The sequence below is a fragment of the Phormidium tenue FACHB-1052 genome (assembly GCF_014696675.1).
In the GTDB taxonomy this organism is placed as follows: domain Bacteria; phylum Cyanobacteriota; class Cyanobacteriia; order Phormidesmidales; family Phormidesmidaceae; genus Nodosilinea; species Nodosilinea tenuis_A.
Genome location: NZ_JACJQN010000013.1, coordinates 1 through 57,304, shown reverse-complemented (window position 1 = coordinate 57,304; position 57,304 = coordinate 1). Strand labels below are relative to the sequence as shown.

51 protein-coding genes (1 of these 51 cut by a window edge) are annotated in these 57,304 nt (G+C 56.6%); 25 read left to right on the top strand and 26 right to left on the bottom strand.

What is annotated here, in order from left to right; translation table 11 throughout:
* From H6G07_RS17480 to H6G07_RS17470, 3 genes are all read left to right on the top strand, one after another.
* Positions 1-136 carry the 3' portion of an aldo/keto reductase family protein gene (locus H6G07_RS17480; RefSeq protein WP_073609251.1) on the top strand. Its footprint begins 824 nt before the window's first position, so only the last 136 of its 960 coding nucleotides appear in the window; its start codon lies beyond the left edge, outside the window; its stop codon occupies positions 134-136.
* Positions 137-302: 166 nt separating this feature from the next.
* Positions 303-776 (top strand): TspO/MBR family protein, encoded by a 474-nt coding sequence (locus tag H6G07_RS17475; RefSeq protein ID WP_073609250.1) that lies wholly within the window; start codon positions 303-305, stop codon positions 774-776.
* A gap of 356 nt (positions 777-1,132) precedes the next feature.
* Entirely contained in the window at positions 1,133-1,393 is a 261-nt protein-coding gene (locus tag H6G07_RS17470) for a hypothetical protein (RefSeq protein WP_190740744.1), read from the top strand.
* Here the strand turns inward: H6G07_RS17470 and H6G07_RS17465 are convergent.
* On the bottom strand, positions 1,390-1,569 hold the full coding sequence (locus H6G07_RS17465) for a hypothetical protein (protein ID WP_073609248.1): 180 nt from the start codon (positions 1,567-1,569) through the stop codon (positions 1,390-1,392). The genes H6G07_RS17470 and H6G07_RS17465 overlap by 4 nt on opposite strands.
* A 106-nt stretch (positions 1,570-1,675) precedes the next feature.
* On the opposite strand from H6G07_RS17465, the gene H6G07_RS17460 reads away from it, so the two are divergent.
* The 3 genes from H6G07_RS17460 (at position 1,676) to H6G07_RS17450 (ending at position 6,867) form a co-directional block, all read left to right on the top strand.
* The gene (locus H6G07_RS17460; protein ID WP_073609247.1) at positions 1,676-4,666 is read left to right on the top strand and encodes a chemotaxis protein CheB; all 2,991 of its coding nucleotides are present in this window, start codon (positions 1,676-1,678) and stop codon (positions 4,664-4,666) included.
* Between the two features lie 423 nt (positions 4,667-5,089).
* Positions 5,090-5,773, top strand: a complete 684-nt coding sequence (locus H6G07_RS17455) for a PAS domain-containing protein (RefSeq protein WP_073609246.1) — start codon at positions 5,090-5,092, stop codon at positions 5,771-5,773.
* 5 nt (positions 5,774-5,778) lie between these two features.
* Positions 5,779-6,867, top strand: a complete 1,089-nt coding sequence (locus H6G07_RS17450) for a sensor domain-containing diguanylate cyclase (RefSeq protein ID WP_073609245.1) — start codon at positions 5,779-5,781, stop codon at positions 6,865-6,867.
* Between the two features lie 217 nt (positions 6,868-7,084).
* Here H6G07_RS17450 and clpB (H6G07_RS17445) read toward each other — a convergent pair whose 3' ends face one another.
* From clpB (H6G07_RS17445) to uvrC, 7 genes are all read right to left on the bottom strand, one after another.
* Positions 7,085-9,769 (bottom strand): ATP-dependent chaperone ClpB, encoded by a 2,685-nt coding sequence (gene clpB, locus H6G07_RS17445; RefSeq protein WP_073609244.1) that lies wholly within the window; start codon positions 9,767-9,769, stop codon positions 7,085-7,087.
* A gap of 219 nt (positions 9,770-9,988) precedes the next feature.
* Positions 9,989-11,581, bottom strand: coding sequence for a diguanylate cyclase domain-containing protein (locus H6G07_RS17440; protein WP_073609243.1), 1,593 nt, complete (start codon positions 11,579-11,581; stop codon positions 9,989-9,991).
* Entirely contained in the window at positions 11,574-12,398 is an 825-nt protein-coding gene (locus H6G07_RS17435) for an alpha/beta fold hydrolase (protein WP_073609242.1), read from the bottom strand. Before H6G07_RS17435 ends, H6G07_RS17440 begins: the two co-directional genes overlap by 8 nt.
* 406 nt (positions 12,399-12,804) lie before the next feature.
* Complete coding sequence (locus H6G07_RS17430; RefSeq protein ID WP_073609241.1) at positions 12,805-13,833, bottom strand: ABC transporter permease; 1,029 nt, start codon at positions 13,831-13,833, stop codon at positions 12,805-12,807.
* A 199-nt stretch (positions 13,834-14,032) separates the two neighbouring features.
* On the bottom strand, positions 14,033-15,700 hold the full coding sequence (locus tag H6G07_RS17425; RefSeq protein ID WP_084173256.1) for an ABC transporter substrate-binding protein: 1,668 nt from the start codon (positions 15,698-15,700) through the stop codon (positions 14,033-14,035).
* A 139-nt stretch (positions 15,701-15,839) separates the two neighbouring features.
* Positions 15,840-16,319, bottom strand: coding sequence for an ABA4-like family protein (locus tag H6G07_RS17420; protein ID WP_073609239.1), 480 nt, complete (start codon positions 16,317-16,319; stop codon positions 15,840-15,842).
* A 190-nt stretch (positions 16,320-16,509) separates the two neighbouring features.
* Positions 16,510-18,408: an excinuclease ABC subunit UvrC gene (gene uvrC / locus H6G07_RS17415; RefSeq protein WP_073609238.1), complete on the bottom strand. Its 1,899-nt coding sequence runs from the start codon at positions 18,406-18,408 to the stop codon at positions 16,510-16,512.
* A 310-nt stretch (positions 18,409-18,718) separates the two neighbouring features.
* Between uvrC and H6G07_RS17410 the strand changes: the two genes are divergently transcribed.
* Entirely contained in the window at positions 18,719-18,919 is a 201-nt protein-coding gene (locus H6G07_RS17410) for a hypothetical protein (protein WP_073609237.1), read from the top strand.
* Positions 18,920-18,943: 24 nt separating this feature from the next.
* Here H6G07_RS17410 and H6G07_RS17405 read toward each other — a convergent pair whose 3' ends face one another.
* Together H6G07_RS17405 and H6G07_RS17400 are read right to left on the bottom strand one after the other, a co-directional pair.
* Positions 18,944-19,348: a response regulator gene (locus H6G07_RS17405; RefSeq protein ID WP_073609236.1), complete on the bottom strand. Its 405-nt coding sequence runs from the start codon at positions 19,346-19,348 to the stop codon at positions 18,944-18,946.
* Positions 19,349-19,617: 269 nt separating this feature from the next.
* Complete coding sequence (locus H6G07_RS17400; protein WP_073609235.1) at positions 19,618-20,781, bottom strand: LL-diaminopimelate aminotransferase; 1,164 nt, start codon at positions 20,779-20,781, stop codon at positions 19,618-19,620.
* Positions 20,782-21,028: 247 nt separating this feature from the next.
* Here H6G07_RS17400 and H6G07_RS17395 point away from each other — a divergent pair, with 247 nt between their 5' ends.
* Positions 21,029-22,579, top strand: coding sequence for a GGDEF domain-containing protein (locus H6G07_RS17395; protein ID WP_171973035.1), 1,551 nt, complete (start codon positions 21,029-21,031; stop codon positions 22,577-22,579).
* A 95-nt stretch (positions 22,580-22,674) separates the two neighbouring features.
* Here H6G07_RS17395 and H6G07_RS17390 read toward each other — a convergent pair whose 3' ends face one another.
* From H6G07_RS17390 to sufR, 3 genes are all read right to left on the bottom strand, one after another.
* Positions 22,675-23,448: a PspA/IM30 family protein gene (locus H6G07_RS17390; RefSeq protein ID WP_073609233.1), complete on the bottom strand. Its 774-nt coding sequence runs from the start codon at positions 23,446-23,448 to the stop codon at positions 22,675-22,677.
* Positions 23,449-23,669: 221 nt separating this feature from the next.
* Positions 23,670-23,939 carry an NDH complex assembly factor CRR9 gene (locus H6G07_RS17385; protein ID WP_073609232.1) on the bottom strand — a complete coding sequence of 90 codons (270 nt, stop codon included), beginning with the start codon at positions 23,937-23,939 and terminating at the stop codon, positions 23,670-23,672.
* Between the two features lie 348 nt (positions 23,940-24,287).
* Positions 24,288-24,950, bottom strand: coding sequence for an iron-sulfur cluster biosynthesis transcriptional regulator SufR (gene sufR / locus H6G07_RS17380; RefSeq protein WP_073609231.1), 663 nt, complete (start codon positions 24,948-24,950; stop codon positions 24,288-24,290).
* Between the two features lie 202 nt (positions 24,951-25,152).
* Here sufR and H6G07_RS17375 point away from each other — a divergent pair, with 202 nt between their 5' ends.
* From H6G07_RS17375 to H6G07_RS17350, 6 genes are all read left to right on the top strand, one after another.
* Positions 25,153-25,512 carry a ferredoxin-thioredoxin reductase catalytic domain-containing protein gene (locus H6G07_RS17375; protein WP_073609230.1) on the top strand — a complete coding sequence of 120 codons (360 nt, stop codon included), beginning with the start codon at positions 25,153-25,155 and terminating at the stop codon, positions 25,510-25,512.
* 67 nt (positions 25,513-25,579) lie between these two features.
* Complete coding sequence (gene sufB / locus H6G07_RS17370) at positions 25,580-27,019, top strand: Fe-S cluster assembly protein SufB (protein ID WP_073609229.1); 1,440 nt, start codon at positions 25,580-25,582, stop codon at positions 27,017-27,019.
* A 193-nt stretch (positions 27,020-27,212) separates the two neighbouring features.
* Complete coding sequence (gene sufC, locus H6G07_RS17365) at positions 27,213-28,001, top strand: Fe-S cluster assembly ATPase SufC (protein ID WP_073609228.1); 789 nt, start codon at positions 27,213-27,215, stop codon at positions 27,999-28,001.
* Positions 28,002-28,012: 11 nt separating this feature from the next.
* Positions 28,013-29,326 (top strand): Fe-S cluster assembly protein SufD, encoded by a 1,314-nt coding sequence (sufD, locus tag H6G07_RS17360; RefSeq protein WP_338420712.1) that lies wholly within the window; start codon positions 28,013-28,015, stop codon positions 29,324-29,326.
* A gap of 28 nt (positions 29,327-29,354) precedes the next feature.
* Positions 29,355-30,626, top strand: a complete 1,272-nt coding sequence (locus H6G07_RS17355) for a SufS family cysteine desulfurase (protein WP_073609226.1) — start codon at positions 29,355-29,357, stop codon at positions 30,624-30,626.
* Between the two features lie 393 nt (positions 30,627-31,019).
* The gene (locus tag H6G07_RS17350) at positions 31,020-31,304 is read left to right on the top strand and encodes a hypothetical protein (protein WP_073609225.1); all 285 of its coding nucleotides are present in this window, start codon (positions 31,020-31,022) and stop codon (positions 31,302-31,304) included.
* 71 nt (positions 31,305-31,375) lie between these two features.
* Here H6G07_RS17350 and H6G07_RS17345 read toward each other — a convergent pair whose 3' ends face one another.
* The 4 genes from H6G07_RS17345 to H6G07_RS17330 are packed head-to-tail and all read right to left on the bottom strand — an operon-like array spanning position 31,376 to position 32,922.
* Positions 31,376-31,681 carry a helix-turn-helix domain-containing transcriptional regulator gene (locus tag H6G07_RS17345; RefSeq protein ID WP_073609224.1) on the bottom strand — a complete coding sequence of 102 codons (306 nt, stop codon included), beginning with the start codon at positions 31,679-31,681 and terminating at the stop codon, positions 31,376-31,378.
* The gene (locus tag H6G07_RS17340) at positions 31,668-32,012 is read right to left on the bottom strand and encodes a type II toxin-antitoxin system RelE/ParE family toxin (protein ID WP_073609357.1); all 345 of its coding nucleotides are present in this window, start codon (positions 32,010-32,012) and stop codon (positions 31,668-31,670) included. Before H6G07_RS17340 ends, H6G07_RS17345 begins: the two co-directional genes overlap by 14 nt.
* 40 nt (positions 32,013-32,052) lie before the next feature.
* Entirely contained in the window at positions 32,053-32,295 is a 243-nt protein-coding gene (locus H6G07_RS17335) for a hypothetical protein (RefSeq protein ID WP_139297081.1), read from the bottom strand.
* A gap of 30 nt (positions 32,296-32,325) precedes the next feature.
* Positions 32,326-32,922: a MarR family transcriptional regulator gene (locus tag H6G07_RS17330; protein WP_073609223.1), complete on the bottom strand. Its 597-nt coding sequence runs from the start codon at positions 32,920-32,922 to the stop codon at positions 32,326-32,328.
* 616 nt (positions 32,923-33,538) lie between these two features.
* On the opposite strand from H6G07_RS17330, the gene H6G07_RS17325 reads away from it, so the two are divergent.
* The 4 genes from H6G07_RS17325 (at position 33,539) to H6G07_RS17310 (ending at position 37,259) form a co-directional block, all read left to right on the top strand.
* On the top strand, positions 33,539-33,730 hold the full coding sequence (locus H6G07_RS17325) for a UPF0175 family protein (protein ID WP_242026854.1): 192 nt from the start codon (positions 33,539-33,541) through the stop codon (positions 33,728-33,730).
* Between the two features lie 213 nt (positions 33,731-33,943).
* Positions 33,944-35,695: a dynamin family protein gene (locus tag H6G07_RS17320; protein WP_073609222.1), complete on the top strand. Its 1,752-nt coding sequence runs from the start codon at positions 33,944-33,946 to the stop codon at positions 35,693-35,695.
* Positions 35,692-35,886: a DUF4089 domain-containing protein gene (locus H6G07_RS17315; protein WP_073609221.1), complete on the top strand. Its 195-nt coding sequence runs from the start codon at positions 35,692-35,694 to the stop codon at positions 35,884-35,886. The genes H6G07_RS17320 and H6G07_RS17315 overlap by 4 nt, the downstream gene beginning before the upstream one ends.
* Positions 35,883-37,259: an AtzE family amidohydrolase gene (locus tag H6G07_RS17310; RefSeq protein WP_073609220.1), complete on the top strand. Its 1,377-nt coding sequence runs from the start codon at positions 35,883-35,885 to the stop codon at positions 37,257-37,259. Before H6G07_RS17315 ends, H6G07_RS17310 begins: the two co-directional genes overlap by 4 nt.
* A 40-nt stretch (positions 37,260-37,299) precedes the next feature.
* On the opposite strand, the gene H6G07_RS17305 is transcribed toward H6G07_RS17310, so the two are convergent.
* Positions 37,300-38,190 (bottom strand): polyphosphate kinase 2 family protein, encoded by an 891-nt coding sequence (locus H6G07_RS17305; RefSeq protein ID WP_073609219.1) that lies wholly within the window; start codon positions 38,188-38,190, stop codon positions 37,300-37,302.
* A gap of 105 nt (positions 38,191-38,295) precedes the next feature.
* Here H6G07_RS17305 and H6G07_RS17300 point away from each other — a divergent pair, with 105 nt between their 5' ends.
* A complete protein-coding gene (locus tag H6G07_RS17300; protein ID WP_338420711.1) occupies positions 38,296-39,282 on the top strand; it encodes a DUF72 domain-containing protein in 987 nt (328 codons plus the stop codon).
* A 46-nt stretch (positions 39,283-39,328) separates the two neighbouring features.
* Here the strand turns inward: H6G07_RS17300 and H6G07_RS17295 are convergent, their stop codons facing one another.
* Positions 39,329-39,550 carry a DUF4327 family protein gene (locus H6G07_RS17295; protein WP_171973034.1) on the bottom strand — a complete coding sequence of 74 codons (222 nt, stop codon included), beginning with the start codon at positions 39,548-39,550 and terminating at the stop codon, positions 39,329-39,331.
* A 483-nt stretch (positions 39,551-40,033) separates the two neighbouring features.
* Here H6G07_RS17295 and H6G07_RS17290 point away from each other — a divergent pair, with 483 nt between their 5' ends.
* The gene (locus tag H6G07_RS17290; protein WP_073609355.1) at positions 40,034-40,321 is read left to right on the top strand and encodes a hypothetical protein; all 288 of its coding nucleotides are present in this window, start codon (positions 40,034-40,036) and stop codon (positions 40,319-40,321) included.
* An 83-nt stretch (positions 40,322-40,404) separates the two neighbouring features.
* Here H6G07_RS17290 and H6G07_RS17285 read toward each other — a convergent pair whose 3' ends face one another.
* Positions 40,405-42,135: a PhnE/PtxC family ABC transporter permease gene (locus H6G07_RS17285; protein WP_073609217.1), complete on the bottom strand. Its 1,731-nt coding sequence runs from the start codon at positions 42,133-42,135 to the stop codon at positions 40,405-40,407.
* A gap of 20 nt (positions 42,136-42,155) precedes the next feature.
* Here H6G07_RS17285 and H6G07_RS26105 point away from each other — a divergent pair, with 20 nt between their 5' ends.
* The 3 genes from H6G07_RS26105 to H6G07_RS17270 are packed head-to-tail and all read left to right on the top strand — an operon-like array spanning position 42,156 to position 45,128.
* Positions 42,156-42,482: a hypothetical protein gene (locus H6G07_RS26105; protein ID WP_199312196.1), complete on the top strand. Its 327-nt coding sequence runs from the start codon at positions 42,156-42,158 to the stop codon at positions 42,480-42,482.
* Between the two features lie 16 nt (positions 42,483-42,498).
* Positions 42,499-43,893, top strand: coding sequence for an argininosuccinate lyase (argH, locus tag H6G07_RS17275; protein WP_073609216.1), 1,395 nt, complete (start codon positions 42,499-42,501; stop codon positions 43,891-43,893).
* On the top strand, positions 43,893-45,128 hold the full coding sequence (locus H6G07_RS17270) for a tetratricopeptide repeat protein (RefSeq protein WP_084173254.1): 1,236 nt from the start codon (positions 43,893-43,895) through the stop codon (positions 45,126-45,128). The genes argH and H6G07_RS17270 overlap by 1 nt, the downstream gene beginning before the upstream one ends.
* 145 nt (positions 45,129-45,273) lie before the next feature.
* Here the strand turns inward: H6G07_RS17270 and H6G07_RS17265 are convergent, their stop codons facing one another.
* From H6G07_RS17265 to H6G07_RS17255, 3 genes are all read right to left on the bottom strand, one after another.
* On the bottom strand, positions 45,274-45,912 hold the full coding sequence (locus tag H6G07_RS17265; protein ID WP_084173252.1) for a late competence development ComFB family protein: 639 nt from the start codon (positions 45,910-45,912) through the stop codon (positions 45,274-45,276).
* 342 nt (positions 45,913-46,254) lie between these two features.
* Entirely contained in the window at positions 46,255-48,870 is a 2,616-nt protein-coding gene (gene clpB, locus H6G07_RS17260; RefSeq protein WP_073609213.1) for an ATP-dependent chaperone ClpB, read from the bottom strand.
* A gap of 320 nt (positions 48,871-49,190) precedes the next feature.
* Positions 49,191-51,290, bottom strand: a complete 2,100-nt coding sequence (locus H6G07_RS17255) for an FAD-dependent oxidoreductase (protein WP_073609212.1) — start codon at positions 51,288-51,290, stop codon at positions 49,191-49,193.
* 514 nt (positions 51,291-51,804) lie between these two features.
* Between H6G07_RS17255 and H6G07_RS17250 the strand changes: the two genes are divergently transcribed.
* Positions 51,805-52,365 (top strand): redoxin family protein, encoded by a 561-nt coding sequence (locus H6G07_RS17250; RefSeq protein ID WP_073609211.1) that lies wholly within the window; start codon positions 51,805-51,807, stop codon positions 52,363-52,365.
* 56 nt (positions 52,366-52,421) lie between these two features.
* The gene (gene katG, locus H6G07_RS17245; RefSeq protein ID WP_338420710.1) at positions 52,422-54,806 is read left to right on the top strand and encodes a catalase/peroxidase HPI; all 2,385 of its coding nucleotides are present in this window, start codon (positions 52,422-52,424) and stop codon (positions 54,804-54,806) included.
* Between the two features lie 248 nt (positions 54,807-55,054).
* Here the strand turns inward: katG and H6G07_RS17240 are convergent, their stop codons facing one another.
* From H6G07_RS17240 to H6G07_RS17230, 3 genes are all read right to left on the bottom strand, one after another.
* The gene (locus tag H6G07_RS17240; protein WP_073609209.1) at positions 55,055-55,300 is read right to left on the bottom strand and encodes a YlcI/YnfO family protein; all 246 of its coding nucleotides are present in this window, start codon (positions 55,298-55,300) and stop codon (positions 55,055-55,057) included.
* Positions 55,297-55,725: a putative toxin-antitoxin system toxin component, PIN family gene (locus H6G07_RS17235; protein ID WP_073609208.1), complete on the bottom strand. Its 429-nt coding sequence runs from the start codon at positions 55,723-55,725 to the stop codon at positions 55,297-55,299. The genes H6G07_RS17240 and H6G07_RS17235 overlap by 4 nt, the downstream gene beginning before the upstream one ends.
* A gap of 236 nt (positions 55,726-55,961) precedes the next feature.
* Positions 55,962-57,134, bottom strand: coding sequence for a 3'-5' exonuclease (locus tag H6G07_RS17230; RefSeq protein WP_338420714.1), 1,173 nt, complete (start codon positions 57,132-57,134; stop codon positions 55,962-55,964).
* Between the last annotated feature and the right edge of the window lie 170 nt (positions 57,135-57,304).

The window sequence follows — 57,304 nt, the reverse complement described above, 5'->3', positions numbered from 1 at the left end:
GGCCATTATCGGAGCCAGCCGTCCCGAGCAGGTGGCCGACAATGCTGCTGCTTCTGGGGTTGATCTCAGCTCTGAAGTATTGCAGGAGATCGACCAGGTTCTGGCTCCGGCCCTACCGCAAGCGGCAAGACCATAAAGTATTTAGTTTGAATGCAATTTGCTAAATTCCTTTACCCTCCGAGACCTCGCAAATTACTACCAAAGACTGACGGCGACGGCTAAAAAACTTAGAACAATTTTTCAACACACGAGGCTCTGTTTAGCCTTAATAAGTTTCATTCAGGTTGAAACCTGACCCTAAAATGCACGATAACTGGATGATAATTGGGGGAATAACCTTCGTGATTGCCCTGGGTAGTAGTTTTATTCGGCCCCGAGACATCTCTTGGGGAAAGCGCCTCGATCGCCCCAATTGGCTCTTCTTTGAACCCGCCATCCCGCTGATTTGGACAGTAATTTTTGCTTGCGGAGCGTTCTCGGCCACCTATGTTTGGCAAGGCGATCCGGGTAGTGCTAAAACCTGGCTGCTGATGGGTTTGTATCTATTGGTAGAAGTCATTACCGTTGCCTATATCCCTGCCACGCTGTGGTTGAGAAGCCTAAAAGTTGGCACTGCATTAGGCGGACTGGGAGTGGTTCTAGGCATTCTGCTGACGCTCATAGTTTTGCCAATCTCTGAGCTTGCTGCCCTACTCCTCCTGCCCTACGTGCTGTGGAGCCCCATTGGCACCTACACCACCGGCCAGATGATCGACCTCAACCCCAGTGCTGGCTAGTCAATCAACACCCTCCTGAAATCAGCAATGCCCAAGCTGTTCTGCAAGAGGCGTTGCTGATCAGCAGTATGATTTGCCCCCCTAGCCCCCCAATTCTGGGGAGAACCAGACGACTTCAAAGTCCCCCAAACTTGGGGGGGTGGGGGGCCGATGCAGCAACTGTTGCTTTTGCAGATTCATACCTCAATTCAGCAACGCCCTGAAAAAATCGCTGCTGTCGGCTAGGTGCTTCACCCCAGCATCATCATCCGCAGGCGCAGAAACTTTAGTGCTCGGGCGTTTTGAGACATTTGAGGAGGTTATAGCCGTGCGTGCGTTATGAATATTGATGCAGTTGGGCATGCTAAAGCAACCGTTTGTCAACTACCGAAATGTTTATTCAACGCGAAAAAAATGTCATGTTGTGGGGCACGACCCTGGCGCTCTCGGTCGGCATCCTCTTGGGGGGCGGTGCAGCGCGCGCTAAAAACCAGGCCTGTACTCAAGCACAGACAATGCCTGGGCACTGCCTCAGCGAATCTCCTAAGATGCAGGTGGCCCAGGGCATGCTCGGCGGCGCTTTTGCCAGTGGTGGCGCACTCCTCATGATTGAATTGGGCAAGATCGCCAAACGCTAAACGGTCAGCATTTTTATAGTTACAGACCCCTTAACCATTTGGTAGGTGAGCTTGCGATAGAGCCGCACCCAATGCGGTTGTGGTTGGGTGTTGCCAGGCCAGGGGCTTTTGAGTTCGAGCTGGTTAAAGGTGGCCTGCCGCTGGGCGGGCAGACCGACGGCTGCGACTGAAGGCAATGGCCAAGTAGATAAAGTCGTGGGAGATATCGGGGGCTGAGCCGTCATACTGTTTGAATCTAGACTGGCTCAGCGCAGATGGTTTAGGCCGTGATTCACCCCGGATATGACGCTCCCGCCACCCGCTTCCGCCGATGACGCTCCTGCAATCCCTGCCCAGCCCGAGGAAATGTTTCCGGTGGTGGCGATTGGGGCATCGGCAGGGGGGCTAGAGGCGTTTACTCAGCTGATCAGCCATTTGCCCACCACTACGGGCATGGCCTTTGTGCTGTTGCAGCATTTAGACCCCAACCAGCCCAGCCTGCTGAGCGAGATCATGGGCCGCACCACCGAGATGCCGGTGCTGGAGGTGTTAGATGGGGTGGCGATCGCCCCCAACCACGTCTACGTCATTCCCCACAATACGGCGATGACCATTGTGGGGGGCGAGCTGCGGCTGCAACCCCGACCGCGATCGCGCACCGGCAGCCACGTTATTGACAATTTTTTTAACGCCCTGGCCGAGGAGCGGGGTACCAAAGCCATTGGCGTGGTGCTCTCGGGGGCAGATGCCGACGGCACTCTGGGTCTAGAGGCGATTAAGGCGGCGGGGGGCATCACCTTTGCGCAGTTGGAGACATCGGCACAATTTAGCAGCATGCCCCACATGGCGATCGCCACCGGGCAGATCGACTTTATTCAAACGCCAGAAGAAATTGCCCAGACCCTAGCTAGCCTCAGCGCCCACCCCTACATCACCAGCCCCAACCCAGCAGACCCTGTGGCCGTGCCCCAGGAGAAAGTTGCAAGCGACACCGGGCTAGACACCATTCTCACCCTGCTGAAGCGGGCCACCAAAATTGACTTTGCCCAGTACAAACCCAACACCGTCAAGCGGCGCATCTCTCGCCGCATGGCTCTGCACCACCTAGAGAGCCTGGAGAGCTACAGTCAGTACCTTCAGGCCAACCCCGAGGAGGTGCAGGCCCTGCACCAGGAAATTTTGATTGGCGTAACCAGCTTCTTTCGCGATGGAGACGTGTTTACAGCCCTGGAGCAGACGGTGTTTCCGGCGCTGTTGAGAAATAGACAACGGCTGGCCCAAGCCGATCAAGGCAACCCCGACCTGCCCCTGCGCATTTGGGTGGCGGGCTGCTCGACTGGCGAAGAGGCCTATTCCATTGCCATTTGCCTGCTGGAGTATCTCAGCCGCCACAGCGTCAGCCCGCCAATTCAAATTTTTGCCACTGATGTTAGCAAGCTGGCGATTGAAGTGGCTCGCATGGGCTGGTACTCGCCCGTGCAGGTGAGCGACGTGTCGCCAGAACGGTTGCAGCGGTTTTTTGTGCCCACCGACGGCGGCTACCAGATCAACAAGGTGGTGCGAGAGCTGTGCATCTTTGCCTGCCACAATCTGATCACCGATCCGCCCTTTTCACGCCTAGATTTAATCAGCTGCCGCAATGTGCTGATTTACTTTAGGACGTCTTTGCAGAGCAAGGTGCTGCCCATGTTTCACTACGGCCTCAAGCCCAGCGGTTTTTTGCTGCTGGGGTCGTCGGAGACAACGGGGGAGTTTAGCCACCTGTTTTCGTTGGTCGACAGCCACTACAAACTCTACGCCAAACAGTCGGTGTCGCTGCCTTTGAACTTTGACTTTGACCCCACCCCCTACATCCCCAGCCCCCAGTCCCCTATGCCCGACCCACCCCCAGAGCGTAGCCAAACCATTGACCTCTACGCCCTGGCCGACCAAACCGTGCTCAACCGCTACGGCCCAGCGGGGGTATTGGTGAATGACCGGCTGGAGATCTTGCAGTTTCGCGGGCAGACGGGGGCTTATCTAGAGCCTGCCCCCGGTCGCGCCAGCCTCAATTTGCTCACCATGGCGAAGGAGGGGCTGCGGATCGACCTGCGCACGGCCTTCTACCAGGCCCAGCAAACTAGCCAGGCGGTGCAGCGGCGATCGCTGCTGATCGAAGGGGGCGATCGCCGCCCGGTGCAGATTGAGGTTGTGCCCCTCATGCCACAGCCTGCTGGCAAAGCTTACTCCCTGGTGTTTTTCACCGATGTGGTGCCAGACGGCACCGCCGCCGAGGCCGCCCTCCCTGTCTCCGATTTGGAGAATCAGTACTGGCAAGAAAATCTCGCCCTCCAGCAGGATCTCGACACCACGCGATCGCACCTGCAATCGATCATTCAAGAGCAGGAGGCCACCAACCAAGATCTGCGGGCCGCTAACGAAGAAGTTCTCTCCAGTAACGAAGAACTCCAGAGCACCAACGAAGAGCTGCAAACCGCCAAAGAAGAAATTCAGGCCACCAACGAAGAACTCAGCACCATCAATGACGAGCTCTACCGCCGCAATGCCGAAACCACCCGCATCAGCGACGACTTTCAAAACCTGCTCAGCAGCATCCACATTCCTATTCTAATGTTGGAGGACGACCTCAGAATTCGCCGCTTTACCCCCACCGCAGCCGCCCTGTTCAATCTGATTCCCGGCGATGTGGGCCGTCCCCTGGGCGACATCAACCACCGCCTGGTCATCGCCGACCTCGAAGCCCGCATCCTAGCAGTGATCAATACCCTAGAGCAGAGCAGCCAGGAAGTGCAGGATCAGGAGGGCCGCTGGTACGACCTGCGCATTCGCCCCTACCGCACCCTCGACAACCGCATCGATGGGGCGGTGGTGGTGCTGGTGGATATTGACAGCCTCAAGCGCAGCGCCAACCAGCTCAGCCAGGCCCGCGACTACGCCGACGCCATTGTGCAGACCGTGCGCGAGGCCCTAGTGGTGCTCACCCACGACCTGCGGGTGGTGACGGCAAATCGGCAGTTTTATCAGACCTTTCAAGTCAGTCCCAGCGACACCGAGGGGCAATTGATTTTTGATCTGGGTAACGGCCAGTGGGATATCCCTCAGCTGCGATCGCTGCTCCACGACCTGCTGCCCCAAAACATGCAGATCGACGACTTTGAAGTGGTGCACAACTTCGAAACCATTGGCCTCCAAACGATGTGGCTCAACGCCCGCAAAATGACCCAGCCCAACGGCGACGATTTAGTTTTATTGGCGATTGAAACTATGTCTGATCGTGCCGCCAGTGGAGAATAGATGAGAATGGTTTGATTGAAAATGTGGAACGTATAGGCAATCGCCAATGGAGGTCGAATGACAGCAAAATTAATGTGGCGATATGCAATTTAGAATATAGGTCCACCAGAGCAGGCCACATCCCAAAAACAGGATTTCTTCAAAGCAAATCTGACCTAATCTAGGCTCAAAAATAGAGCTTTGCCTAGGAGAAATCTAGAGCCTGAGCTGGGCTGGCGATCGCCAAAAAACCATCATAAACGCCTGATTTTATGACTGATAGGGAAGGCAAGCTCACTCTATCGGAGGTTATATTCAGCAAAATATTTTGGTACGATAACGAGCAAAAGCAAGCGCCTTGTAGACTGAAATTAAACCTTTGAGGAAGGTGTCGCTAGCTACATTTTGTTCGGGATGATCCACCATCCCTAGGAAGACTGACCCATGAGTATCTCTCATCAAATCGAAGCAGTCTACCAACGCGCCCTCAGGCTGCGCGAGCAGGCCACTACCAACCCGATTGACCCCACTCTGCTAGAGCTGGCCCTTAAAGACCTATACCTCGTGCTTGAAGAGCTACAGGCCGTAGATACGGAGCTGCATGAGCAAAACCAGATACTCAACGACACCCGGGTTCAGGTTGACCTTGAGCGCCAGCGCTATCGCACCCTGTTTGAGCTGGCCCCCGATGGCTATTTAGTTACCGATGCAACGGGCAAAATTTATCACGCTAACCGGGCAGCAGAGATATTGTTTGCCCAGCCCCAGGCCGGGCTGGTGGGCAAACCGCTGATGGTGCTGATCGAGCAGGGTGACTGGTCAGAGTTTCAGCGGCGGCTGGCTCAGCCCAACCCTGCCAAGCCCTGGGAAGTCACCCTCAAATCGCGGCAGGGGGAGCCGATTACGGTGGCGATCGCCACTAACTTCCTCAAAGACAGCGGCCCAGGGGCCACTACCATTCTTTGGTCGCTGCGAGATATTTCTCAGCAGCGCCGCATAGAGCAGCAGCTCCAGGCGGCCCAGGCCGATCTTCAAGATCTAGTCGTGGCCCGCACCGCAGACCTCATGCAGGCCAACGCCCAACTGCTTCAAGATCTCAGCGACTACCGTCAGGGCAGGCCGCAGTGAATATTATGCTTAAGCGCATTGATGCTGTACAGCAGCGCGCCTTGCTACTGCACCAGCACGCCAGCACGTCGCCCATTAAACCCGAGCTGCTGGCCCTGGCCCTAGATGACCTTAGCCTAGTGCTCGAAGAGCTGCGCACCGCCCACGAAGAGCTAATTCAGCAAAATCAGGCTCTGGCTGACTACCGCCAGCAGCTAGAGACCGAGCGCCAGCGCTACCAAGACCTGTTTAACCTTGCCCCCGATGGCTACTTGGTGAGCGACGCCAAGGGCATCATTCAGGCGGGCAATGTGGCGATCGCCGCCCTGCTGCGTCTGCCCCAGGCGTCGCTGGTGGGCAAACCCATGGTGCTGTTGCTACCGATCAAGCACCGCCGCGCCCTCTACGCCATGCTGGCCCAGATCACTGGCACAACCCCACTGCCCATCAAAACTTGGGAAACCCAGATTGTGCTCCGAGAGGGCACGGCCATCGATGTTGCCATTACAGTTTCCGCTAGCCGTGAGGGCGGTGAAGCCCGCCTGCGCTGGCTGGTGCGCGACATCACCGAAAAAAAGCAGGCCGAGGCCAAAATTCACCACCAAGCCTTCTACGACCGGCTCACCGGGCTGCCCAACCGTGCCTTTCTCGACACCTATCTGCCCAAGGTGCTGGCCCAGGCCGAGCGCCAACAAACTCAGGTAGCAGTGGCCTTTTTAGACCTCGACAAATTCAAAGATATCAACGACAGCCTGGGCCACGAGGTCGGCGACCAAATGCTGCACCAGGTGGCTCAGCGCCTAGCCCACTGCCTGCGCAGCGAAGACCTGCTAGTGCGCTGGGGCGGTGATGAGTTTGTTTTGGTGCTCTCTCGGCTAACTGATGCAGATTCGGTGGGGCGCACCTGCGATCGCATTTTAGAGAGCCTGCGACCCACCTTCGCGATCGATGACCATCAGCTACACATTGGCACTAGCGTCGGCATCGCCCTTTTTCCGCAGGATGGCCCCGACCCCACCACCCTGCTGCGCTATGCCGACCAGGCTCTCTACCAGGCCAAAAACCAGGGCCGCAATACCTACCGTTTCTATCAACCGGGGTTGACTATCAGCTGAGCTTTGGGAAGGCCCACGGTCGGTAAACGGTGTCCCCTGTGCCCCGGTGGGTGAGGGCAGGCAATCTGCCGCGATCGCCCAGAACTGCGCCATCGCGCCTACTACCGCTGCGATCGCTGCAACCGGCTCGCGGCGCGGCCTGACCGCTTTCTCCCATTCCAGGCCAAAAAAGCCGAGTACGACCTGCACCATAACCCCGCCTAGGGTGCAGATGGGGCTAACCCACCACCGACTCTACTTTGGCGGCTTCATCCTCTGTCGCCGCTAGCACCTCGGGGGCGGCGGGTTCGCGGTGGTCAAACTCCAGCTTGCCGTTCTGCAAACTCACGGTGATGGTCGCGCCCTGGGCAAAGGTGGTCTCTAGAATCTTGGTGGCGATCGGGTTCTCTAGCAGCCGCTGGATGGCCCGCTTGAGGGGACGGGCACCGTACACTGGGTCATAGCCGCTCTCGGCGATGAAGTCGATCGCCGGATCGGCAATCTCCAGGCCAATGGTCTGGTCAGCTAATCGGCGCTGCACCCGGCGAATTTGCAGGGCCACAATCTTGCGCAGCTCGCTCTTGCGCAGCGAGTGGAACAGAATCAGATCATCCACCCGGTTGAGGAACTCGGGGCGAAACTGTTTTTGCAGCGCCTTGAGCACCTGAACGCGCATTTCGTCGTAGCGATCGTCGTCGCCCGCCAGCTCTAAAATGTGGTCGCTGCCCAGGTTGCTGGTCATGATCACCACGGTGTTGCGAAAGTCGACCCGGTGGCCCTGGGAGTCGGTGATGCGACCGTCGTCGAGCACCTGTAAGAGAATGTTGAACACGTCGGGGTGGGCTTTCTCGACCTCATCGAGCAGCACCACTGAGTAGGGGTGGCGACGCACCGCCTCGGAGAGCTGACCGCCGTCCTCGTAGCCGACGTAGCCAGGGGGTGCCCCCACCAGCCGCGACACGGCGTTTTTCTCCATGTACTCTGACATGTCGATGCGAATCAGCGCGTCTTCGGTGTCGAAGAGAAACTCTGCCAGGGCGCGGGCCAGCTCGGTCTTACCCACCCCGGTCGGCCCCATAAACAGGAAGGAACCCAAGGGACGGCCCTGGTCGTTCATGCCGGCGCGGGCGCGGCGAATGGCGGCGGCCACGGCCTCCACCGCTTCGTCTTGACCAATCACCCGCTCGTGCAGATGGCCTTCGAGCTGGAGCAGCTTTTGCCGCTCTGACTCCATCAGTCGATTGACGGGGATGCCCGTCCATTTGGCGACGATTTCGGCGATGTCGGCCTCGGTGACCTGTTCGCGCAACAGGGTATTGCCCTGGGCCTGCACTTCGACCAGCTGGGCCTCTAGGGTTTCGCGATCGCGCTGAATCTTCTCCAGACTGTCGTACTTGAGTTTGGCGGCCTTGTTGAGGTCATAGGCCCGTTCGGCCTGCTCAATCTGTAGGCGAATTTGGTCTTCTTCGTCTTTGAGGGCATGAATGGCGTCGAGGGCCTGCTTTTCGCTCTGCCACTGGCCGCTAAAGGACTGCTGCTTGGCCTGGAGTTCGGTAATCTCTTGCTCGATGCGGCTGAGACGCTGGCGCGAGGCCTTGGTCATGGAGCCGTTTTCGGCCTCCAGGGAGAGCTTTTCCATCTCGATCTGCATGAGGCGGCGCTCGATGCCCTCCAGCTCCTCGGGTTTGGAGGTAATCTCCATCTTGAGCTTGGCGGCGGCTTCGTCAACCAGGTCGATGGCTTTGTCGGGCAGAAAGCGATCGGCAATGTAGCGGTCAGAGAGCACTGCCGCCGCCACCAGGGCGCTGTCAGCAATATCGACGCCGTGGTACGACTCGTAGCGCTTTTTCAGCCCCCGCAAAATGGAGATAGTGTCTTCGGCGCTGGGCTGACCGATGTACACCTGCTGAAAGCGACGCTCTAGGGCGGCGTCTTTTTCGATGTGCTTGCGGTATTCGTCGAGGGTGGTGGCCCCTATGCAGCGCAGTTCGCCCCGCGCCAGCATCGGCTTGAGCAGGTTGCTGGCATCCATGGTGCCCTGGCCCGCTCCGGCTCCGACCACCGTGTGCAGCTCATCAATAAACAGCACCACCTGCCCGGCGGAGTCGGTAACTTCCTTGAGCACCAGCCGCAGCCGTTCTTCAAACTCGCCGCGAAACTTGGCTCCGGCAATTAGCCCGCCGATGTCGAGGGAAATCAGCGTGCGCCCCTTAAGCGATTCGGGCACCTCGCCGTTGATGATGCGCTGGGCCAGAGCTTCGGCGATCGCCGTCTTGCCCACCCCCGGTTCGCCAATCACCACGGGATTGTTTTTCGTGCGCCGCGACAGCACCTGAATCACGCGGCGGATCTCGTCGTCACGACCAATTACGGGGTCGAGCTTGCCGTCGCGGGCGAGCTGGGTGAGGTCGATGCCAAATTTCTCTAGGGCGTCGTACTGCGACTCAGGATTTTGGTCGGTGACTTTTTGACTGCCGCGCACCGCCTGTACTGCCGCCATCAGTTCGGGGCCTTCCACATTAAAGCCCCGCAGTAGCCGACGGCCAATGCGCTCATCCTCCTGAAAACCCAGCAGCAGGTGCTCGACCGAGATGAATTTGTCTTTGAGGGTTTGGCGCGCCGCCTCGGCCTGATCGAGCATGCGATCGAGGCTCTGGCCCAGGTAGAGGTTGCTGTCAACACCGGGGCGCACGCGGGCCTGGCGCTGGGCAAATTTCTCTAGATCGTCGAGAATTTGGTCGCTGTCGAGGTTGGCCTTGTCGAGGATCTTGTGGGCCAGCCCGTCTTCTTCTTGATCGAGCAGCGCGATCAGCACGTGCTCGACCTCCATATATTGATGTTTGCAGCGGCGAGCCACGTCCTGGGCCTCAACGATGGCATCCCAGGCTTTGGCGGTAAACTGATCCGGATCGGTTGGCTGCATAATCTCCGTGGGCGGGCAGGCGTGCGCTTTGCTTTTTGTAACGGTTGGACGTTCAGTATATCAGTTGGGCGCTGGGCTGGCTGGGCGGCCTTCTGAGGGCAGCATAGAGGGATTGCCCGCTACAAACTGTTCAGCCCGCTGCTCCTGGCTCTCTAACTCTCCTAGGACAACGCAGGGGGGTCTAAAAGCTAACTCCAGGGGCGGCAGGGCAGACTTCGATTAGGGGCGAGACATCGTCCGGTCAAACACCACCGAACGATTGCGTCCCTGCCGCTTGGCTTGGTAGAGGGCCTGGTCTGCCTGTTGAACGAGCACCGTAGAGGTTAGTTTCTGAGAGGGGATGAGGGTACTGATGCCTAAACTAATTGTAATCTGGGAACCCACTGCTGAGGCCTGGTGAGCAATGGCTAAGGCCGCGATCGCCTGATGGATGTGGCGTGCCACTGCGATCGCCCCTTGCCGAATGGTGTTGGGCAAAATGATCACAAACTCTTCGCCGCCGTAGCGCGCCAGCAGATCGGTGGGGCGACCCAATACTTTTTGAGCGGCCTGGGCAAGGGCGTAGAGGCAATCATCGCCCGACTGATGGCCGTAGGTATCGTTGTAGCACTTGAAATAGTCGACATCAAACAGCAGCAGGGAGAGGGGTAGGCGATCGCGCCTCAGACGCGCCCACTCTTGCTCTAGGCGATCGCTAAAGCGGCGACGATTGGCAATTTGAGTCAGCGGATCGATGTGGGCCATCTGCTCTAGCAGCCCTGTGGCCCGTTGCAGTTCAGCGTTGGCCTGGGTCAGGCGCACCTCGGCGAGCTGGCGCTCTTGCAGTTCGCTCTGTAGCTGTTTAACCAAATCGGCCTGGTGAATGGCGATCGCTAGCTGCGCCGCAATGTCTTCTACCAGTTCGACCTCTACCCCCTGCCAGTAGCGCGGCCCGGAGCATTGGTGAATCACAATTAGCCCCCAAAGATCGGTTCCCTTTTGCAGGGGCACCACCAGGCTGGCCTGCACCTGAAACTGGCTAAAGAGCTGGCTGTGCTCGTCCAACAGCCTCATTTCGTGAAGATCTCTAATGGCCAGGGTGCCAGCGTTGTGGCGAATGCCCCGGTAGTGATCGCCAAACCCCTGGTGCGGCACCTGGGTCACCATGACCGCATCCACCCCTGGGGCCACCGCCTCCGACACAAAACTACCGCCCGCCGCCCCATCGGGAGCGAAGCGATAGATGCCCACCCGATCCGCCGCTAAGCACTGGCGAACTTCCTGGGCCGCGACGGCAAAAATTTGCGTTAGTTCAAGGGATTCTCGAATGTGCTGGGTAATTTGTCCCAGGGCTACGGCCCGCTCGTACTGATGTTTGAGGGTGGCCTCGGCCTGCTTTTGGGCGCTAATCGCGGCTTCGGCCTGCTTTTTGGCCCGCAAAATCTCGTCTTCGTACTGCATGCGCTGGCGAATGGGAATCACCACACAGTCGTTGATGGCGTCTCCCTGGCGCTGCCGCCGCACCCCGTTGGCCAAAATGGGAATGTCTTGCCCCGATCGCGATCGCAGGGAAAAGTAAATTTCGCTCACCGCCCCCTGCACCCGCAGCATGGGAAACACGTGGGTTTGATAAAAAATGCGGCTGGCCAAGGGCAAAATAGCGACAATGTTTTGACCCTGTAGCGCCTCCCAGCCCAGCAGCGTCAGTAGTGTGGCATTGGCGTACTCAATCACGCCGTCGTCGCGCACCGACAAAAGTCCGCAGGGAGCCTGGTCGAGCAGGGGGCCGGTGCCCTGGGGCGCAGACCTTGGGGTAGAACTCCGGTTAACCATAGGCCGAACCCAGACTGGCCGCCTCCAAATAGGTTTTTATCCGCTGAACGGTTTCGTCGGGATGGCTCATGTGGGGGCAGTGGCCCGTGGCCTCCATCAGGGCCAGGGTGCTGTGGGGCAAGTGCTGATGCAGGTATCGCCCTACCTCGGTGGGGGCGATCGCATCGTCTTTGCACTGCAAAATCAGGGAGGGTACCGGTGCTCTGGCCAAATCGTCGCGGTTATCGCCGTAGAAGGTAGCTCTGGCAAACCGCGTGGCAATGGCGGGGTCGGTCGAGCAAAAACTCTCCTCTAGCTCTTGGGTGAGCTGGGGTCGATCGGCGTTCTGCATTACCACTGGGGCTAAAAAGTGCGCCCAGCCAATGTAGTTTTTCTCCATGATGTCGAGCAGTTGGTCAATATCCTGGCGCTCAAAACCGCCGACGTAGGCATCCTCGTTGATATAGCAGGGCGATGGGCCAATCATCACCAGCCGCTCAAAGCGCTCGGGGGCGGCGATCGCCGCCAGCAGACCAATCATGCTGCTCACCGAGTGACCCACAAAGATCGCCTGTTCTAGCTCCAACGCCGCACAGATCTCCAAAACATCCTGGGCATAGCCCTGAAGGTGGCTGTACCGCAGCGGATCGTAGGTGGCCAAGTCTGACTGGCCAAATCCCACATAGTCAAACAAAACCAGCCGATAGTCGGCGGCAAAGGCAGGGGCCACAAACCGCCACATCTTTTGATCGCAGCCAAAGCCGTGGGCCATCACCAAAGGTCGCTGCCCTTGGCCCATAACCTTGACGTTGTTTCGGCTTAAAACATCCACTGGCATGGTCTACCTTTGCGCTGAACCCCCGTATCTGGTTAGCGTGCCCAATTGCCAAAGCGCAAAAGAAGACGCATCAATCTCTAAACCTGACTTTAGAAGACGTTAACTAGCGTTGTTTTTCTCAACAATTGGTTACCAACTTTATGGCCAAGGGCATTAAAAAATACGCCCTCACTTCACTGCCGCACCTTGCTACTCCTAGGCTACACCTCGTATTGCCGAATGGGGTAGTAGGCTCAAAAGGGGGGCAGCAAAAAGGCGAAGATAGAAGAGCGAAAAGTGAAAAGAATGCTTAGTGGTTTAAGTTCCGGCATTTTGGCCTGCCTTAATTTAGAGCTTTGCTCTTTTGAAGGGTTGCGATCGCAGCCATGCCATTCAGGTATCTAGGCAAATAGCTGAACCAGCCCGCTCAGTAACGAATGCGGGGGTCAATATAGGCATTCAAAATATCGATCGCAATGCTGATCACCGCCACAATCATGGCGAAAAACACCATTAGCCCCTGCACCACTGGGTAGTCGCGCTGGGAGATCGCCTCGTAAAGGCGGTTGGCTAGCCCCGGCCACGAAAACGTCACCTCCGTGAGCACCGCGCCCCCCAGCATGGAGGCAAAGGTCAGCCCCAAAATCGTAATCACCGGAATCATCGCATTCTTCAGCGCGTGTACCAGCACAATGCGCCGCTCTGGAATGCCCCGCGCCCGCGCCGCCTCCACGTAGTCTGCCGCCAGGGTCTGTTTGAGATTGACCCGCACCATGCGCTCAAACACGCCGCTGATTAAAATCCCTAGGGTGAGGCTAGGCAGGGCCAAGTAGTAGAGCGTGGTAAAGAATGCGCCAAAATCGAGGGTCAGCAGGCTATCGAGCAGGTACAGCCCGGTTGGCCCTGCCGGGGGCGCGGCCCGCAGCGGGTAGCGGGTGCCAATGGGGAACCAGCGCAGCTGCACCGCAAAAATAAGCTGCAAAATCATGCCAAACCAGTACATCGGAATGGCGTAGGTAACGATGCCAAACAGCCGTCCCCCCGCATCCAGCAGCGAATTGGGGCGCGAGGCCGCTAGGGCACCAACGCCGATGCCCACCACCGTGGCGACAATCATGCCGCACACCGTCAGCTCAACCGTGGCCGGAAAGTGTGCCCGAATAATTTGCCACACCGTCTGACCCTGGGTTGCCAGAGAAGATCCCAAATCCAGCCGCAGCAGATCCCCCAGGTAGCTCAAGTATTGAATGAACAAGGGCTGATCTAAGCCAAGCTGCGACCTAAGCGCATCCTTTGCCGCCGCCGGAGCCCGCGCTCCGAGCAGTGCATCGACCGGGTCGCCCGGCGTCGCCCGCAGCAGCAAAAACACCACCGTCGTGATGGTCAAAATCATCAGCGGAGCCAGCAGCAGCCGAGTGAAGATGTAGTAGCGCAGGGCGGCGGAGCGAGAAGACATGGGGAGGGGGTTTAAGCGAGGGTGAGGAGTCAGGAGGGTTAGGGGAGGTGGAGGCGGGAGGAGGATGTATAAGCGGGACGGCTGCCCGCAAGGTGGCGGTGAGGAAGGGGAAGTTCAAAATTCAAAATTTTGAATTTTCAATTTTGAACTTTGAATTCATCTCCCTATCCCCTCATTTACCCCCCTTCCTTGTCTCTCCCTACCCCCGGCTGATCTGCCACAGCAAGAACTGCTGCGTTGGCTCCACGGCTACGCCTTCTACACCGTCCTGGGCGAAGACATAGTCTTTGTTTTGCCACAGAGGGACGTAAGGTACGTCATCGACCATCATCTGCTGGAGGTCGGCGATCGCCTGCTGACGAGCGTCGGGGTCTTGCTCGGCCTGCTGTTTGGCCACAAGCTGATTGGCTTCGGGGCTGTAGTAAAACGAGCCGTTGGCCTGGGAAGGCCCTTCTTCGCAGAGGTTGTTGCTGCCTTTTTCGCAGCTCATAAAGGGTTGAATGAAGGTGTCGGGGTCGTAGTAGTCGGGGTACCAATTGGCCAAAACGATCGGGTAAATGCCTTTGCCCACGTTTTCCCAAAGGGTGGCTCCTTCGGTGTTCTGTACGCTCACCGTCACTAACCCCGGCAGGCCTGCCTCGATCGATTCTTTGAGGGTGTTGGCGACAATGCTGCGGGTGGTAGAGGCTGAGGGATACCAGATTTCTAAAGTTAGTGGCTTGGCCTCTGAGAATCCGGCTTCGGTGAGCAGGGTCTTGGCCTTATCAAAGTCACCGTCGCCGTAAGCGTCTTTGAACACTGGCTTAGCAATGTCAAAGCTGGCGGGAATCAGGCTGTAGAGCGGTTCGGCCTGGCCCTGGAAGACGCGCTCGTTGAGTAGGGGGCGATCGACCATGGCGGCGATCGCCTGGCGCACCTTGACATTGTTCAGTGGCTCAATCTTTTGGTTGAGCGCCATGTAATTGATCACGTTGGTGCCCGCCTCGATCACCTGCCAGCCGCCGGAGTCTTCTTCCCGCTCTAGGGCCGCGACCTGCTCGGGGTCGAGGGTTTGGTAGGCGATGTCGAGACCGCCGGTTCTAAAGGTGTTGTAGAGGTTGGCGGGGCTGGTAAAAATCTGAATGTCGATGCCCTGGTTGGCGGGGGCATCGCCCCAGTAGTCGGGGTTGACGTCGAGTTTGATCGAGTCACTGGTGAAGCCCGACAGCTTGTAGGGGCCGGTGCCGACAAAGCTATCGGGCTTAAAGCTGCCGGTGCCGATCTCGTAGCTCTCGGGTGAAATCGGGGTTACGCCCGAAAAGCTCAGCAGGGCAGGGAATGCCGCAAAGGGGGTTTTGAGGGTCAGGGTAAGCTCATAGTCTCCCGTGGCCTCAGCAGTGGCAATTTTGTCAGACAGTAGGTAGGCAGGGCGACCGCCATTTTCCATAAACCGCTGGATGGAGAAGGCCATCACCTCGGCATTGAAGGGAGTGCCGTCGTGGAGGGTGACATCGTCCCGCAGGGGAATGGTGTAGGTCAGGCTGTCATCGCTGACGTTGGGTAGCTCGGTAGCGAGCTGGGGCACCAGGTTGGTGGTGCCAGGCTCGTAGGTGTAGAGGCGATCGCCTAGGTTATAGAGCAAGATGCCGGGGAAGGTTTCGTAGGCGTCGGCGGGGTCGAGGGTGCGGGCGGTGAGGGTAGTGCCAATGGTAATGCGGCCATCGCCATCACCAGCGGGGGCATCGGCAGCGGGCTGGTTGTTGCCTGCGCAGCCCAGGGCGATCGCAAATACTAGCCCAAACAGCCCCACAAACTGCACTACCCGCCGCCAGGGCTGTCGTGCCCAAATTCCGTTGCCTTTACCCATCCACGACACCAAAGAACTCATCAGGTTTTATCTAACTAACTGGCCAACACTGGGATAGTTGTATCACCCTTTGGGGACTAGGGGGAGTGGGGGAGTGGATGGGTAAGGGGTGGATGGATAGGGGGTGGGGGGTGGATAGGCAGGTTGTTCTCCTTACCCCTCACCCCTCACTCCCTACAGTCTCACTGACTTTGCCGCCTGCAAACCGTTTCCACACTGCGTCTGTAACCAGGTGCGACAGCAGCCCCAGGGGACCAGCAAAGAAACATAGGGCGAGGGAATGGCGGGTGAAGACGCCGCTTTCTTGACCTTGCCAGTAGATCCAGCGACCGACAAATAGGTCAAAGGCGAGAAAGTGAACCCAGCCGGTGGCGGTGACGTGGGGCTGGGCAAAGACCGCTGCCAGGTCGCTCAGGCTGAGGTTGGGGTCGGAGAGGGCTTCGATGCCTTCGACGTTGGTAAAGCTGGTCACGAAGAGAAAGAGGTACAACCCCGCTAGGGCAGCAAAGGGAAGCAGGGAACCCATGACGGTGCGGGTGAGTTTGGTGTTGGGCACCAGTATCATTAGGGTCCAAAAGGGCAACACAAAGAGGTTGGCACCGCTAAACAGCAGCTCTAGCAGATTGGCATCGACGGTCATAGGGGGAGTATTGATTTAGGGGACTGTCCCTAGTGTAAACAGTTCCCGTAGGGTGCATTCGCGCAGCAATGCACCATCCCCTTGAGCTGCTGCGGTTTAAACCTTTGTTCTGCAAATGGGTCTGTAGGCAACCTTCAACTCTGTAGTTGCAGCCCCTTTCCCCATCCTCCTCATCTTCCCCATCACTCCCCTACACCATCTCCTCGATCTCCTCGGCCTGGGGATGAAAGTACTCATAGATCTGCTGCGCTAACTGGGGGCCAATGCCGGGGACAGTGGCGAGCTGTTGGGGGCTGGCTTCGCGGATGTAGTCGATGGAGCGGAAGGCGGCGAGCAGTTCTTTCTGGCGGTGCTGGCCAAGGCCGGGGATTTCGGAGAGGCGCGATCGCCGCATCCGATCCGTCCTCTTCTTGCGGTGAAAGCTGATCGCAAAGCGGTGGGCCTCGTCGCGCAAGCGGCGCAACAATTGTACGCCGGGCTGCTCGGCCTCGGTGGGTAGTGGGATCGATTCGCCGGGCAAAAAGATTTCTTCACGCTTTTTGGCCAGGCTGACGACATTCAAATCCTGGAGCAGGTTGAGTTCCTTCAGTACCTCCACGACAGCGGAGAGCTGGCCTTTGCCGCCGTCGATCATCACCAGATCGGGCCAGTCGGGGTTGCCCAGGCGTTGCTTGGTAGGGTCGGTGGCGTAGCGGCGAAAGCGGCGGCGAATGACCTCGGCCATGCTGGCGAAGTCGTCGGAGTGGCCCGGTTTGACCTCGGGATTCTTAATTTTGTAGTGGCGGTAGTGCTGCTTGGCGGGCATGCCATCGACAAACACCACCTGGGAGGCGACGGCGTCAGACCCTTGAATGTGGGAGATGTCGTAGCCTTCGATGCGCTTGGGCAGGTCGGGCAGGTCGATCGCGATCGCCAGATCCTGCAATGCCTGAATGTTGCGATCGGCGGCGGCCTGGGTGCGGGCTAGCTCATACTGGGCGTTGCGCTCGACCATTTCAATCAGGTCGGCCTTGGTCTGGCGCTGGGGCACTTCCACCGACACCTTGCGGCCCCGCCGCTGGGTGAGATACTGGGTCAGCATGTCGCCCTCGGGCAGCTCGTGCTGGGCGAGAATCAGCGCCGGAATTTCGACCGCTTCCACGGTTTGGTAGTGATCTTCCAGTACTCGCTGGAGAATTTCGCCCGGCGTGCCCGACTCAGCATCGGCGGTGAAGCCCAGGCGGCCCACCAGACGACCGGCCCGCACCTGAAAGATTTGCACGCAGGCGTGTTTGTCGTCGGCAGCCAGGGCGATCGCATCCCTCGACACCGTATCGTCAGACAGGGCCACCTTCTGGTCGGCACAGAGCCGCTCTAAGCCCCGAATCTGATCCCGCAGTCGGGCTGCCAGCTCAAACTTGAGGTCTTCCGCCGCCTTCTCCATTTGGGCAGTAAGAATATCCACCAATTCGGTAGTGCGACCCTGGAACACCATGACGACGCGCTGGAGAGTCTTGTGGTAATCCTCCGGCGAAATTAGCTGCTGGCAGACGCCGGGGCAGCGGCCAATGTCGTAGTTGAGGCAAGGGCGATCGCGGTGCACGGGCTGAGGCCGTTGCCGCAACGGAAATATTCGCTTTACCAGATGCAGGGTGCTGCGCAGCAGGCCCACATCGACATAGGGGCCGTAGTAGCGATCCTTTAGGCTCTTGCGCCGCTTGCGGGTGATAAAAATGCGGGGATAATCTTCTGACCAGGTGACGCAGAGATAGGGGTACTTTTTGTCATCCTTCAGCAGCACGTTGAAGTGGGGCTGGTTCTGCTTGATCAGATTGGCTTCTAGGGCTAGGGCCTCGGCCTCGGTGTCGGTAACGATAAATTCGATATCGACAATCTGCATCACCATCACGGTAATGCGCGGCATGTGGCCGTGAAAGTCGCGAAAGTACGACCTGACCCGGGTGCGCAAACACTTCGACTTGCCAATGTAGAGCGTCTGGTCGCGGCCATCTTTCATAAAGTAGACCCCCGGCTCTTTGGGGATCTCTTTGAGCCGCGTCTCAAGGCGCTCAGGGTCGTTAACTAGGGTAATGGGTTGAACCGAAGTCACAGGCGCTAGGGGCTAAACCTCTGTACTAACCAGGATAGCGGCAATTTCATGCCGCAAAATTCTCTTGGGCAGACGGTTTTCCGCCGCAAAAAGGAGTGATATGTTTGGATGACATGTCAACCCGTTGCCGACTTCAGTATATGTGCGTATTCAAGCAGGTTATTTATATACCTGCTTCACGGGCGCTTGCGATCCCGGACAGAACTGTAAAGATTGATTTTATAAGCGATTCTTTCTGGAAACCTCTCCCCCTTGATGTAGTTAGTATTACATCTTGTTCCTGATCGTTTCTGTCACTAGATCCTGCCCCATGACTCCCCAAGAATTTGAAACGCGCTATCGCGAGCAAATTAGAGACATTCTCAACCAGCTCCAGTCAGCGATGGCGACTTCGTCCCAGCTTGAGCACACGATTACCGATATTGGCGCATCCGTTCAGCTGTTGGGCCGAGATGTAGAGCGCTATTTGGCCGAGCAACAGTCGGGGTCGGGAGGTGGCAGTCTATCGTAGCGTCGGTTCGCGTTTATTGATGGCTCACCCAGGCGATCGCACCACCGTGTGAATCGCCTGGGTGAGCTGCTGAAGGGCAATGGGCTTGACCAGGTACTGCTGTGCCCCCAATGCCAGGGCGCGCTGCTGGTCTTCAGCAAAGGCGTAGCCCGACACAACGATGACGGGCAAATGTTGCCACAGATCAGATGCCCGCAGCTGTTTGAGCAGAGTGTAGCCGTCAATTTCGGGCAGCCCCAGATCGAGCAGTAGCAGATGGGGCTGAAACTCCTTTAAATGCTGTTGCAGGTCTAGCCCGTGGGGCAGCGCCAGCACCCTAAATCCAGAATAGGTGAGGTAATCGGCAAAAAAGAGACGGTTGCCCCGATCGTCTTCTACCACAACGATGCGAAGCTGACCATCAGCAGTGCTGGATGGAGATGTTACCATTACCCTTAGATCCTACCCTGAGAACTGGCCCCACCAGAACCGCAAGTTGTTCTGATTACCCAATGAGTTGCACCCTGGATACTAATGAATGGCGTAGCCCAGCATGAGGTCAAAGCTGGGCAAGTTAATGCAATCCTTATCTCGGTTACTCCATCTTAATCGGTGCTTTACTGGTGGCTTTGATTGCTGTGGTGACTTCTACGGATTTATTTACAGCCATGCTCCGGCCTTAGACACCCATTGTGGCCCCGTTTCTTGCCCTAGGGAACTTATAAGAACTCAGCGATACGGGCGATCGCCCCCTCCAGCACATCCGGCGGATGCACCAGGGCAATGCGCACATAGCCTTCGCCCGCCTTGCCAAAGCCTATGCCAGGGGCCAGGGCAACTCCTGTCTGCTCGACCAGGCGCAGGCAAAATTCTTTGGAGCGATCGCCCCAGGGGTCGGGCAGCTTGGCCCAGAGATACATCGTGGCCTCGGGCTTGGGCACCGCCCAGCCGATGCGATTTAAGGCTGCCGCCGCCGTGTCGCGCCGCTGGCGAAAGGTGGCGACCATGTTGTGAACGGTGTCTTGGGGGCCGGTGAGGGCGGCGATCGCCCCCCGCTGAATGCCGGGATACTGGTTGAAATCGACGTTGGCCTTGATCTGGCGCAGAGCAGCAATGATTGCAGCGTTGCCGATCGCATACCCAACCCGAAAGCCCCCCATGTTGTACGACTTCGACATGGTGAAAAACTCGATGGTGCAGGTCTTGTCGGGGTCAGCCTGGAGGGCCGACACCGCTGGCTTCCCCGTGAAGGTCAGGTCGGCGTAGGGGAAGTCGTGGGCCAGCACCAGGTTGTGCTGCTGGCAAAAGGCCACCGCCTCCTGCCAAAAGTCGAGCGACGCCGTAGCGGTGGTGGGGTTGTGGGGGTAACTCAGCACCATCAGCCGCGACTGCTCCAGCACCGCCGCCGGAATGTCGGCAAAGCGGGGTAAGAAGCCATCCTCGGCGTGCAGGGGCATTGGGTAAATCTGCCCGTTGGCCAGATACACGCCCCCGGCGTGGGAGGGGTAGCCAGGATCCATCAGCAGGGCAAAGTCGCCGGGGTTGAGCACCGCCAGGGGCAGGTGAGCCGTGCCCTCCTGGGAACCGATCAGCAGCAGTACCTCGGTCTCCGGATCGACGGCTACATCAAACTTATTGGTATACCAGTGAGCGGCGGCGACCCGGAATGCTTGGGTGCCCGAAAATAAACAGTAGCCATGGGTGCTGGGATCGTTTAGGGCGGTGGCGATCGCCTCTAGCACGTGGGGCGATGTCGGCAAATCTGACGATCCCAACGACAGATCGACAATCGATTGGCCCGCCGCGCGGGCCGCTGCCTTAGCCCGATCCATATCGGCAAACACGTTGGCCTGTAAGGGCCTCATCCGCTGGGCAATTTGCATGGTGCTGGGAGAGTTAGGTCAGGCTGCCGCTGGTAAAACAGAGTTAATCGGAACGAATTAATCAGGGAACACTCATTATAAAACCTTTGTTTTGCCCTGGTCTCTAGGGCTGGCTGAATCAGCCCTAGTCAAGCGTCACCTCCCCTTGCGCTGAGGTTGGCAACTGAGAACGATCGGCATAATACAGTCATTAGCGATCAGGTCTTCTACAGCTTTAATGCTCTTTTATCCTGGTGGTTTCTCTACCATGCACCAAGTTCAACCTACGTCGTTAGGAGATGCCTACCCAGCCCTGTGCAATTTCTTGCGGCTCGCCTCATTGACCCTGTCTGCTCCCCAGCTAGCGCTAACGGTTCAGGTGGGCGACGACTGGCGCCACGGTGGGGTGATGAATTACGGTCAACTGCCTGCTGCCGCTCTGCGTGAGGTGCTGGCGAGCCAGCCAGTAGACGCAACCGGCCTCAAATGCGATCAGCTTTCCCTCAGCACCCACAGCCAATCGGGCCTACACCCTGAGGTCAGCCCAGTGCCGGTGCTGGTGGGCCGTCTGCACAGCGCCGACTATCGGTATCACTTTACGATTTATGTGCCTGGGCTGGCCGTAGATCAGCTAAGCGAGGTGCAGGTCAAAACCCTTCAGTACCTCACCCAGCAGCTGCTTTTGTGCCTAACGTTAGCCCAGCCTGCTACCCCAGCAACGCTGTCCAAGGTGACGCCCCAACTGGCCGTGAGTGCGTCCCCCGACGGCGTCGATTTTTTATCGCGGGTGGTGGCGCTCAACCCCGGTGGCGCTGTCTACGATCGCATCCAGCACGGCCATCCCCGCTTGGCCGATCTGGTGGCTCAGCTTCAGTCGTGCCTGTCTTACAAACAGTTGGGCCAGCTATTGGGCACCTATTTACCCTATTTTTTCCCGCATCAGTCGGGACGGTTAGTCCTGTTTTCGACCCCGCCTGACAGCTTTACAATACTCACTGAGTGGGGCGATGCGAAGCCTTTAGCCGTGGTAGAGCAGCAATGTTGCTATTCCCAGGAGCAGCTCTTGGCCCCGCCGTCTAGCGTTGGCCAGGAATGCCAGCAGTGCCAGGTCACCCATTGCCCTCAACAGATGACGAAGTGCATTGTGCTCGGCATGATCAATGACACCACCTGCATTGTGCAGCTGGTGCAATCTGAGTCAAACCCCTTTACTTCGATGCAGACGGCGCTGCTGAAAAAGCTGTCGGAGCAAATTTTGTTTGTGATGCAGCGGCTGCTGCTGCTCGAAGATCTGCAAGATCAGGCGCTAAAGGATCCGTTGACGGGGTTGCTCAACCGCCGCCATGCCGAGGCCGTGCTCAACAGCCTGTGTCAGGCTAGCAAACAGCAGAATATCAGCATTATTCTGATCGACATCGACCATTTCAAAGCCATTAACGACACCTACGGCCACCCGGCGGGCGATGCCGTGCTCAAGAATATCGGCATGCTGCTGCGAGGCCACGTGCGCGCTCAGGATATTGTCTGTCGCTACGGCGGTGAAGAATTTTGTATGGTGCTGCTCGACACTACCCCAGAAGTCGCGCTAAAACGAGCCGAGAAAATCCGCCGAGCCGTGAAGTATGTCACCAATTCCTTCAACGGCCAGCCGCTGCCACCGATCACGATTTCTCTGGGTGTGGCAAGCTTTCCCCACCACGGTGAAAACCCCCACACCCTGGTCAATCTGGCCGATAAGGCGCTGTACTGGGCCAAAAACCACGGTCGCGATCGCGCCATCAGCGTTGACCACATGCTCTCTGGGGCTGAGCGCTCTTAAACCCTTAGCACTGGGGCACATTGGGTAGGAGCAGGGGTAAGGTTGAGGGTTTAAGGGGTTGCTTTTGACCCTAAACCTTACACCCGTCTTAAGGTCTAGTCGAGCTTGTCAATCTGCGATCGCAGCTGTTCTAGCTCGGCATCCACCTCGGTTGATTCGGTGGCGGGGATGGCGGTCTCGGCGGCGGGTAGCTGCCCCTGGTCAACGGTGCCACCGGCGAGCTGAGCCTTCATTGCCGCCAGCTCATCATCCACATCACCCCCGGCTTCGAGGGAGGCAAACTGGCTCTCTAGGTCGGCCCCGGCCAGCTCCACCGCCGCTTGGGATCTAGCCTCCATTTGCAGCACCTTTTCTTCCATGCGCTCAAAGGCCGCCATAGCGCTGCCGGTGTTGAGACTGCTGGTGGTGTTTTGCAGTTGCTCGTTGGCCTTGGCGGCACTGGCCCGCGCCTTGAGCATGTCTTTTTTGGTCTTGGCCTCAGATAGCTTGCTCTCTAGGCCAATCAGGTTGCGCTTGAGCTGATCTACCGTGGCGCTTTGGCCATCGAGCTGAGTCTTGAGAGCAACGGCGGTTTCAGCCTGGGTTTTCTTGCGCAGCAGCGCCTGTTTGGCCAGTTCGTCATCGCCCTTTTGCAGGGCGAGTTGAGCCCGCTGCTGCCAAGTGTTGGCCTCGCTGCTAGCCTTTTCGTACTGCTGCTGCACCCGCTTCTGGCTGGCGATCGCGCCCGCCACCGCCTGGCGCATTTGCACCAGGTCTTCCTGCATGTCGATGATGGCCTGTTCCAGAATCTTCTCTGGATTCTCCGCCGAACTCACCGCCGCATTCAGGTTAGAGCGAACCACTCGGCTAACGCGATCAAATAACCCCATGACGTGCTGCTTCCTTAATCTATGGTGTTGCGATGGTCTTTCCTAGTTTACAGAAAGTGAGGGGGGATCGGGAGGATGAGGGGTGAGGAGTAAAGGGTGGGGAGTGAGGGGTAGGGCGTGGGGAGTGAGGGGTAGGGCGTGGGGAGTGAGGGGTGAAGGTTAGACGCTAATGTTCTCGACTTCTTCCTACCCCTTACCCTCTACCCCCTACTCCCTACCCTCTATCTCTCCAAATTCTCCGCATCCCACTTCAACACCGACGCACTGACCCCCTGCTCACGCTTGAGCTTGGCATCTTTTTCAAACCACTGGATAATCTGCACGGCGGTTAGGGCTTCGATGGGTGTGTCGGTATCGGCGGCAATGACTCGCAGCAGCTTACTGGTGGAGACGGTAAGCCGGGCCAAAAATTTCTCGGGGGATGACAGCAGCGCCTTGTCGACTTCCGCCGACTCTTCTGGGGTGAGAAACTGGAGCGATTGGTCAAGCATGGTTCAAGGCGAGGAAATGGTAAAGGACAACTATAGCGATCGCGCCGCCTCTGTTTTTGCCAGGGGCAGAGACTCTCCTAAGTGCGGTGGTCGCTATACATTACATAGTGTCAGACCCTACTGAGGTTGGCAAAAGCCCCAAAAAAGAGAAAAGCGGCTGCCAGGAATGCCCCAGTAGCCGCCTTTATTTGGAGAGGGTTGTTCTAGATCTACGTTTTGGGCAGAACTTTGGATGCTTTGGATCTCAAACTGCCGAGCTAAACTCCCAGCAGATAGCCCACCGTACACACCAGCAGGCCCTAGATATGTAACTCCCGCTCCACGGCGTATTCCCACCTGCTCAAATTTCTAATCACACCCCTGCACTAGGTAGCCGCAGCGATGCTCGCCTCTCACCAACCAGTGGGTGCGTTGCACCGTGCAGTCGGTTAGCGCCACCTGAAACATCTCTAGCTCGTGACCGCAAACGCTGGGGAACGACTCAGCAATGTGGGAAATAGCGCAGTTGTATTCGGTGATGATGTAGCCAGGGCCGGTCTGGCGCACATCGCCGTCGCTGACCTCGTGCCACTCAGACATGTAGCCCTCGGCTTGGCGAATCTGCACCAGTCGAGCCACCCGTTCGCCTAGACTGCCGGTGCCAACGCGATCGCGATATTCCAGAGCCTTGCGCTCCCACTGTTTGCGCAGCATGGTGCCCACCTGATCTTGGCCCATGGTGGCAGCCAGGGTATCGAGCAGAGACAGCGCAAATTCGTCGTACTTAGCGGGGTAGCGATCGCGCCCCTTAGCACTGATCTGATACAGGTGGTTGGGCCGCCCCATGCCCTCCTGCACCGCTCGGTGCTCAATCAGTGCTTCGGCTTCTAAATCTTTTAAGTGGCGGCGAATAGCCTGGGCACTCACCTCGAAGTGCTCTGCCAGATCGTGGGCCGTCGCTTCGCCCTGCCTGAGCAGGTACATCAAAATGTCGTCTTTTGTAGAGGTAGAGGGTTGCTGCACAGAGGTCATGGCGTTGGCCCACAGTAAGACTTAATAGAGGACATAGTCACAGGAGACTATACCTACCCAGACCAGGTTATCCCAGTCCATCGGACGATAATCTACTTTGACAACCTTTATGTTGTTAAACTAGTCTAAGATTCAGTTAGACAACTTAAAAGTTGCTTTAATTGTATAAAATTATTGGGCTGTGTAGCGTACCAATCCCGTAATGACTGACCTCAAACCCAACCAGGCCACCGACAAGAACCTAGAGCTCATGCGCAACTTTGCCCAGAGCTATGCCAAGCGCACCGGCACCTACTTCTGCTCCGATGCTGGCGTGACTGCGGTGGTGCTTGAAGGTCTAGCCAAACACAAAGACGACCTCGGCGCACCCCTGTGCCCCTGTCGCCATTACGAAGACAAAGGGGCCGAAGTTAAAGCCATCTACTGGAACTGTCCCTGCATCCCCATGCAGGAGCGCAAAGAGTGCCACTGCATGCTCTTTCTCACGCCCGACAACCCCTTCGCGGGCGATCAGCAAGACATCACCTTCGAGACCATCCGCACCGAAACCAATAAGTTCTAGGCTTCTGCCCGTCCCGCCAGATTTCTGTCTACCCCCGATTGTGCAGCCCGTTTAATAGAGTCGCGTCATGAGTGCTTCCGTTCAAACCCTTGTTAGCCAGCCCTATAAGTACGGCTTCACCACCGACATTGAGGCCGACGCCATTCCTCGCGGCCTCAGCGAAGACGTGGTGCGCATGATCTCAGCCAAAAAGAACGAGCCCGCCTTCATGCTGGAGTTTCGGCTGAAGGCCTACCGCAAGTGGCTGACGATGAAAGAGCCTGCTTGGCCCAACGTCAAGTATCCGCCCATCGACTACCAGAATATCGTCTACTACTCGGCCCCCAAGACCCAGCCCAAAAAGCTCGGCAGCCTGGATGAAGTCGATCCGACCATGCTCGAAACCTTTGAGAAGTTGGGTATTCCCCTCTCGGAGCAAAAGCGGCTAGCCAACGTGGCCGTAGACGCTATCTTTGACAGTGTTTCGATCGCGACCACCTACAAAGAAAAGCTGGCAGAATCCGGCGTGATCTTTTGCTCGATCTCCGAGGCGCTGCAAGAGCACTCCGACCTGGTAGAGAAATACCTGGGCACCGTCATCCCCATTGGCGACAACTACTTTGCGGCGCTGAACTCGGCGGTGTTTAGCGATGGGTCGTTCGTCTATATTCCCAAAGACACCAAGTGTCCGATGGATCTTTCGACCTACTTCCGCATTAACAATGGCGACTCAGGCCAGTTTGAGCGCACGCTGATTGTGGCGGAATCGGGTAGCTCGGTGACCTACCTGGAGGGCTGTACGGCTCCCATGTATGACAGCAACCAGCTCCATGCTGCGATCGTCGAACTGGTGGCCATGGATGACGCCAGCATCAACTACTCCACGGTGCAGAACTGGTACGCGGGCGACGAAAACGGCAAGGGCGGCATCTACAACTTCGTCACCAAGCGCGGCCTCTGCGCGGGCAAAAACTCCAAAATCTCCTGGACTCAGGTTGAAACCGGCTCGGCTATCACCTGGAAGTACCCCAGCTGCGTGCTGGTGGGCGACAACTCCGTGGGCGAGTTTTACTCGGTGGCGCTGACCAACAACATGCAGCAGGCCGACACCGGCACCAAGATGGTGCACGTGGGCAAAAACACCCGCAGCACCATCATCTCCAAGGGCATTTCGGCGGCGAACTCAAAGAATAGCTACCGAGGGCTGGTGAAGATTGGGCCTAAAGCTACCGGCGCACGCAACTACTCTCAGTGCGATTCGATGCTGATTGGTGACACCTCCAGCGCCAACACCTTCCCCTACATTCAGGTGCAAAACAGCACCGCCCAGGTTGAGCATGAAGCCTCGACCTCCAAAATTGGGGAAGACCAGTTGTTCTACTTTGCCCAGCGGGGCATTTCGCCGGAGGATGCGGTGTCGATGATCATCAGCGGGTTCTGCCGCGATGTGTTTAACAAGCTGCCCATGGAGTTTGCCGCCGAGGCGGACAAGCTGCTAGCGCTGAAGCTAGAGAACACGGTGGGATAAACCCGTAGGGTGCATTCGCGCCAGCAATGCACCATCCTCGCCGGAGTTCCCGCACGGTGCATTGCTTCGCGAATGCACCCTACCAATCCTCGGTAAGAGATAGGAGTCCCCAATCCAAAATCGCAAATTCAAAACCTAAAATTTCAACGCGCAGGAGCATGGTGGGCGGTGCCCACCCTACGGGAAAGGAACCATGATTAACAACAACAGCGAAATTATTCTCTCGGTGCGCGACCTCCGCGCCACTGTAGATGGCACCGAAATTCTCAAGGGCCTGAATCTGGAAGTCAGGGCCGGAGAGATTCACGCCATTATGGGTCTCAACGGATCGGGTAAGAGCACCTTCTCAAAGGTGCTGGCGGGCCATCCCGACTATGAGGTGACGGCGGGAGAGATCCAGTTCAAAGGGCAAGATCTGCTTGAGCTAGATCCTCACGATCGCGCCACTGCTGGCATTTTTCTCGCTTTCCAGTACCCGCTCGAAATTCCTGGCGTCAGCAACCGCGACTTCTTGCGGGTGGCCTTTAACGCTCACCGCAAAGCTCGCGGCGAAGACGAAATTGACGTATTTGACTTTGACGACCTGATCGAAGAGAAACTGGACGTGGTCAAAATGGACGCGTCTTTCTTAGATCGCAGCGTCAACGAAGGCTTCTCGGGCGGCGAGAAAAAACGCAACGAAATTCTGCAAATGGCGCTGCTAGAACCGGCCCTATCTATTCTGGATGAAACCGATTCGGGTCTGGATATTGATGCGCTCAAGACCGTGGCGGGTGGGGTAAACCAGCTGGCCAACGCCGATAACGCCGTAGTGCTGATTACCCACTACCAGCGGCTACTCGACTATATCGTGCCCGACTTTGTCCATGTGATGGCCGATGGTCGCATTATTACCACGGGCGGCAAAGACCTGGCTAAGCAGCTAGAGTCGCGCGGCTACGAGTGGGTGCTGGAGGAATTTCGGACGGGGGTGACGGCGTAATGGCAAGTTCTGTGTCTGACGTGAGCGTGTTAAGAACGGCTGATCAGCGCGATGCTTACCTGAAAGGACTGGTGCAGATTGCCCAGGCAGCTGTGCCTGAGAGCCTGGCTTTGGCGGAGGTGCGATCGCGCGCTGCCTCCTTCCTCAACGAGCAAACCTTTCCCTCGATTCGACAGGAAGACTGGCGCTTCACCGACCTGTCGGCAATGTTGGGTATCGACTTTGCCACCGCTGGAGAGGCTTCTGTCACTGAGGCCGATATCGCTGCGCTGCGCTTGCCAGAGACTACTGGCGCTCAGGTGGTGGTGGTTAACGGACGGGTGAGTCGCGAGCTGTCTCAGCTCGGTGGCTTGCCAGAGGGGGCAGTTGTTGGTTCGCTGGGCGATCGCCCCGAACTCCAGAGCCAACTGGCTGATCGCCTCGCCCAAGCCAGCGGCAACCACGAAGTGTTTACGGCTCTAAACACCGTGGGCTTTACGGATGCTGTGGTGGTTTGGCTGCCTCGCAACCAGGTGGTTGAAACCCCAATTCAAATTATCTATCTGTCCCAGGCGCAGGACGATGCTCTGCTGGTTCAGCCCCGCTGTTTGGTGGTGGCTGAGTCAGGTAGCGCGCTTACCCTGGTTGAAGATTTTTGGGGCGAGTCCACCGCCACTCACTTCACCAATGCGGTTACCGAGCTGTGGCTCGACGCCAACGCCCAAGTCACCCACAGCCGCATCGAGCGAGAGGGCGCAGGCACCTTTCACATCGGCAAGACTGTAGTGACCCAGGCTCGCGATAGCCAGTACATTGGGGTTGCTGCCGGGTTTGGGGCCAAACTGGCCCGCCACAACTGGGAGATTTACCAAACCGGCGAACAAACTACCACCAGGATCTACGGGTTGGGGGCTATCTCCGCTACCCAGCACGCTGACACCCACAGCTTGGTGGCCCTGAGTCATCCCCACGGGATTGTGGAGCAGGAGCACAAGGCGATTGTGGATGGCAAAGCCCACAGCGTTTTTAACGGACGCATGGCCGTAGCCCAAAAAGCCCAGCTCACCAATGCTAGCCAGCTCAACCGCAACCTGCTGCTATCTGATACTGCGCGGGTAGATACCAAACCCCAGCTCGAAATCGTGGCCGACAACGTCAAGTGCGCCCACGGAGCAACGGTGAGCCAGCTTCAGTCGGACGAGATTTTTTACCTGCAAAGTCGCGGCATTAGCGCTCCCCAGGCCCAGCGATTGCTGATCTATGCTTTTGCTATGGAGATCTTAGACAAGATAACGGTTGAGACGCTGCGATCGCGCCTTGCCGAAGCAATCGCCCAGTGGCCTTGACCCCTTACCCATCCACCCCCTCACCCCTATGACCGTCGCTCAGGAACTAACCCTCGCCGCTAAGGTTCGTGCCGACTTCCCGATTCTGCATCAGGAGGTGAATGGTCAGCCGCTGGTTTACCTCGACAATGCCGCTACCTCGCAGAAGCCCAAGGCGGTGCTTGATGCGCTACAGCACTACTACCAGAACGATAATGCCAACGTGCATCGGGGGGTGCACAACCTCAGCGCTCGGGCCACTGAATCCTACGAGGGCGCGAGGGACAAAGTGGCTGCCTTCGTCAAAGCTACCAGCCGCGACGAGATTGTGTTTACCCGCAACGCCAGCGAAGCCATCAACCTGGTGGCCTACGCTTGGGGCATGAGCACGCTAAAAGCCGGGGACGAAATCATTCTCTCGGTGATGGAGCATCACAGCAACCTGGTGCCCTGGCAGTTTGTGGCCCAGCGTACCGGAGCGGTACTCAAGTTTGTCGGGCTAACCGCCGACCAATCCTTTGACCTAGACCAATACCGTGAGCTGATTAGCGACAAGACTCGCCTGGTAGCCGTCAACCACGTTTCAAATACCCTGGGCTGCATCAACCCGGTAGAAGAGATCATCGACCTTGCCCACCGCCACGGGGCCAAAGTTCTGATCGACGGTTGCCAGAGCGCGCCCCACCTGCCGCTCGACCTGCCCGCCTTGGGCTGTGACTGGTTCGTTGCCTCTGGCCACAAGATGTGTGCCCCGACCGGCATCGGGTTCCTCTACGGCAAGCTAGAGGTGCTGGAGGCCATGCCCCCCTTTATGGGCGGTGGCGAAATGATCGCCGACGTGTTTTTAGATCACTCCACCTACGCCGCGCTGCCCCACAAGTTTGAGGCGGGCACACCGGCGATCGCAGAGGCGATCGCTCTGGGGGCAGCCGTAGACTATCTCTTGACCCTGGGCATGGACAACATTGCTGCCTACGAGCACGAGCTGACGGCCTATCTGTACCAGCAAATGCAGACTATTCCGGAAGTCACTCTCTATGGGCCGCTTCCCCAAGCCGACGGCGGCGGACGGGCAGCCCTGGCTACCTTCACCGTCGAGGGCGTCCACGCGCAGGATTTGTCTACCCTGCTCGACCAGTCTGGGATTGCCATTCGCTCGGGGCACCACTGCACTCAGCCGCTGCACCGCATTTTGGGCGTTGATTCTACCGCGCGGGCCAGTTTGTACTTCTACAACACCAAGGCCGAAATCGATAGCTTTATCGCTGCGCTCAAAGACACCATCGAGTTCTTTAAAGGTGTTTTTGAAGACGACGATTGAAGCTCTTGGAGTTGGCTATAAACCTTACGGGCTGTGAAAGTGAGGATATAGGGCCAGAAACCGGGCTTCTCAAGGGTGTGCAGTAGTTAAATACAACCCGGTTTAGAAACGCAGAGTTTCTAGCAACGGTAACAATTCTTACTTGCGTCTGGTGCGCGATTGGATTAGATTACTGAGCTAAGGCTGTGTGAGTGCAGTCTGAACGTCCCAAAAATTTGGTCTAACGCCACTGGAAGGTGCTGTCAACACCAACCAGCGGCTAACCCCGTCGACAGGGTCTAGCTGTCTCGGAGGCTAAGGTGATTTTACCTGGCCGTCCTGAACTGCAACATGTCTGGGGCGGCCAAGTTTTTGGGTTTCTTACCCGTCGTTACATTCGGAAGGAACCCGATTATGTTGTGTTTGCCATATTTGGTGTCGTCTGCCCAGAACCGGGAGGCGATTAGTCCGCTGTTGCTTGCGAATCCAGACGCCCAGCCGGGGCGAGAGCGCTTGCGCCATTTGGTGATTGGCTCACCGGAGGGGGTGCGAGGGGCTATCAACTACCTGCATCTGCTCAAGTACGCCGAGCAGCGAGAGTGGAGCCGGTTGGTGACGATACCGCGATCGGGGATTTTGATTACCCCAGAGCGAGGTGAGGTGTTTAGTTTGCTGAGGCGCGATCGGAAAATAGATTAACGATAAGTCAGGCTTCTGGGCGATCTGAAATCACCCAGAAGCCTCAGTACTAAAGGTTACAGCCCATGTTGTTAGGCGGCTTGCTCGTCTCTCACTGTAACTGAAAGCTTCAGCCCTAAGCTGTTCAAGAGCTTGGCGATCAGCGGAAACCCAGGCACTTCGCCCTGAGAAATGAGTTGATAGCAGGCTTCCCAGTTGACGTCCGAGCTACCTGAAGCTGTAACTAAAGCTCTACGAGCTTCAGCTACATTCTTTAGAGCCAACAAGATATGGTCAAATTCGCCATCTTCTAAAACGGCATCTAGATAGGCCGCTGCCTCTACGGGGTCTTCTAGCGACTTAATTAGATAGGAATGGTAGCTTTTATAAGCTGGCATCTTGCCTCTGCTGAAAATCTATCCAGTACTGCTTGGCCTTAAGAATATCCTGTCGCTGGTTGCTTTTGTCGCCACCGCAAAGAAGAACGACTATAGCGGTTCCTACTTGGGCAATGTAAATGCGATAACCAGGGCCATAATCAACTCTAAGTTCTGAAACTCCTTCCCCTAGGGGCTTAGCGTCTCCCAGATTACCTAGTTCGACCCGGTCTAGTCGTTTTCTAATTCTAGCTCGTGCTTGTCTATCGCGTAGACCATCCAACCAAGCTTCAAATGGGCATGAGCCATCCACAGATACATATAAACGTATTTCTCTTGGTGTCGATTGCATAAAATTTAGTTTAGGTGATAAATACGGCTCATCTGCCAACTCAATCTTGATAATCATTTTTATTATCTGGAAGATTAGAACGGCTACCGAGTAAACCGATTAAAGCCGGTGTACTCATGCGCCACATCTCGATAGTGCTATCGAGAATGCGACTTTGTGCTTCAGTAAGAGCAGTTTGGTTCCCAAGGTAAAAGGCAGCGCCACCTGAACCGCCGTTGAGCACTACTACAGTTGCAAAAACAAGTACGAAATACGGTCTATTAGTCTTGCGATAATTATTCATAATTTTCTCCTATGTTAATTTTCGAGTTATTTAGTTATCAGATTCTTCTGTTAATCGCTTGGTAATGGCCTCAAATGAAGCCATCCATCGATTCTGCATTTCTTTTGACCAGGTCGGATCAAAATCTGGAAGCTTAGAAATCAATTGGTCAGCGGCTGATTTAGCCTGTGGAGGCTGGAATACAGACTCTTGGCTTTTAGTTGTCGATAAAGTTTCTTTAGTACGACTTAAAGGCGGCTGATGCGATTGGATACGCTCTTCATGAATCACGATCCTTAGTCGATCGCTAACTGTAGATGGCAGCTCGTCTCCCGTAAGTGCTTGTAACTCAGCCGGATCAACGTCTGCGGCTAAGAAATGCTGGTATTCTCTAACCCCCTTGCGTCCTTTCCTTCTCTCACGCTCGATAAGCCCATACTTTAAAAGCCGGTCTAACTTAACGTGAATATTTTGAGGTGGAACGTCGAAAATAGCCGAAAGCTCGTTCATCGAGAGCGACCCGGCTTGTCTTATGAGAATAAGTAGACTGTCATAATCAATAAGTGAATTCTCTCTTGCCCCCTTTTTAACAGCTAAATACCTCTCCTGCAGGCTCTTTTGCAAATCAAAACTATCATTCGTATTCATGTGTTAGCAACCATATTTGAGCATCTACTTTTCTAATATATCACAAAGAACAGGAATGTGATCGTAAAAACTAGATACAGCTAAGCTACTCTCTCCGTCAAATCGCAAGCAGAGACTCTATGAATCGCTAAAGCCATTGCTACGCAAGCTTTACAGGTGATTGCTTGCCCCGGATCTTCGCAATAACTATGAGGAAGGAAGTTTTTACGATCGTCTAATCGTTGCCCAAAAAACTGTAGGGATTTGCTTGAAAGCTCTGTACATCAAGGGTTTTGAAGGTCTTGTTGGGCTCGTCTGCCTTAGCTTGCGTACATAATTTGGAAATTATTCTTCTGTCGCGATGTCTAGACAAATCCTAGTCCAATGCCTTAGAAAGCAAATGTCGCCCACGTTCTACATAACCGTTGACCTGCTGGCGGCGACGCCGCCCAATTTGCCACGTAAAGGATTGACGGTTCATGCAGGAGAGACCTATCAGCCCACCTCCGCTCACCTTGCAAGTCCTTAGCTATGCTTACTCGGCAGCCTTCTGTGGCGGCACATCTCACCAGGCTAGAACTATGCAACTCTCCATTCCTGAATCCATCATTCATCTATTCGACTACCGGAGGACCGCATGGAATCAGAGCTGCTGAAAGAACTCACTCTCGCCCTCTATGCCCAAGAGCTACTATCCTTTGGCAAAGCCCTCGAACTAGCCAGCCTAGACCATTGGCAATTTAGCCAGCTTTTGGGAGAGCGCCCGATCCCCCGGCACTATTTTGAAACTGAACTCGCAGAAGATATGGAGTATGCCTGCCGTCTGTAACACGTCGCCATTATTCAATTGGCGATAATTAACCATCTAGTCTAACCATCTAGTCATATTTTTTGCGGGTTGAAGTTTCTTACGTCCCAAGCTAAGTCTTCGTTCGATGCTCCAGAGGGCAGATGCCACCTAAACGGAAGACAGCCCAAAATGCTGGCCGTGCGATACTTAAGGTAGGCCAGCATGGCCTAGCGAGGTTTAAGGAGATATGCCGTGGCCAGCCAAATCATTGACAAAAAGCTCCACGCCTATCGAGACGACCTCGATCGCCTGCTAGAGCGCGTGCAGGCCCTGGCCACCACCATCAACAACCCCAACTTGCAGCGCACCACCCACAACCTGCGCCGCAACATCAACGAGCCATTTTTGTTTGTGGTGGTGGGCGAGGTCAAGGCGGGCAAGAGCAGCTTTGTCAACGCCCTGCTTGACGCTGAGGTGTGCGCCACCGATATTGAGCCCTGCACCGACTCGATTCAGCAGATTGTCTACGCCGAGCAAGAGTTTGTCGAACAGGTAGAGCCTAACCTGCGCAAAATTGGGCGACCTATCCCCATTCTGCAAGACATCTCGATTGTGGATACGCCGGGCACCAACACGGTGGTGGCCGAGCACCAGATCATTACCGAGCGCTACATTCCCAATAGCGACCTGACGTTTTTTGTGCTGTTTGCCAAAAACCCTTACCAAAAGAGCGCCTGGGATTTTCTTGATTTTGTCAGCGCTGAGTGGCGCAAAAAGGTGGTGTTCATTCTTCAGCAGGCTGACCTGCTGCGCCCTGCCGATCTGCAAACCAACATCGATCGGGTGAAGGAATACGCCTACCAAAAACAGATCAAAGCCCCAATCATCTTTCCTACCTCGGCAGTATTGGAGAATGAGGGCGATACGGCCAACAGCGGTTTTGAGCCGGTGCGTCAATACATTCAGGCGATGGTGTCGTCGGGAGAGAGCTACAAGATTAAGCTGCGATCGGTGAGCCAGACCACCCAGCAGATTATTGACCTGCTGAATGGCGATGTGGAGGCGCTGAGTCGGCAGCTGGTGGCCGATCGCGCCACCTCCCAAAGCATTCGCTCTAAGATCGATGCGGGCAGGGGGCGATCGCGCTACGAGATCAACACCCTGGCCGACCGTCTGGCGGCTCGCTACGAGATTATCTCGGCTCGCATCAAGCGCGACTTTCGCGAGAGTCTGTCGGTGATGATGGTGATGCGGCGCTCCTTCGTCGGTATCTTTAACCAGAACGAGTCGATGCAGGCCTGGATCGATGAGTTTCAGGAGCGCTGCGCCCGCGATCTGCGCGAGTCGCTAGAAGAAGCCTCTAATGAGGGCGCGCAGCACTTTGTCGATGGCATTCGTCAGCTGTTTGACGGGCTCAATCAAGACTTGGAGAGCGTCAAAACCCAGCGCATTGAGAGCAGCCATATTTCTCTCAAGGTGCTGGAGCGTCGCCAGGAGGTGATCGAGAGCGTGATGGCGAAGGTTAAGAATCTGATGGCCGACCAGGGCTTTGGCGATGTGCTGGCGACTCAGGCGGGCGACATGGCCAACGAAATTGTTGGCGGTGCCATTATGGCGGTGGCGGGCACTATTCTGCACATTATTGAGTTTGCGGTCGCCGAGGCCATTCTTAGCGCTATCGGCATTGCCTTTGCCGGGGTGGGGGTGGTGGTGCTGGCGATCGGCATTCTCTGGCAGCGCAACCGGATCATCGCTAAGTTTGAGCAGGCACTAGACAGCGAAAAAGACCGCTTTCAGCAGGAGGTGGCCAGCCGCCTGAACGAAAAGCTGGGGCTGATCTACGAAGAAGTGGAGCGCATCTTTACCCAGTTCTACGACTATGTGGAGCGCGAAGAAGAGGCGGTGCAGCCGGTGATTGACCAATACACCGCGATTCAGCAGGAGGCAACAGCCTTATTTAGCTCTAAGGTGCTGGGTGAAGCAGGGACAGAGAAGCGGTCATGACACCTGAGCCCTCCGACTTTGATACGGCTACCTATGTAGATCTGATGGCGGCAACGCTAGGGCTGAGCCTTCCCGATGAGATTAAGTCTGGGGTGGTGGCGAATGTGGAGCATATTTTTGCGATCGCCCAGCCCGTCCTCACCTTTCCGCTGCCCGACACCGTAGAAAGCGCCGCCACCTTTGAGCCATGACCCAACCGCCCGATGCCCTGGCCCTGGCTGCTGCCATTAAAGCCAGGAGACTATCTGCTGTGACTGTGTTGGAGGCAATGCTGGCGGATATTGCCCGGCGCAATCCAGCGCTCAACTGTTTTACGGCGGTGACGGTGGAGCGGGCGCGATCGCAAGCCCAGGCCATTGACGATGCGATCGCCGCAGGCAAAGACCCCGGCCCCCTAGCCGGGGTTCCCTTTGCAGTCAAAAACCTGTTTGACGTTGAGGGCATTACGACGGTAGCTGGGGCTAAGCTGAATCAGAAAAATCCCCCAGCGGCTCAGGATGCCACCGTTGTTGCGCGGTTAAAGCAGGCCGGAGCAGTATTGGTTGGCGCGCTGAATATGGATGAGTACGCCTACGGCTTTGTCACCATCAATGCCCACTTCGGCACCACCCCCAACCCCCACGACCCCAGCCGAATGTCGGGTGGATCTTCTGGCGGGTCGGCGGCGGCGATCGCAGCGGGCCTGGTTCCCTTCACCCTGGGGTCTGACACCAATGGCTCGATTCGGGTGCCCGCTTCGCTGTGTGGGGTGTATGGGCTGAAGCCTACCTACGGGCGGCTGTCGCGGGCTGGAGCATTTCTGTTTTCGAGCAGTTTGGATCATGTGGGGCCGCTGGCGCGATCGCTCCCTGACCTCGCCACGATCTACGACATCATGCAGGGGCCAGACTCAGCTGACCCCGTCTGTACTCAACGGCCCCCAGAACCTGTGGCAACTTCTCTTACCCAAGGAATTGAAGGGCTGCGGATCGCTCAACTCGGTGGTCATTTTGAACGCGGCATGGAACCTTTAGTCAGGGACATTCTGACGGAGGTGCTCCAGGTATTGAGTGTTTCTGAAGCGGTAGAATTTCCTGAAACCCACCGGGCCAGGGCGGCGGCCTATATCATCACCGCCTGTGAGGGCAGTCAGCTTCACCTCGATCGCCTGCGGCAGAGTCCGATGGAGTTTGACCCGGCGACGCGCGATCGCTTCCTCGCCGGGGCCATGCTCCCCGCCGCCTGGTATTTGCAGGCTCAAAGGCTGCGGCGGTGGTACCGCGATCGCGTCCGCGAAATCTTTCAGCACGTAGACGTTTTGATCACACCTACCACCCCCTGCGTTGCCCCACCCCTCGACCAAACCACTCTGGAAATCGATGGCGAACTCTATCCCCTACGCCCCCATCTAGGCTTCTACACCCAGCCCCTTTCGTTCATTGGATTGCCGGTATTGTCAGTGCCCATTCACCGTCCGGGACAACTTCCCGTGGGCATTCAACTGATTGCTGCACCGTATCAAGAGGCGAATTTGTTTCGGGTGGCAGCGCAGTTGGAGCGTAGAGGGGTAGGGGGTAGGGGGTAGGGGAATGTCACATTATTCCTCACTCCCTACCCCCCACTCCTCACTCTTCACTCTCCAACATCACCCTCGCCTCATGCAGCCGCTCCATGTGGTTGTCCTCCAGCACGGGAAAGGCCAGGTTGAGGGACTTCAGTTTTTGGCACACCAGGCTGGCCACCGCCAGACGGGTAAACCACTTGTTGTCGGCTGGAATAATGTGCCAGGGGGCCCAGTCGGTGCTGGTGTGGCTAAACATGTCTTCGTAGGCGGCCATGTAGTCCTTCCAACGGCCCCGTTCTTGCACGTCAGCGATGGAAAATTTCCAGTTTTTTTCGGGGCGATCGATGCGTTCTAGAAACCGTTTTTTCTGCTCTTCCTTTGAGACATTGAGAAAAAACTTCATCACCACGATGCCGTTGTTGACAAGGTATTTTTCGAAGTTGTTGATTTCCTCAAAGCGCTGCTGCCAAATGTCTTTGCCCAGCGTGCTCTGGGGCAGCTGCTGCTGGTCTAGCAACCCAGGGCGCACCCGCACCACCAGCACCTCTTCGTAGTAAGAACGATTAAAAATGCCGATGTTGCCGCGCTCGGGCAGGGCTTTAAACGATCGCCACAGATAGTCGTGATCCAGCTCTTCGCTGGAGGGCTGCTTAAAGCTAAACACCTGGCAGCCCTGGGGGTTGACCCCCGACATCACATGTTTGATGGTGCTGTCTTTACCCGCCGCATCCATCGCCTGAAAGATCAGCAGCAGTGCGTAGGTGTTTTGGGCGTAGAGCACATTTTGGTAGCTAGACAGTTCTTCAACGCTCTGAATTAAAAGCTCTTTGGCCGTTTTTTTATTAAAGTTGCCCGTAAAGCTGGGGTCAAAGTCTTTGAGCTTGACGCGGCGGCTGGGCTTAACCACCATTGAGGCTGGGTTGAGGGCCGCGAGAAACGAGTTAGAGTCCATGAATAGGTGGCCTAGTGGTGTCTTTCCCCGAAGATGTGGTCTAAAGCATAACTAACCTAGGCTAGCCCCGACCTCTATCTGTCTCAACCCTTAACCTGTTGCCCTGTGCTGACCCCTGGCATTCCCGATCGCTTCCCAGGGAGGGCTGATATTAGGTCAGAATTAAGAGGCAACAGGCAATCGGGGGCGGCAACAATGGCGGGGTCTTACTTCACTGGGTGCGCGGTGTGGGCGTTTAAAGACTGGGTGGGCAGCTTTTACCCCAAGGGCAGCAAGGCGGGGGATTTTTTGCGGCTGTACAGCGATCGCATGACTGCTGTCGAGGGCAACACCACCTTTTATTCCATGCCCGATGCCAAAACCATCGATCGCTGGGCCGTCACCATGCCCCCCGGATTTCGGTTTTGCCCCAAACTGCCCCGCGCCTTTTCTCACCAGGGCAAGCTGATGCCCTTTGTCGAAGAGTCTCACCGCTTTCTGCAAACTCTCATGCCCCTGGGAGACCGGCTGGGGCCACTATTCATTCAGCTGCCGCCTACCTACAGCCCCGAGCAGCTTGGTGATTTAAGGGAATTTCTCGCCTGCTGGCCTCGGCAAACGCATCCTATTGCTGTAGAAGTACGCCACCTGGACTGGTTTGCCGAACCCCACGCTACTCGCCTGAACCAGATGCTGAGCAGCCTGGGCGTAGGCCGTGTACTGCTCGATACTCGCCCCATCTACGACTGCATCAACACCCCTGACGATGACCCGCAAATTGGCTCCGAGCGCAAGAAACCGAGGGTGCCGCTTCAGCCTGAGGTGACGGCCCCGTTCACAATTATTCGCTATATCAGCCACCCCGACTTGGCCTATAACCAGACCTATTTTGATGAATGGGTGCCCCGGCTGCACCAGTGGCTAGAGGCCGGTACCGACGTCTATTTCTTTGCCCACTGCCCCCAGGAGGCCAGATCGCCAGCGGTGGCTCGTGAGGTCTACCACCAGCTTCAGCAAGCCGGGGCCAACCTGCCCGAGCTGCTGTGGGATGTGGCCGAACAACAAAAAGCCGAGGAAGACAACTCCTCGGCTCAGCTCAGTTTGTTTGGATGAATAAATAAAAAATTAGCCCTGATTTAGACGACAGCCTTAGCTATGGCTAGTCGTTTTCCCAATCTTCGCGGCCCATGAGATCGCCGACGCGATCGCGCAGCAAAAACCCAGAAGACTCTAGCTCGGTTTCCACCAGCGCCCATTCACGGGCGGGGATGTGGCGGCAAAGGGTATAAATCGGTTGCTGACGGCTAACCACACCCTTTTGAACCAGCTGTCGAGCTTCGTCACGGATGATATCGATGGAATAGTGGAGGGACTGAAGCATAGCTAAACCCAGTAACGACGGAGGAGCTGCAAAGGTAAAAGTCAAGTAAGTCAGACAAGAATCTTTAGATTCTGTGTTCTAGTTTACTGATAGTTTTGAGGATTTGGCTAGCAGCTCTTGCTTATTCTCGCCTTAATCCTTCGGTGGCACCATTAACAAATGCTGTAATTTTGCCTTTAGCACACTCCTAAAAGTGTGGCAATGTTGTAACATGCAGCCTTCGTCAAAATCCATGCAATATTTGCATGACTAAGGCACTAGACTGCCTCCTCAGCCTTCCCTTGGCCTTGGCTTGGATCGCAGGGCCAGTAGCGTGACATTGCGACCTTTTAAATTTTCGGCATCGCCTGGCTCGGTTCGGTAGGCTAGATAAGGTCGCCACTGGCGGTGCCTGGGTTAGCGGCTGGCCTGCTCCCTTAGCCTTCACCTAAGTCGTCGCTGATGCTAACCTGCGCCATCCACCCTCTACCGGGAGAATCGGTCGTGAGCGTAACCGACGAACTCTTTCACCGGGCTAACGATTTATGCCGCCGCCGCGCCTACGAACAGTGGCATCGGCGGCAGAGCAAGCAGCAGATTTTGCGATCGCAGGTCGGCTTTCAATCTCTGCCGCCCACTCGACCCCAACCCTGCCAGGGCTGCACTAACTATCACGGCATCGCCTACGGCACCAGCCGCGCCAAGCGCTGTATGCTGGTGTGCGCAATCCATCCCCAGGGGTGGCAGGGGGGTGGAGGGTGTCCCGATTGGCGAAGTGAAGGTGAGGGGTAGGGAGTGAGGAGTGGGGAGTGGGGAGTTAAGGTGATAGAGAACTGATTAGCACCATCACCCCCTACCCCTTACCCCCTACCCCATCATTCCCTCAACACCCCCCGCAGCCGCTGGCTCACCGCATCTACTCCAAAAGTCAGCACCACAAAAACGCCTAGGGTGATCGTCACGCCGCTGTAGTCGAAGCTGCTGATTTGCTCGGTGAGCAGACGGCCTAGGCCACCGGCACCGACCAGGCCGACGATCACGGTTTCGCGCAGGCAGACTTCCCAGCGGTAGAGAATGTAGGCCAGAAAGCGGCCCAGGTTTTGGGGCAAGATGCCGTAGGCCACGATCGCACTGGGGCTGGCCCCCAGGGTGCTGAGGGCTCGGACGGGGCGATCGTCCAGGTTTTCGTTGACCTCGGCCATGAGCCGACCGAGGATGCCGAAGTTGTGTAGCGCGAGGGCCAGCGCCCCTGGCAGCACGCCGGGGAACAGCATGTAGAGCAGCACTAGTGCCCAGATAGGGGCGGGGATTGCGCGGCTGATCAGCAGCACGAGCCGACTTAGACCCAGCAAGGTATAGGCCATCCAGGCAGACCCACCCCGCTGGCCGATGGGACGCAGCAGGCCGCCCGGCAGCAGAAAGTTTTGGGCGGCGGGTAGCGAGAAGAGGATGCCAAACAGACCCGCCAGGGCGATCGCCACCATTGACATCGCCACCGTCAGCCAAGAGAGCCGAGCTAAATTCACCAGCTCGGCCCAGCTCGGCAGGGGTGACCAGCCGGTGCCCAACAATTCACCCAAAAGGCGCTGGGTGCGGGCCGACCACAGCACCACTACATCTAGCTGCAACCACCACCAGCTCAGGGGAATCGCCAGGGCAGCTCCCATCCACGACAGCCGCAGAAACCAGTCTTGGCTAGGCGCTTTAAAGGCAGGCCGAGACGAAGCTCCCGGTTTGCGGTTGATGTCGAGGCGGCTGGTGAAGCCCATGCGGCGGCGCACCAGGGCACTCCAGGCATCCACCGCGCCGTTGAGCACAATCAGCGCGTAGAACCCTGTCCACAACTGCTCATAGCGCAAGGATTGCAGACTCAGAAAAATCTCGTAGCCCAGGCCTCCGGCCCCAATAATTCCCAAAACGGCGGATGCCCTGAGGGAACATTCAAAGCGGTAAAAAGTGTAGGAGAGGAGGTTGGGTAGCGCCTGGGGCAGTAGCCCGTAGATAAAGGCCGCTAGCGGCGGCGTGCCAGCATTGAGCAGGGCGTGGAGCGGTTCGGGAGGCGTCTCATCCAAAATTTCTGAGAAGACTTTGGCGACGATCGCCCCAAAGGGAATCGCGATCGCCAGCACCCCCACCAGCGGGTTTAGCCCCAGCACTTGCAGCAGCACCAGCCCCCAGATCAGCTCGTGGATGGCGCGGGGAAAGGCCAGCAGCCCCCGCACCCCCAGCCACAGACTGCGGCGCAGATCTGAAGCTTCTCCAGGCAGAACCGTCTGCCACCACACCGCCGAGGAGAGCAGACCACCTATCATCCCTAGCCCCACGCTGAGGGCTGTGCCCAGCACCGCGTAGGCCAGAGTCACCAGGGCGGCGCGGCCCATGAGAACGACAAACTCAGGGCTGAGATCGGGGCGCAGGCTAGCGGCCAAGAACTCGCGTAGCTGGGGCCACCCGCCCAGGTTGATCAGCTCGGTTCCAGGCCGACCCAGTCCTGCCTGATACGCGGCTAACCCCAGGGCCGCCAAGACCGCTAGAGCGCTGACGGTTTTTGGGTTCCAGAGGCTCGGTCGCAGCGGTATGGTGATAGTCTGTTGGGTGTTAACCATGCTCAGGTCGTCACCCCACTATGGATGTCATGCTCCAGACCCACGGTTTTCTCTCGCAAGATGCTGCCCTGCTTTCTGTAGATACGCTGCTGCGCCCCATTAGCCTGGGCGATGGCGACAGTTTCAGCGGCTATTTTACCGGAGTTGAGCTACCTGCCGTGGCCGGAGTGGCCGGATTTACGGTAGATACCGAGGCGCTCTCCCCAGTGCTGGCCCAGCAGTTTGACCAAGACATTTTGGGGGATATGGTCGATATCTGGAACAATTTTGTTGAATCAGGACAGTTGTGGGCACTGCTCTTCGGTATTGTGCTGGGATATTTCATCCGCAACCTGACTGCCTTTTAACCCAGACCGCACAATAATGCAAACGCCCTCTCCCCAAACCTGGAGCCAGCGCTTTGAAACGGCGCTGCACCCTGCGATCGCGCTTTTCAACGCCAGCATCGGCTTCGACATTCAGCTAATTGAGTACGACCTCACCGGCTCAGAAGCCCACGCCAAAATGCTGGTCAAAACAGAGATCATTAGCCCCGAAGAGGGCGAGGCGATCGTCAATGGGCTCGAAACCATTCGCCAGGAGTATCGCCGGGGCGACTTTAACCCCGGTGTCGAGGCGGAGGATGTGCATTTCGCCGTCGAGCGGCGGCTGACGGAGCTAATTGGCGACGTGGGCAAGAAGCTGCACACCGCCCGCAGCCGCAACGACCAAGTGGGCACCGACCTGCGCCTCTACTTGCGTGCCCAGATCGAGGCCATCCAGGGCGAGCTGCGCCAGTACCAGCAGACCCTGCTGAGCCTTGCCGAAGACCATGTGGAAACCCTGATTCCGGGCTATACCCACCTCCAGCGGGCGCAGCCGCTGAGTTTGGCCCACCACCTGCTGGCCTACTTCGACATGGCCCAGCGCGACTGGGAGCGACTCCACGACCTGCAAAAGCGGGTAAATATTTCGCCCCTGGGCTGCGGTGCCCTGGCGGGGACGACCTTTCCCATCGATCGCCAGTATGCTGCCGAGCTGCTGGGCTTTGAGAAAGTCTATGGCAACAGTCTGGATGGGGTGAGCGATCGCGACTTTGCCATCGAGTTTGCCTGCGCCGCCAGCCTGATCATGGTGCATCTGTCGCGGCTGTCCGAAGAGATGATTCTCTGGGCGTCGGAAGAGTTTAGCTTTGTCACCCTCAACGACAGCTGCTCCACCGGCTCCAGCATTATGCCCCAGAAGAAAAACCCCGACGTGCCCGAGCTGGTGCGGGGCAAAACTGGGCGCGTGTTTGGCCATCTGCAAGGCCTGCTAGTGATGATGAAGGGTTTGCCCCTGGCTTATAACAAAGACCTGCAAGAGGACAAAGAGGCGATCTTTGACACGGTCAACACCGTGCGCGGCTGCGTCGAGGCCATGACCATTCTGCTGTCTGAAGGGGTCAACTTCCGGGTGCCGCGCCTGCGCCAGGCTGTGAACGAAGACTATTCCAACGCCACCGACGTGGCTGACTACCTGGCCACCAAGGGCGTGCCCTTCCGCGAGGCCTACAACCTGGTGGGCAAGGTGGTGAAGACTTCTTTAGCGGCGGGTAAGCTGCTGCGCGAGCTGACCCTAGAAGAATGGCAGGCCATTCACCCCGCCTTTGAGGACGATATCTACGCGGCGATCGCTCCTCAACAGGTGGTCTCGGCCCGCAACAGCTACGGCGGCACTGGCTTTGACCAGGTGCACCAATCGATCGCACGGGCAAACCAGGCCCTAGGAGAAGGCTGATGATTAGCCTCTGCATGATTGTCAAAGACGAGGCCGCTACGTTGGCCCGCACGCTTGAGAGCGCCCAGGGAGTAGTGGGCGAGATTGTGGTCGTCGATACGGGGTCGGTGGATGACACCGTGGCGATCGCCCAGTCCCACGGGGCCAAAGTCCACCGCTTCGCCTGGGATAACGACTTTGCCGCCGCCCGCAACGAATCGCTGCGCCACGCCACAGGGGACTGGGTGCTGGTGCTCGACGCCGACGAGGTGCTGCTACCGGAAACCGCCCAGGTACTGCAACAGCTTGACCAGGGGAAACCTTTGGGGGATGTCGCCGCCGAAGACGTGCTGGCTGTGAACCTGCTGCGCCTGGAACTAGGTGCTCCTCAAGCCCCCTACACGCTGATCACCCGCTGCTTTCGCCGCTTGCCCGAGATCACCTTTAACCGCCCCTACCACGAAACCGTGGACGACAGCGTGGCGGCACTACAGGCGCAGGAGACTCGCTGGCAGGTAATTACCCTGGGCGAGGTAGCTCTGCACCACACCGGCTACGACCCAGCCGTGGTCGTGGAGCGAGGCAAGTTCGATCGCGCCCGCACCGCCATGGAAGGCTACCTGGCAGAGCACCCCAACGACAGCTACCTGCTGAATAAGCTGGCGGCTCTCTATGTCGAGTCTGACCAGGCTGAGCTGGCCCTACCGCTGCTCGATCGCGCCCTAGAGCAGGCCGATGTCCTAGACGAGCTGACCCGCTACGAGCTTCACTACCACCGCGCTCTAGCTCTAGCCGATCGCCCCGCCCAAGCCGCCCATGACTACGAATCTGCCCTCGCCGAAGCTGTACCCCCCATGCTCAAGCTGGGTGCGTGGATTAACTACGGCAGTTTGAAAAAATCCCAGGGCGATCTGGAGGGGGCGATTGCATTGTTTGAGCAGGCGATCGCGGCTGACCCAACCCTGGCGATCGCCCACTACAACCTGGGCACCGCCCACCGCGCTCGGGGCTATCTAGATGAGGCGATCGCCGCCTACCGCCAGGCGATCGCCCTCAACCCCAGCTATGCTGAAGCGCACCAAAACCTGGGAGTAGCCCTGTTTAAGCTGGGGCAGTTGCCTGAAGCGTTGCAGGCCTTTAAGCAGGCGATCGCCCTTTATGAGGTCACCGATCCTGCTACGGCTGCTGGTCTACGCAGAGGCGTCAGCGCCTTGGGCATTTCACCCCTACTGCTGGCTCAAGCAGGCTTTATGTAGGTGTAGCGCCGCCGAAAATTTGCTGGAGTGGGCACTGGGAGATGTGGAAATCGCCAGCACAGAGGCAACTTTGTGCTGGCGATTAGGTTCTGATTTAGAGATCACCTTGAACGACTAAGCGGCGATCGTAGGTTTCGGGCCGCGTCTACTTAGAGTAGCGGTTGTCGTTCCAGTCAAAGCCAGAGCCTGTCTGGGCTGAGCCAGGATTGTGGGTTTTTTTCCACGAAACCTCAGAGCCATAGGTGCCGGGTCGCCAATAGTGGCTATGGTCAGGGTCAGCAGCGGCGGTCACGTCAGGAGCATCATTGCGGTAGCGGGTGCGGTGCGACGGCTCTTGAGCCGGGGCTGTGGGTGGTTGGTCGCCGCGACGGCCAAGCAGAGACCGCAAGCGATTGATCGCCCCATCCCAATTGAGGTCGGGCTGCTTAAGCAGGTCGCGCAGGGCGGTGAGGGCAACGCTGGCCGCGTCGTCTTGCTGGTTGTGCAACGGCTCAGATGCCCGAATTGGATCGACCTGCACAGCGGCAAAGGCCTGGCGCACTGCGCTTTTAATGTGATTGTAGAGTTCTCGCTTGGCTTTTTCATACTGAAGCTGCCGCCCTTTTTCGCTAGAAGCGTAGAGCGAAGGCAAACGGTTGAGAGCATAGGTCTCTACCTCTACCCGCTTGAGATACTTCAGCATGCGGGGCTGCATGGTTTTGAGGTGCTTTTCCACCTCTTCAGAGACGAGCAGTTCCATTACATTGACGTAGGTATGTCTTGGAACGTCGTGATCAATCTTCATAGGGAACCCCACTTACTATTGAACGAATCGGTGCAAAACCAGAGTTCTCTGGTTTGTCATAAAGATGCTCCTGCTTGGTCACTCATTGCCGAAACCATATTAGGGGTGACGGATGGTAGCTGCATTGACTGACATACCGATAGTATGCCCAAATAGATTCCGAGAACCTACTGAATAATATTTGAGTCTATATACTAACGCTGCCAGTAAAAATGCCCATGACCCATATTGTCAAATCCAGAGCAAGCCGCGCAACCGTAGCCCTTTAAAGTGTTGCGGCTTGTTTCAAAGGTTAAACCCTAGGGAAAGGGGAGGGCCGCTTTCCCTAGGGTGATCGGCAGGTTAGACCTTAAGCAGGTCGGCGTTGAGTCGTCTAAAAGCGAGCCGCTCATTTTCGACATCCACATGGATGGTGTCGCCCTCGCCAAACTCACCCCGCAGAATCGACTTGGCAATTTGAGTTTCGAGTTCGCGTTGGATAGCGCGCTTCAGGGGGCGCGCCCCATAAACGGGGTCGTAGCCTACCTCAGCTAGAAAGTCGAGGGCCGATTCACTCAGCTTCACCGCCATCTTGCGGGCTTCGAGCCGGGTTTCGAGTCGGGCAACTTGCAGTTTGACAATTTCCCGTAGCTGCGACTTGAGCAGCCCGTGGAAGATGATCATTTCATCGACTCGGTTGAGAAACTCGGGCCGGAAGTTGCCCCGCAGCGCGTCCATCACCCGCGATTTCATCTCGTCGTATTTAGCGTCGTCGCCCGCCACATCAAGAATGAACTGGGAGCCGATGTTGCTGGTCATGATGATGATGGAGTTTTTGAAGTCTACCGTGCGGCCCTGGGCATCGGTAACGCGGCCATCGTCCAGAATTTGCAGCATGACGTTAAACACGTCGGGGTGCGCTTTCTCGATCTCGTCGAAGAGGATAACCGCAAAGGGGCGACGGCGGATCGCTTCAGTGAGCTGACCGCCTTCGTCGTAGCCAACATATCCGGGAGGTGCACCGATCAGCCGCGAGACGGCGTGTTTCTCCATGTATTCCGACATGTCGATGCGCACCAGGGCCTCTTCGGTGTCGAACAGGTAGGCGGCTAGGGCTTTAGCTAGCTCGGTTTTGCCCACCCCAGTGGGGCCGAGGAATATAAAGCTGGCGATCGGGCGGTTGGGGTCAGCTAGGCCGGCGCGCGATCGCTGAATCGCATCGGCCACCGCCGTCACCGCTTCCTCCTGACCGATCACCCGCTCGTGCAGTTCGTCTTCGAGCAGCAAGAGCTTCTGCATCTCCGATTGCACCAGCTTGCTGACCGGAATGCCCGTCCACTTAGAGATGATTTCGGCGATGTCTGCTTCCGTCACCTCTTCACGCAGCAGAGTCTTGCCGGTGGTTTGGGTGTCGGCTAGCTGAGATTCGGCGGTTTCGAGTCGGCGCTGCAACTCGGTGAGCTTGCCGTACTTGAGTTCGGCGGCCCGATTCAGGTCGTAGTCGCGCTCGGCCTGCTGAATTTCTATGTTGACCTGGTCAATCTCTTCTTTGACCGACTGAATGCTGTCGATGGTGTCTTTTTCAGACTGCCACTGAGCATTCAGGGCGCTCTGCTGCTCCTTGAGGTCGGCTAGCTCGCGCTCAATGCGCTCCAGACGCTCCACGGAGGCGGCATCAACTTCTTTTTTCAGCGACAGCCGCTCCATTTCGAGCTGAAGAATTTTGCGATCGACCTCGTCCAATTCCTCAGGTTTAGAGGTGATCTCCATCTTCAGCTTGGCGGCAGCTTCATCTACCAGGTCGATAGCTTTGTCAGGCAGGAAGCGATCGCTGATGTACCGGGTAGACAGTGTGGCTGCCGCCACCAAGGCGCTGTCGGAGATTTTCACCCCGTGGTGCGTTTCGTAGCGATCTTTAAGGCCGCGCAGAATAGAAACCGTGTCCTCGACGCTGGGCTGATCCACATAGACCTGCTGGAATCGGCGTTCCAGAGCAGCGTCTTTCTCAATATATTTGCGGTACTCATCCAGCGTCGTCGCGCCGATGCAGCGCAGCTCGCCGCGAGCCAGCATGGGCTTCAGCAGGTTGCCCGCATCCATCGCCCCCTGGGTCGCGCCCGCGCCGACCACAGTGTGAATTTCGTCGATAAAGAGAACGATTTGCCCTTCGGAGTCGGTGACTTCTTTGAGCACGGCTTTGAGGCGCTCTTCAAACTCACCCCGGAATTTTGCCCCGGCAATCAGCGCGCCCATGTCGAGGGCGATTAGCTGGCGGTCTTTGAGCGATTGGGGTACGTCGCCGTTGACGATGCGCTGGGCCAAACCTTCGGCGATCGCCGTCTTACCAACCCCCGGCTCGCCAATCAGCACTGGATTATTTTTGGTGCGGCGAGAGAGAATCTGGATGGTGCGGCGAATTTCGTCGTCGCGGCCAATCACCGGGTCGAGCTTGCCTCGACGGGCAGCATCGGTGAGGTCGCGCCCATACTTTTCAAGGGATTGATACTTGCCTTCGGGGTTTTGGTCGGTCACTTTTTGGGTGCCTCGAATATCTTGAATGGCCTGCTTGAGCTTGGCTTCGCTCAAGCCCAAATCTTGAAACAGCGCCTTACCAAAGCGGGTGTCGCCAGGGTAAGCCAAAATTAGATGCTCGATGGAAATATATTCGTCACCGTAGTCTTTTTTGTAGCGGTCGGCGCGATCGAGCAGGGCATCTAGCGATTTGCCCAGGTACACCGACGAACCCGACCCCGAAACCTTGGGCTGGCCGTTGATAAAGGCTTCGGTGCGATCGCGCAGCACCTGCCCATTGACCCCCAGCTTGGCAAAAATGCTGCTGGCCAGGCCGTCCTGGTCAAGCAGCGCCAGCATCAAGTGGTCGCTCTCGATCTGCTGCTGCTGCGACTGCTTGGCAATATCCTGCGATCGCACAATGGCATCCCAGGCTTTTTCGGTAAATTGGCTTTGGGTGGGTTGCATAGGCTCCGCTCTCCCGTGGTTACTCCATAAAATCTCTGTATGGTTGCATTGTAGGAAGAGTGGCCTACCTAACAGGATCGGTGTTTACGATTGTTCTCAGGCGGGTTGCCGTCTCCAGCTTGAATCCCACTTCTATGTAATCCCAAGTGAATCGCAAAAATCTGTAGGGTAGGCATCTTGCCCGTGCAGGCAAGATGCCTTTGTTCTAAGATCTGTGGTTCTTCAAAAAAACCAGGGTTCAGGATCGCTCAGGATCCTAAACCCTGCTGATGGGTGTCGCTCAAGGGCGACTGCTTGGGTTGATAGCTGGCGCGATCGCCCTACCAGGGCCGCCAGTTGCCCCAGTCTTCGTTAAAGATCGAAGTGTTCGGGAACTGCACCGGGTTGCCGCTACTCTGCAACTCGGTCCGCAGCTGGTCGAGCAGGGGCTCATAGCTGGGCAGGTCATCCACTAGCTCGTAGGGCAGCACCCCGTTGCGCAGCGAGAAGTCGATGGAGTGCGCCGCTGCCGCCCCCACCGACCATTCAAAGGAATGCACCCGGTAGGCGGCGGCGGCACTGTAGCTGGCGGCAATGCTCTTACTGGCCACCAGCATGTTGTCTACCCGCTGAGGAATCATCGCCCGCAGGGGAATTTGGGCGGGGTAGGCCTGGCCGTGGGCCTGACGCACGCCGGGCCGCTCAATATTGCCGGGGGCCTCCGCTGGGTACTCAGCCATGCAGGGGTGAAAGTCGATCGCATACTGGGCGATGCCAACGGTGTCAGGATAGAGGCGCGATCGCGCCCGAATCGGGAACGTGTTGGGGTCGGCATCGGGCGCAAAGGTATCTACCGTTCCCAGACCCGCCAGGTAGCGCCGCAAAGATGTATAGGTGCCCTCGTCTAGGTTCTCCTGATAGAACTCAGCGGTAAAGTCATTCCACGAAAAGTCCACTTCGCTGATCATGAACCCATTTTCGTAGCCATAAGCAGGCCGACCAATAATCCGCCGCGCCTCGCGAATGTAGGGATACTTCGACAGGCCGTGGGCCGTATTCATCGGCGAATCTAACCCCTGCAAATAGCGGTTATAGGGCTCAGGCTCTTTCCAGGATTCGTCGATTTGCGAGTCGGTGGTGCCGGTGGTCAGCCAGTAGAAAAAGCCGATCGCATTCTCTTCGCCCTTGCGCAGGGTGTCGGTGCGCAGGCCGCCCAGCCAGCCGCCCGGCTCTAGCTGACCGCTGGCCGCCAGCTGGTCTTCGGTCAAAATCAGGTTGTCCTGCTCGGTGCCAGGGCGATAGTCGTTGCCCCAGGTCCAGTTCTGCATTGAGATGTCGCCCACGCCTGGGCGAGGCACCCCAGAGATTTTCGCCTCCGTTTGAGGCGAGGCATTCCATAGGCGGCGGTAGGTGAAGACAAAGTCGAAGTGGTCTTGGGCCGTTTTTAGCGAGTCGCGCTCGCGCTCCCAGCTGTAGTAGGGCGCGTAGGTGCTATAAAACTCAGGAATATCGTAGGTTTGCGGCTCGGCAGTGCGCTCCATGGCAAAGGTGTAGGTAAACCCCTGGGTGCAGTAGGGGTCGCGCTCTTGCACGGGCGACGAAGGGTTGAGGGGCGATCTTGGGTCTAGCCCCAGCTCGTAGGGCACATCGGCCAGGGCAATTAGCTCGCCGGTCTCGGTGGCCTCAACCACAAACCAGTCCACCTTGCTGTCGGGAGCATTTTCCATCCGTTCCAGCTCAATGCCTGCGGGCACAAACTGAATAATTTCCTTCGCCAAGCGGGCCGAGTCGTCGTAGGTGTAGGCGTCTTCGATAATTTCGGAGAGAAAGTCGGTGTTGAGGGGTTCTGTACCCGGTGCGGGGCTGTGGCGAATCGCGACCACCTCCTCAATCTGGGTGCCATCGGTGCTCAAGCTCAGGTCTTTGACCACCGTATTGGGGAACCACTTGAGTTCGCCGCCGCCCTCGCGCTCTGCCTCGGCCAGCATTTCCATCAGAATGGCGTTGGCATCGGCGGGCAAAAAGCAGGAGGCGCTCACCCAGCAGCCGCCGGGGTTGAGTTTGCCGTATTTGCGCTCGACGCGATCGCGCAACTCCTTATACCCCCGCGAATAAAACAGCTGCCGCCGCTGCTCCCGCGACTCATCCAGCGCCGTGGTGCCCTGGGATGAGATCTGCCCTCCGACCCAGTCGGTCAGCTCAGTCATGCAGACCGTGTGGCCCATCATCAAGCTTTCGTAGGCGGTGGCGGTACCGGCTAGGCCACCGCCAACAATCAGCAGTTCGCACTCGACGACCTGGTCGGGAGTTTGGGGCACCTGGGCAATGCGGGGCGATACCGACTCCTGGGCCTGGGCGTTGCCAATGGGGAGCGGTATCGAACCGGCAACCAGCGTGGAGGCTAACAGGGGAGCCGTTAGGGCGCGAAAAAAGCGTTTCATAGCAAACCAAAGGGGGCGTATCGATTGCACCCTCTAGCTTATCGGCTGATTGTAGGATTCGGCTATGGTTGGCGTCGCCGCCTGCTGCCGTGGGCTTTAACCCTGCACCTGACTGGGGACAGATTTTATTTTGTAGAGATATTACATGTTGCAAAACACTTTTATGTTTAGCTCCCAAGCGCAAAGGAGTTGATTAAGCTGGCATCATGCAAACTCGTAGTGAGTATGACTTAAATGCCTGCATGAGTTTGTAAGCCCCAGGGGCGCTTAGTTGGAGCACCCCCAACATGCTGGCTAACGCAAAGGAGTTTTATTGTTTTTGCCAATGCCTTGCACCTGTTAGCAGAGCGCGATTGCTTCGAGTTAACGGGTGCTTGATAGGGATGGCCTGCAACCATTTCTTCATTACGTTCGAGGGCAGGTCGTCAGTATTCGCAGGGTAGTCTCCCTACCCATCAATTTCTTAGTTGAGAAGAACCTAACTGATATTGAATGCGAGTAAGGAGCTGGGCACATGTTTTTCAACTATGAGGGCCAGCCTGTCCCTCCCGTCACCTTTCGAATGTTTACCGAGGCGGATAGATACGAGCTTTCGACGGCGGATCTTTTTGATCACAAAACCGTGGTGGCATTTGCCGTGCCAGGAGCGTTCACCTGTCCGCACTCGCCGATTCAACTGTTGGCTTACAACGAATATGCCAAGCTATTTCGAGCGAATGGCGTCGATGACATTTTTTGTATTTCGGTGAATGATCCGTTCTCGCTAGCCGCTTGGGCTCAGGCAGAAGGTGCCGATCAGGTTCGCTTCCTTCCCGATGTCAACGGTGACTTTACCCGCCAGATGGGGATGATGGTCAACCTTTCCGATAAAGGGATGGGATACCGCTCCTGGCGCTATTCCATGCTGGCAAAAGACGGGGTGATTGAAAAAATGTTTGTAGAACCAGACGGTTTTGAGGCGATGCCTGTTGTCTCTAATGCCGACACCATGTTGCACTACATCAACCCAGAGGCCAGGCAGCCGAAGCAGACCGCTGTGCTGATGCAGATGTGGCGGACGATGCTTTCTGTCTAAGCAAAAAAGTTACGCAGAGAAGAAAACTTACCTTAACCACAATCAGGAAAGGAATTATGACGAGTAGCCAAATGAAATGTCCGTTTCCCATGAGTGGCAAGCTAATGGAAATCTGGCGGGCCATATCCTCTGTTCTGGCATCAAGTAGCGCAGATAGTGGGAGCGCAGATAGTGGGGCAAAACTTGAAACCAGTACGCCCCAGCCCGCAGCCCCTAATGTTGTCAGTAGTGCCAGCAAATGCCCGGTTCTAAGTGGGCCTCAAACTCGGATGGGGACTTCGAACCGCGACTGGTGGCCGAATGCTTTAAATTTGAACATGCTCCATCAGCACTCGGCTAAGGCCAATCCGATGGGGGAGGATTTTAACTATGCCGAGCAGTTCAAGAGTCTCGATTTAGCGGCCCTGAGGGCAGATATCTATGAGCTAATGACCACCTCGCAGGACTGGTGGCCCGCCGACTATGGCCACTATGGGCCGCTCTTCATTCGGATGGCGTGGCATAGCGCTGGCACCTATCGCATCGGCGACGGTCGCGGCGGGGCAGGTTCGGGCAGCCAGCGGTTTGAGCCGCTCAACAGTTGGCCCGACAATGCCAACCTCGATAAGGCCCGCATGCTGCTCTGGCCGATTAAACAAAAATACGGCAACAAAATTTCCTGGGCCGACTTGATGGTCTTTGCGGGCAACTGCGCTCTAGAGTCGATGGGCTTCAAGACGTTGGGCTTTGCGGGCGGGCGTGTGGATGTGTGGGAGCCAGAGCTAGATATCTACTGGGGTTCTGAGAAGGCTTGGCTCGGCAATGAGCGCTATGAGGGCGATCGCGTACTTCTAAACCCCCTCGCTGCCGTGCAGATGGGTCTGATCTACGTCAACCCCCAGGGACCAGATGGCGAGCCTGATCCGCTAGGTTCAGGCCGAGACATTCGCGAAACCTTTAAGCGGATGGCGATGAATGATGAGGAGACCGTCGCCCTCACCGCCGGGGGGCACACCTTTGGCAAGTGCCACGGCGCGGGCGAAGAGACCCACATTGGGCCGGAGCCAGGGGGGGCTACCATCGTAGATCAGGGCTTGGGCTGGAAGAGCACCTTTAACTCGGGGGTCGGTGTCGATGCGATCACCAGCGGCATCGAAGGCGCATGGACTCCCACACCAACCCAGTGGGACAACAGCTACCTGGAAACTCTATTTAAATATGACTGGGAGCTGACCAAGAGCCCAGCGGGCGCATGGCAGTGGAAGCCCAAGGGCGACGCGGGCGCAGGCACGGTGCCCGACGCCCACGACCCGTCGAAACGACACGCCCCGATGATGACCACGGCAGATATGTCGATGAAGATGGACCCGATCTACAACCCGATCGCCCAGCGTTACCACGACAACCCGGATGAGTTTGCCGAGCAGTTTGCCAAGGCGTGGTTTAAGCTAACCCACCGCGACATGGGGCCGCGATCGCGCTACCTCGGCCCTGAAGTTCCCCAGGAGGAATTCTTGTGGCAAGATCCCGTCCCCCCCGTTGACCACGACCTGATTGACGAGCAAGATATCGCCGCGCTCAAAGCTAAAATTCTTGAATCAGGGCTGTCGGTCTCCCAACTGGTTTCAACCGCCTGGGCGTCGGCCTCCACGTTCCGCTGCTCCGACATGCGGGGGGGTGCGAACGGGGCACGCATTCGTCTCGAACCACAGAAAAATTGGGAAGTCAATCAGCCCGAGCAACTGGCAACGGTTCTGCAAACCCTGGAGGGCATTCAGCAGGAGTTCAACAACTCGCAGTCAGGCGGCAAGCGGGTTTCGATCGCAGACCTGATCGTGCTGGGCGGCTGCGCGGGCATTGAGCAAGCGGCGAAAAACGCGGGTCATGAGGTGACAGTGCCCTTCACGCCGGGCCGCACCGATGCCACCCAGGAGAAAACCGATGTGGAGTCTTTTGCTCCCATGGAACCAACTGCCGACGGGTTCCGCAACTACACCAGCGGTAGACACAGCGAATCCCTCGAAGAGCTGCTGATCGATCGGGCGCAGTTGCTATCGCTGTCTGCCCCGCAAATGACCGCTCTTGTCGGTGGCTTGCGCGTTTTGGGGGCAAACTTTGGCGGGTACAAGCACGGCGTCTTCACCGATCGCCCCGAAACCCTGACCAATGACTTCTTCGTCAACCTGCTCGATCTGGGCACAACCTGGAAGGCGACCTCTGAGGATGAGTATGAGTTTGAGGGTAGCGATCGCAAAACCGGCCAACAAAAGTGGACCGCTACTCGCGTTGACCTGATCTTTGGCTCAAACTCTCAACTCCGCGCCCTGGCAGAAGTCTACGGAGCCGCCGATTCGCAGCAGAAGTTTGTGAATGACTTTGTGGCAGCGTGGGATAAGGTGATGAACCTCGATCGCTATGATTTGCGATCAGTTCAGGCAGAAAGTGCTGCGAGGGGTTTTTAACCCTAGCGTTAGCTAGGCTAATTAGAAGCCAAAAGCAGAAATGATAGCGGCGTTTCAAGATGAGTTGAAACGCCGCTATCTGCTTTGGGTGCAAAGCCCAAGGCTGCTTATGGTTCCGACCAAAAGTAGAGCTGATCTCTTGATAAATATCGCTACCTGCTCTAAACCTTAACGTTCCGCTTTACCCGACGCAGATAACCTCTCGATCCAAGGGAATAACCTCGCGGCGGTCGGGTGCAAGCGGGTTGTTATGCTGGCGGCAACTGGTCATACAACTCTGGCTCAACGTCAGCTACTTTAGCCAACACGGACTCATATTTCATTCGATCGCCCCGGCTTGCGCGCTCCTGCAAATACCCTTCAGTCGTTAATGCTGAAATTTTCTCGGCAACTGCCAGGGCTATAAACTGATCGAGCGAAACCCCGTCTTGCGCTGCAAGGCTCTGCAAGATTTTATATAAAGAGTCAGGTAGCTGGATGCTTAACGTGCTCATGACAGTCCTCCAATAGACTCCAGGAAACTTGCCGGGGTAACGGCATCAACCCCAAACCGCTCAATGCCTGCGAAATCGCGGATGTTGTATGTCACTACGCTATCACACCCCGCTTTAACCGCCAGTTCTAGCACCATGTCATCCTTTGGATCGGGCAAGAATGGTCGCCAGAGGAAGAAAATCTGGTGATGGGTCGCAACAGAACAGTGAAAATCCAGGAAATCTTGTACGTCTGAGGCATTAATGGCCAAATTTGGCAATTCTCGCAATAAGACCTCTTCGTACTCCAGAACTAGCGGTACAGAAAGATTGATGTTGAACTGCTCGCTGCCAACCAACCCTAATAGACGAAAAGCGCTCCCGTTCCTAGATCGTAGCCCAGCAACAACAACATTTGTGTCGATCACAATTTTGGGTACGGGCATTGGCAGTAGCACCAGAGGCGTTTATTGGTAACCCGCCAATGTTACCGCCTACACAGATCCTTGTGACGGTGACTTTTTATACCTGGAGAAATCTTTCTCGGATTGCCCTAACCAAAGAATAGTCGGCATAACGTTCCCGACCAGCGGCTCTCGTCCGTCTGCTGCGTCGGGGTTGTTATGCCACCGTGTCTGCGACAAGAGAACAACATAAACCAAGTAACAACTCTATATCTGAATTACTTCTGTGAAATTTGTGCCGGGAAATTATCAAAAATGTAACTCTGCTGTCCACGATTAATAACATAGCTAGCTAGCATTTTCTCTAAGTCATCATAAAATTTCAGTTGAATGCCGTTTGCATGAGAAATCCATTGAGTATTGGCGAAAAATAACTGTACTGAAAAATTTTGCGCTGAGTAATTTCGCCACCAAGTTTTCAATCGGCTATCCCACTCATAACCTTCGGATCTCAGTAGTTCCCTAATCGTGAAAGTACCATTACTACTTCCCCCATTTTGGTTAGTTACCTTAACAGTGATCCGCCTTGTTTTTTCAACAACAGGGTCATAGGCTGACCAGTCTAGCAAAGGAAGATTTATCCTCCTTTGCAAATCTTCAACAAAAGGAGAGATATTATTTGTCTCGGTTAAAATAAACAAATGTTCTACAGCACGAGTTAGTGTAACGTAAAAAAGGCGGCGTTCCTCATCCCCTGCACCTTCAATTGAGCTTCCCAAAGCAAATGTAAACATTAAGTCTGGATGCAGCAATGGGTAAGATCGAGGGACAGCATCTAGGACAATAACAATTTCTTTTTCTAAGCCCTTATATTTGTGAGTAGTCGATATATTTATCTTTCCCCTTAAAGTTTCAGGAAACTTTGAGCGTAATAATTCCAAAAAATTGCCTAGTTGACCTCGTCTTTTATGACGCTTTTCTCCATAATTTATGTACCAAGGTAGATTATTTTTTCGACTCAGTAGAACTACGCTTTTATCGTGTTTAAATGCTCTATTGATCAAGCGTAAAATAGCAGGTGTAAAATCATCTCCTGGATGATCCTCTTGTTCAACTGGCAACGGCTTAAAATTACTAAGATTAGCAATCTCTACTTTCCCTAACGATTTATTAATCTCACGGGCGGGATTGCCTAGCCCGTTCATTAGCTGATTGCTAACCCTCACAATAGAGTCTGCTGAACGATAATTAGTACTAATAGAAAGCTTGGTAGAGGGTTGAAAAATCTTCTCAAAGTTTTGATAAAAAGATAGATCAGAGCCAGCAAACCCATTGATCGCTTGCCAGTCATCACCAACACAAAAAAGTTGCACACCAGAATTTTGCGTCCGAATAGCTTCTATTAAGCAATGGAAGAGCTTGGAGAAATCTTGATATTTATCGATAGATATGTATCGTAGGCTCTTCAGATCTCCGTTTCCAGTAGTTTTTCGCCGAAATACTGTCTGTCCTGAAGCAACGGGCGCATCCCAGTTATGCGATGAGCAATAATGCTTAGGCTTGCCTAGGGCTATGAGCGCTAAGCTTTGAGTAGTTCAGCCTAGGACCCTCATTTCCATGG

What these genes read in the sequence shown, in the direction of transcription:
- H6G07_RS17355 (WP_073609226.1), top strand. Translation starts at nt 29,355, where the DNA reads ATGACCGTCGCTCAGGAACTAACCCTCGCCGCTAAGGTTCGTGCCGAC.
- clpB (WP_073609213.1), bottom strand. Translation starts at nt 48,870, where the DNA reads ATGCAACCCACCCAAAGCCAATTTACCGAAAAAGCCTGGGATGCCATT.
- H6G07_RS17395 (WP_171973035.1), top strand. Translation starts at nt 21,029, where the DNA reads ATGCACCAAGTTCAACCTACGTCGTTAGGAGATGCCTACCCAGCCCTG.
- H6G07_RS17385 (WP_073609232.1), bottom strand. Translation starts at nt 23,939, where the DNA reads ATGCTTGACCAATCGCTCCAGTTTCTCACCCCAGAAGAGTCGGCGGAA.
- H6G07_RS17400 (WP_073609235.1), bottom strand. Translation starts at nt 20,781, where the DNA reads ATGCAAATTGCCCAGCGGATGAGGCCCTTACAGGCCAACGTGTTTGCC.
- H6G07_RS17390 (WP_073609233.1), bottom strand. Translation starts at nt 23,448, where the DNA reads ATGGGGTTATTTGATCGCGTTAGCCGAGTGGTTCGCTCTAACCTGAAT.
- H6G07_RS17315 (WP_073609221.1), top strand. Translation starts at nt 35,692, where the DNA reads ATGACACCTGAGCCCTCCGACTTTGATACGGCTACCTATGTAGATCTG.
- H6G07_RS17270 (WP_084173254.1), top strand. Translation starts at nt 43,893, where the DNA reads ATGATTAGCCTCTGCATGATTGTCAAAGACGAGGCCGCTACGTTGGCC.
- argH (WP_073609216.1), top strand. Translation starts at nt 42,499, where the DNA reads ATGCAAACGCCCTCTCCCCAAACCTGGAGCCAGCGCTTTGAAACGGCG.
- clpB (WP_073609244.1), bottom strand. Translation starts at nt 9,769, where the DNA reads ATGCAGCCAACCGATCCGGATCAGTTTACCGCCAAAGCCTGGGATGCC.
- H6G07_RS17410 (WP_073609237.1), top strand. Translation starts at nt 18,719, where the DNA reads ATGACTCCCCAAGAATTTGAAACGCGCTATCGCGAGCAAATTAGAGAC.
- sufC (WP_073609228.1), top strand. Translation starts at nt 27,213, where the DNA reads ATGATTAACAACAACAGCGAAATTATTCTCTCGGTGCGCGACCTCCGC.
- H6G07_RS17455 (WP_073609246.1), top strand. Translation starts at nt 5,090, where the DNA reads ATGAGTATCTCTCATCAAATCGAAGCAGTCTACCAACGCGCCCTCAGG.
- H6G07_RS17375 (WP_073609230.1), top strand. Translation starts at nt 25,153, where the DNA reads ATGACTGACCTCAAACCCAACCAGGCCACCGACAAGAACCTAGAGCTC.
- sufB (WP_073609229.1), top strand. Translation starts at nt 25,580, where the DNA reads ATGAGTGCTTCCGTTCAAACCCTTGTTAGCCAGCCCTATAAGTACGGC.
- H6G07_RS26105 (WP_199312196.1), top strand. Translation starts at nt 42,156, where the DNA reads ATGGATGTCATGCTCCAGACCCACGGTTTTCTCTCGCAAGATGCTGCC.
- H6G07_RS17285 (WP_073609217.1), bottom strand. Translation starts at nt 42,135, where the DNA reads ATGGTTAACACCCAACAGACTATCACCATACCGCTGCGACCGAGCCTC.
- sufR (WP_073609231.1), bottom strand. Translation starts at nt 24,950, where the DNA reads ATGACCTCTGTGCAGCAACCCTCTACCTCTACAAAAGACGACATTTTG.
- H6G07_RS17335 (WP_139297081.1), bottom strand. Translation starts at nt 32,295, where the DNA reads ATGAATAATTATCGCAAGACTAATAGACCGTATTTCGTACTTGTTTTT.
- H6G07_RS17350 (WP_073609225.1), top strand. Translation starts at nt 31,020, where the DNA reads ATGTTGTGTTTGCCATATTTGGTGTCGTCTGCCCAGAACCGGGAGGCG.
- H6G07_RS17345 (WP_073609224.1), bottom strand. Translation starts at nt 31,681, where the DNA reads ATGCCAGCTTATAAAAGCTACCATTCCTATCTAATTAAGTCGCTAGAA.
- H6G07_RS17430 (WP_073609241.1), bottom strand. Translation starts at nt 13,833, where the DNA reads ATGTCTTCTCGCTCCGCCGCCCTGCGCTACTACATCTTCACTCGGCTG.
- H6G07_RS17250 (WP_073609211.1), top strand. Translation starts at nt 51,805, where the DNA reads ATGTTTTTCAACTATGAGGGCCAGCCTGTCCCTCCCGTCACCTTTCGA.
- katG (WP_338420710.1), top strand. Translation starts at nt 52,422, where the DNA reads ATGACGAGTAGCCAAATGAAATGTCCGTTTCCCATGAGTGGCAAGCTA.
- H6G07_RS17405 (WP_073609236.1), bottom strand. Translation starts at nt 19,348, where the DNA reads ATGGTAACATCTCCATCCAGCACTGCTGATGGTCAGCTTCGCATCGTT.
- H6G07_RS17425 (WP_084173256.1), bottom strand. Translation starts at nt 15,700, where the DNA reads ATGAGTTCTTTGGTGTCGTGGATGGGTAAAGGCAACGGAATTTGGGCA.
- H6G07_RS17435 (WP_073609242.1), bottom strand. Translation starts at nt 12,398, where the DNA reads ATGCCAGTGGATGTTTTAAGCCGAAACAACGTCAAGGTTATGGGCCAA.
- H6G07_RS17325 (WP_242026854.1), top strand. Translation starts at nt 33,539, where the DNA reads ATGGAATCAGAGCTGCTGAAAGAACTCACTCTCGCCCTCTATGCCCAA.
- H6G07_RS17330 (WP_073609223.1), bottom strand. Translation starts at nt 32,922, where the DNA reads ATGAATACGAATGATAGTTTTGATTTGCAAAAGAGCCTGCAGGAGAGG.
- H6G07_RS17255 (WP_073609212.1), bottom strand. Translation starts at nt 51,290, where the DNA reads ATGAAACGCTTTTTTCGCGCCCTAACGGCTCCCCTGTTAGCCTCCACG.
- H6G07_RS17340 (WP_073609357.1), bottom strand. Translation starts at nt 32,012, where the DNA reads ATGCAATCGACACCAAGAGAAATACGTTTATATGTATCTGTGGATGGC.
- H6G07_RS17440 (WP_073609243.1), bottom strand. Translation starts at nt 11,581, where the DNA reads ATGGTTAACCGGAGTTCTACCCCAAGGTCTGCGCCCCAGGGCACCGGC.
- H6G07_RS17420 (WP_073609239.1), bottom strand. Translation starts at nt 16,319, where the DNA reads ATGACCGTCGATGCCAATCTGCTAGAGCTGCTGTTTAGCGGTGCCAAC.
- H6G07_RS17310 (WP_073609220.1), top strand. Translation starts at nt 35,883, where the DNA reads ATGACCCAACCGCCCGATGCCCTGGCCCTGGCTGCTGCCATTAAAGCC.
- H6G07_RS17295 (WP_171973034.1), bottom strand. Translation starts at nt 39,550, where the DNA reads ATGCTTCAGTCCCTCCACTATTCCATCGATATCATCCGTGACGAAGCT.
- H6G07_RS17475 (WP_073609250.1), top strand. Translation starts at nt 303, where the DNA reads ATGCACGATAACTGGATGATAATTGGGGGAATAACCTTCGTGATTGCC.
- H6G07_RS17240 (WP_073609209.1), bottom strand. Translation starts at nt 55,300, where the DNA reads ATGAGCACGTTAAGCATCCAGCTACCTGACTCTTTATATAAAATCTTG.
- H6G07_RS17450 (WP_073609245.1), top strand. Translation starts at nt 5,779, where the DNA reads ATGCTTAAGCGCATTGATGCTGTACAGCAGCGCGCCTTGCTACTGCAC.
- H6G07_RS17305 (WP_073609219.1), bottom strand. Translation starts at nt 38,190, where the DNA reads ATGGACTCTAACTCGTTTCTCGCGGCCCTCAACCCAGCCTCAATGGTG.
- H6G07_RS17235 (WP_073609208.1), bottom strand. Translation starts at nt 55,725, where the DNA reads ATGCCCGTACCCAAAATTGTGATCGACACAAATGTTGTTGTTGCTGGG.
- H6G07_RS17265 (WP_084173252.1), bottom strand. Translation starts at nt 45,912, where the DNA reads ATGAAGATTGATCACGACGTTCCAAGACATACCTACGTCAATGTAATG.
- H6G07_RS17460 (WP_073609247.1), top strand. Translation starts at nt 1,676, where the DNA reads ATGACGCTCCCGCCACCCGCTTCCGCCGATGACGCTCCTGCAATCCCT.